Annotated in this window: 72 protein-coding genes and 2 other annotated features (1 of these 74 only partly in view); of the genes, 69 read left to right on the top strand and 3 right to left on the bottom strand. The window is 47.7% G+C overall.

The window, feature by feature from the left end; translation table 11 throughout:
* From clpC to BW931_RS11550, 64 genes are all read left to right on the top strand, one after another.
* Positions 1–349, top strand: partial view of an ATP-dependent protease ATP-binding subunit ClpC gene (gene clpC, locus BW931_RS11865; RefSeq protein ID WP_076572541.1) — the final stretch only. Its footprint begins 2,117 nt before the window's first position; only the last 349 of its 2,466 coding nucleotides appear in the window; its start codon lies beyond the left edge, outside the window; it ends in the stop codon at positions 347–349.
* 216 nt (positions 350–565) lie between these two features.
* Positions 566–1,936, top strand: coding sequence for a DNA repair protein RadA (gene radA / locus BW931_RS11860; protein ID WP_008592467.1), 1,371 nt, complete (start codon positions 566–568; stop codon positions 1,934–1,936).
* A gap of 82 nt (positions 1,937–2,018) precedes the next feature.
* Complete coding sequence (locus tag BW931_RS11855; RefSeq protein WP_076572539.1) at positions 2,019–3,125, top strand: PIN/TRAM domain-containing protein; 1,107 nt, start codon at positions 2,019–2,021, stop codon at positions 3,123–3,125.
* Between the two features lie 85 nt (positions 3,126–3,210).
* Entirely contained in the window at positions 3,211–3,888 is a 678-nt protein-coding gene (gene ispD, locus BW931_RS11850) for a 2-C-methyl-D-erythritol 4-phosphate cytidylyltransferase (RefSeq protein WP_076572537.1), read from the top strand.
* Positions 3,889–3,905: 17 nt separating this feature from the next.
* Positions 3,906–4,391 (top strand): 2-C-methyl-D-erythritol 2,4-cyclodiphosphate synthase, encoded by a 486-nt coding sequence (ispF, locus tag BW931_RS11845; protein ID WP_008592474.1) that lies wholly within the window; start codon positions 3,906–3,908, stop codon positions 4,389–4,391.
* A 53-nt stretch (positions 4,392–4,444) separates the two neighbouring features.
* Positions 4,445–5,911: a glutamate--tRNA ligase gene (gene gltX, locus BW931_RS11840; RefSeq protein ID WP_076572535.1), complete on the top strand. Its 1,467-nt coding sequence runs from the start codon at positions 4,445–4,447 to the stop codon at positions 5,909–5,911.
* Position 5,912: 1 nt separating this feature from the next.
* Positions 5,913–6,130: a binding site (T-box leader), on the top strand.
* Positions 6,131–6,208: 78 nt separating this feature from the next.
* Entirely contained in the window at positions 6,209–6,889 is a 681-nt protein-coding gene (gene cysE, locus BW931_RS11835) for a serine O-acetyltransferase (RefSeq protein ID WP_143541886.1), read from the top strand.
* Complete coding sequence (gene cysS, locus BW931_RS11830; RefSeq protein ID WP_076572533.1) at positions 6,870–8,270, top strand: cysteine--tRNA ligase; 1,401 nt, start codon at positions 6,870–6,872, stop codon at positions 8,268–8,270. Before cysE ends, cysS begins: the two co-directional genes overlap by 20 nt.
* Positions 8,267–8,674, top strand: coding sequence for a Mini-ribonuclease 3 (locus BW931_RS11825; protein WP_008592482.1), 408 nt, complete (start codon positions 8,267–8,269; stop codon positions 8,672–8,674). The genes cysS and BW931_RS11825 overlap by 4 nt, the downstream gene beginning before the upstream one ends.
* A complete protein-coding gene (gene rlmB / locus BW931_RS11820; RefSeq protein WP_008592484.1) occupies positions 8,675–9,418 on the top strand; it encodes a 23S rRNA (guanosine(2251)-2'-O)-methyltransferase RlmB in 744 nt (247 codons plus the stop codon). It begins immediately after the preceding gene.
* Positions 9,419–9,420: 2 nt separating this feature from the next.
* Positions 9,421–9,930, top strand: a complete 510-nt coding sequence (locus tag BW931_RS11815) for an NYN domain-containing protein (RefSeq protein ID WP_008592485.1) — start codon at positions 9,421–9,423, stop codon at positions 9,928–9,930.
* A gap of 102 nt (positions 9,931–10,032) precedes the next feature.
* Entirely contained in the window at positions 10,033–10,668 is a 636-nt protein-coding gene (sigH, locus tag BW931_RS11810) for an RNA polymerase sporulation sigma factor SigH (protein WP_076572531.1), read from the top strand.
* 70 nt (positions 10,669–10,738) lie between these two features.
* A complete protein-coding gene (gene rpmG, locus BW931_RS11805; RefSeq protein WP_008592489.1) occupies positions 10,739–10,888 on the top strand; it encodes a 50S ribosomal protein L33 in 150 nt (49 codons plus the stop codon).
* 24 nt (positions 10,889–10,912) lie between these two features.
* Positions 10,913–11,086, top strand: coding sequence for a preprotein translocase subunit SecE (gene secE, locus BW931_RS11800; RefSeq protein ID WP_076572530.1), 174 nt, complete (start codon positions 10,913–10,915; stop codon positions 11,084–11,086).
* 97 nt (positions 11,087–11,183) lie between these two features.
* Positions 11,184–11,726, top strand: a complete 543-nt coding sequence (gene nusG, locus BW931_RS11795; RefSeq protein ID WP_076572528.1) for a transcription termination/antitermination protein NusG — start codon at positions 11,184–11,186, stop codon at positions 11,724–11,726.
* Between the two features lie 141 nt (positions 11,727–11,867).
* The gene (gene rplK / locus BW931_RS11790) at positions 11,868–12,293 is read left to right on the top strand and encodes a 50S ribosomal protein L11 (RefSeq protein WP_143023837.1); all 426 of its coding nucleotides are present in this window, start codon (positions 11,868–11,870) and stop codon (positions 12,291–12,293) included.
* Between the two features lie 189 nt (positions 12,294–12,482).
* Positions 12,483–13,178, top strand: coding sequence for a 50S ribosomal protein L1 (gene rplA, locus BW931_RS11785; protein ID WP_008592498.1), 696 nt, complete (start codon positions 12,483–12,485; stop codon positions 13,176–13,178).
* Positions 13,179–13,226: 48 nt separating this feature from the next.
* Positions 13,227–13,371, top strand: a sequence feature (ribosomal protein L10 leader region).
* Positions 13,372–13,406: 35 nt separating this feature from the next.
* Positions 13,407–13,907: a 50S ribosomal protein L10 gene (gene rplJ, locus BW931_RS11780; RefSeq protein ID WP_076572524.1), complete on the top strand. Its 501-nt coding sequence runs from the start codon at positions 13,407–13,409 to the stop codon at positions 13,905–13,907.
* A 33-nt stretch (positions 13,908–13,940) separates the two neighbouring features.
* Entirely contained in the window at positions 13,941–14,306 is a 366-nt protein-coding gene (gene rplL, locus BW931_RS11775; RefSeq protein WP_008592503.1) for a 50S ribosomal protein L7/L12, read from the top strand.
* An 81-nt stretch (positions 14,307–14,387) separates the two neighbouring features.
* Positions 14,388–14,990 (top strand): class I SAM-dependent methyltransferase, encoded by a 603-nt coding sequence (locus BW931_RS11770; RefSeq protein WP_076572547.1) that lies wholly within the window; start codon positions 14,388–14,390, stop codon positions 14,988–14,990.
* 372 nt (positions 14,991–15,362) lie between these two features.
* Positions 15,363–18,890 carry a DNA-directed RNA polymerase subunit beta gene (gene rpoB, locus BW931_RS11765; protein WP_076572522.1) on the top strand — a complete coding sequence of 1,176 codons (3,528 nt, stop codon included), beginning with the start codon at positions 15,363–15,365 and terminating at the stop codon, positions 18,888–18,890.
* Positions 18,891–18,949: 59 nt separating this feature from the next.
* A complete protein-coding gene (gene rpoC / locus BW931_RS11760) occupies positions 18,950–22,558 on the top strand; it encodes a DNA-directed RNA polymerase subunit beta' (RefSeq protein ID WP_076572520.1) in 3,609 nt (1,202 codons plus the stop codon).
* 122 nt (positions 22,559–22,680) lie between these two features.
* The gene (locus tag BW931_RS11755) at positions 22,681–22,929 is read left to right on the top strand and encodes a ribosomal L7Ae/L30e/S12e/Gadd45 family protein (protein WP_008592510.1); all 249 of its coding nucleotides are present in this window, start codon (positions 22,681–22,683) and stop codon (positions 22,927–22,929) included.
* 95 nt (positions 22,930–23,024) lie between these two features.
* Positions 23,025–23,438 carry a 30S ribosomal protein S12 gene (gene rpsL / locus BW931_RS11750; protein ID WP_008592513.1) on the top strand — a complete coding sequence of 138 codons (414 nt, stop codon included), beginning with the start codon at positions 23,025–23,027 and terminating at the stop codon, positions 23,436–23,438.
* A gap of 38 nt (positions 23,439–23,476) precedes the next feature.
* A complete protein-coding gene (gene rpsG / locus BW931_RS11745) occupies positions 23,477–23,947 on the top strand; it encodes a 30S ribosomal protein S7 (protein ID WP_008592515.1) in 471 nt (156 codons plus the stop codon).
* Positions 23,948–23,989: 42 nt separating this feature from the next.
* Positions 23,990–26,068, top strand: coding sequence for an elongation factor G (gene fusA, locus BW931_RS11740; protein WP_076572518.1), 2,079 nt, complete (start codon positions 23,990–23,992; stop codon positions 26,066–26,068).
* Between the two features lie 123 nt (positions 26,069–26,191).
* Positions 26,192–27,382 (top strand): elongation factor Tu, encoded by a 1,191-nt coding sequence (tuf, locus tag BW931_RS11735; protein WP_076572516.1) that lies wholly within the window; start codon positions 26,192–26,194, stop codon positions 27,380–27,382.
* Between the two features lie 319 nt (positions 27,383–27,701).
* Positions 27,702–28,010: a 30S ribosomal protein S10 gene (gene rpsJ / locus BW931_RS11730; RefSeq protein ID WP_008592522.1), complete on the top strand. Its 309-nt coding sequence runs from the start codon at positions 27,702–27,704 to the stop codon at positions 28,008–28,010.
* 29 nt (positions 28,011–28,039) lie between these two features.
* Positions 28,040–28,669, top strand: coding sequence for a 50S ribosomal protein L3 (gene rplC / locus BW931_RS11725; protein WP_076572514.1), 630 nt, complete (start codon positions 28,040–28,042; stop codon positions 28,667–28,669).
* Between the two features lie 24 nt (positions 28,670–28,693).
* Positions 28,694–29,317, top strand: coding sequence for a 50S ribosomal protein L4 (gene rplD / locus BW931_RS11720; protein ID WP_076572512.1), 624 nt, complete (start codon positions 28,694–28,696; stop codon positions 29,315–29,317).
* On the top strand, positions 29,317–29,604 hold the full coding sequence (gene rplW / locus BW931_RS11715) for a 50S ribosomal protein L23 (RefSeq protein ID WP_076572510.1): 288 nt from the start codon (positions 29,317–29,319) through the stop codon (positions 29,602–29,604). Before rplD ends, rplW begins: the two co-directional genes overlap by 1 nt.
* Positions 29,605–29,629: 25 nt before the next feature.
* Complete coding sequence (rplB, locus tag BW931_RS11710; protein WP_076572508.1) at positions 29,630–30,463, top strand: 50S ribosomal protein L2; 834 nt, start codon at positions 29,630–29,632, stop codon at positions 30,461–30,463.
* A 58-nt stretch (positions 30,464–30,521) separates the two neighbouring features.
* Positions 30,522–30,800: a 30S ribosomal protein S19 gene (gene rpsS, locus BW931_RS11705; protein WP_008592531.1), complete on the top strand. Its 279-nt coding sequence runs from the start codon at positions 30,522–30,524 to the stop codon at positions 30,798–30,800.
* Positions 30,801–30,820: 20 nt separating this feature from the next.
* Positions 30,821–31,162, top strand: coding sequence for a 50S ribosomal protein L22 (gene rplV, locus BW931_RS11700; RefSeq protein WP_076572506.1), 342 nt, complete (start codon positions 30,821–30,823; stop codon positions 31,160–31,162).
* Positions 31,163–31,165: 3 nt separating this feature from the next.
* Positions 31,166–31,807, top strand: a complete 642-nt coding sequence (gene rpsC, locus BW931_RS11695) for a 30S ribosomal protein S3 (protein ID WP_076572504.1) — start codon at positions 31,166–31,168, stop codon at positions 31,805–31,807.
* An 18-nt stretch (positions 31,808–31,825) separates the two neighbouring features.
* Positions 31,826–32,260 carry a 50S ribosomal protein L16 gene (gene rplP / locus BW931_RS11690; protein ID WP_076572502.1) on the top strand — a complete coding sequence of 145 codons (435 nt, stop codon included), beginning with the start codon at positions 31,826–31,828 and terminating at the stop codon, positions 32,258–32,260.
* Positions 32,250–32,450, top strand: coding sequence for a 50S ribosomal protein L29 (gene rpmC, locus BW931_RS11685; RefSeq protein ID WP_008592538.1), 201 nt, complete (start codon positions 32,250–32,252; stop codon positions 32,448–32,450). Before rplP ends, rpmC begins: the two co-directional genes overlap by 11 nt.
* A gap of 24 nt (positions 32,451–32,474) precedes the next feature.
* The gene (rpsQ, locus tag BW931_RS11680) at positions 32,475–32,738 is read left to right on the top strand and encodes a 30S ribosomal protein S17 (protein WP_008592540.1); all 264 of its coding nucleotides are present in this window, start codon (positions 32,475–32,477) and stop codon (positions 32,736–32,738) included.
* A gap of 41 nt (positions 32,739–32,779) precedes the next feature.
* Entirely contained in the window at positions 32,780–33,148 is a 369-nt protein-coding gene (gene rplN, locus BW931_RS11675) for a 50S ribosomal protein L14 (RefSeq protein WP_076572500.1), read from the top strand.
* Between the two features lie 37 nt (positions 33,149–33,185).
* Positions 33,186–33,497: a 50S ribosomal protein L24 gene (gene rplX / locus BW931_RS11670; RefSeq protein ID WP_008592543.1), complete on the top strand. Its 312-nt coding sequence runs from the start codon at positions 33,186–33,188 to the stop codon at positions 33,495–33,497.
* A 27-nt stretch (positions 33,498–33,524) separates the two neighbouring features.
* Entirely contained in the window at positions 33,525–34,064 is a 540-nt protein-coding gene (gene rplE / locus BW931_RS11665) for a 50S ribosomal protein L5 (protein WP_076572498.1), read from the top strand.
* A 25-nt stretch (positions 34,065–34,089) separates the two neighbouring features.
* The gene (locus BW931_RS11660) at positions 34,090–34,275 is read left to right on the top strand and encodes a type Z 30S ribosomal protein S14 (protein WP_008592548.1); all 186 of its coding nucleotides are present in this window, start codon (positions 34,090–34,092) and stop codon (positions 34,273–34,275) included.
* 29 nt (positions 34,276–34,304) lie between these two features.
* Entirely contained in the window at positions 34,305–34,703 is a 399-nt protein-coding gene (gene rpsH / locus BW931_RS11655) for a 30S ribosomal protein S8 (RefSeq protein ID WP_008592551.1), read from the top strand.
* Positions 34,704–34,733: 30 nt separating this feature from the next.
* Positions 34,734–35,270 (top strand): 50S ribosomal protein L6, encoded by a 537-nt coding sequence (gene rplF, locus BW931_RS11650; RefSeq protein ID WP_076572496.1) that lies wholly within the window; start codon positions 34,734–34,736, stop codon positions 35,268–35,270.
* 29 nt (positions 35,271–35,299) lie between these two features.
* Entirely contained in the window at positions 35,300–35,662 is a 363-nt protein-coding gene (gene rplR / locus BW931_RS11645; protein ID WP_008592554.1) for a 50S ribosomal protein L18, read from the top strand.
* 20 nt (positions 35,663–35,682) lie between these two features.
* Positions 35,683–36,180: a 30S ribosomal protein S5 gene (rpsE, locus tag BW931_RS11640; protein ID WP_008592556.1), complete on the top strand. Its 498-nt coding sequence runs from the start codon at positions 35,683–35,685 to the stop codon at positions 36,178–36,180.
* A 17-nt stretch (positions 36,181–36,197) separates the two neighbouring features.
* Complete coding sequence (rpmD, locus tag BW931_RS11635) at positions 36,198–36,380, top strand: 50S ribosomal protein L30 (protein ID WP_008592558.1); 183 nt, start codon at positions 36,198–36,200, stop codon at positions 36,378–36,380.
* A 27-nt stretch (positions 36,381–36,407) separates the two neighbouring features.
* Positions 36,408–36,848 (top strand): 50S ribosomal protein L15, encoded by a 441-nt coding sequence (gene rplO, locus BW931_RS11630; protein WP_008592559.1) that lies wholly within the window; start codon positions 36,408–36,410, stop codon positions 36,846–36,848.
* A complete protein-coding gene (secY, locus tag BW931_RS11625) occupies positions 36,848–38,140 on the top strand; it encodes a preprotein translocase subunit SecY (RefSeq protein WP_076572494.1) in 1,293 nt (430 codons plus the stop codon). The genes rplO and secY overlap by 1 nt, the downstream gene beginning before the upstream one ends.
* 37 nt (positions 38,141–38,177) lie before the next feature.
* Positions 38,178–38,828: an adenylate kinase gene (locus BW931_RS11620; RefSeq protein ID WP_008592564.1), complete on the top strand. Its 651-nt coding sequence runs from the start codon at positions 38,178–38,180 to the stop codon at positions 38,826–38,828.
* Between the two features lie 212 nt (positions 38,829–39,040).
* The gene (locus BW931_RS11615; protein WP_076572491.1) at positions 39,041–39,376 is read left to right on the top strand and encodes a KOW domain-containing RNA-binding protein; all 336 of its coding nucleotides are present in this window, start codon (positions 39,041–39,043) and stop codon (positions 39,374–39,376) included.
* The gene (infA, locus tag BW931_RS11610; protein ID WP_008592569.1) at positions 39,354–39,572 is read left to right on the top strand and encodes a translation initiation factor IF-1; all 219 of its coding nucleotides are present in this window, start codon (positions 39,354–39,356) and stop codon (positions 39,570–39,572) included. The genes BW931_RS11615 and infA overlap by 23 nt, the downstream gene beginning before the upstream one ends.
* A gap of 33 nt (positions 39,573–39,605) precedes the next feature.
* On the top strand, positions 39,606–39,719 hold the full coding sequence (gene rpmJ, locus BW931_RS11605; RefSeq protein WP_076572489.1) for a 50S ribosomal protein L36: 114 nt from the start codon (positions 39,606–39,608) through the stop codon (positions 39,717–39,719).
* 24 nt (positions 39,720–39,743) lie between these two features.
* A complete protein-coding gene (rpsM, locus tag BW931_RS11600; RefSeq protein WP_008592572.1) occupies positions 39,744–40,109 on the top strand; it encodes a 30S ribosomal protein S13 in 366 nt (121 codons plus the stop codon).
* A gap of 24 nt (positions 40,110–40,133) precedes the next feature.
* On the top strand, positions 40,134–40,529 hold the full coding sequence (rpsK, locus tag BW931_RS11595) for a 30S ribosomal protein S11 (RefSeq protein WP_008592574.1): 396 nt from the start codon (positions 40,134–40,136) through the stop codon (positions 40,527–40,529).
* Between the two features lie 172 nt (positions 40,530–40,701).
* Positions 40,702–41,646 carry a DNA-directed RNA polymerase subunit alpha gene (locus tag BW931_RS11590; protein WP_008592576.1) on the top strand — a complete coding sequence of 315 codons (945 nt, stop codon included), beginning with the start codon at positions 40,702–40,704 and terminating at the stop codon, positions 41,644–41,646.
* A gap of 36 nt (positions 41,647–41,682) precedes the next feature.
* A complete protein-coding gene (gene rplQ, locus BW931_RS11585; protein ID WP_008592578.1) occupies positions 41,683–42,039 on the top strand; it encodes a 50S ribosomal protein L17 in 357 nt (118 codons plus the stop codon).
* A 127-nt stretch (positions 42,040–42,166) separates the two neighbouring features.
* On the top strand, positions 42,167–43,003 hold the full coding sequence (locus BW931_RS11580) for an energy-coupling factor ABC transporter ATP-binding protein (RefSeq protein ID WP_008592580.1): 837 nt from the start codon (positions 42,167–42,169) through the stop codon (positions 43,001–43,003).
* On the top strand, positions 42,979–43,851 hold the full coding sequence (locus BW931_RS11575) for an energy-coupling factor ABC transporter ATP-binding protein (protein WP_076572487.1): 873 nt from the start codon (positions 42,979–42,981) through the stop codon (positions 43,849–43,851). Before BW931_RS11580 ends, BW931_RS11575 begins: the two co-directional genes overlap by 25 nt.
* Positions 43,844–44,641 carry an energy-coupling factor transporter transmembrane component T family protein gene (locus tag BW931_RS13415; RefSeq protein WP_008592584.1) on the top strand — a complete coding sequence of 266 codons (798 nt, stop codon included), beginning with the start codon at positions 43,844–43,846 and terminating at the stop codon, positions 44,639–44,641. Before BW931_RS11575 ends, BW931_RS13415 begins: the two co-directional genes overlap by 8 nt.
* A gap of 6 nt (positions 44,642–44,647) precedes the next feature.
* On the top strand, positions 44,648–45,388 hold the full coding sequence (gene truA / locus BW931_RS13410) for a tRNA pseudouridine(38-40) synthase TruA (protein ID WP_008592586.1): 741 nt from the start codon (positions 44,648–44,650) through the stop codon (positions 45,386–45,388).
* A gap of 181 nt (positions 45,389–45,569) precedes the next feature.
* Positions 45,570–46,007, top strand: a complete 438-nt coding sequence (gene rplM / locus BW931_RS11560) for a 50S ribosomal protein L13 (protein ID WP_008592588.1) — start codon at positions 45,570–45,572, stop codon at positions 46,005–46,007.
* A 31-nt stretch (positions 46,008–46,038) separates the two neighbouring features.
* The gene (gene rpsI, locus BW931_RS11555; protein WP_008592590.1) at positions 46,039–46,431 is read left to right on the top strand and encodes a 30S ribosomal protein S9; all 393 of its coding nucleotides are present in this window, start codon (positions 46,039–46,041) and stop codon (positions 46,429–46,431) included.
* A gap of 332 nt (positions 46,432–46,763) precedes the next feature.
* Positions 46,764–47,789 (top strand): alpha/beta hydrolase, encoded by a 1,026-nt coding sequence (locus BW931_RS11550; RefSeq protein WP_076572485.1) that lies wholly within the window; start codon positions 46,764–46,766, stop codon positions 47,787–47,789.
* Between the two features lie 161 nt (positions 47,790–47,950).
* Here BW931_RS11550 and BW931_RS11545 read toward each other — a convergent pair whose 3' ends face one another.
* The 3 genes from BW931_RS11545 to BW931_RS13705 form a co-directional block, all read right to left on the bottom strand.
* Positions 47,951–48,196, bottom strand: a complete 246-nt coding sequence (locus tag BW931_RS11545; protein ID WP_076572483.1) for a DUF3006 domain-containing protein — start codon at positions 48,194–48,196, stop codon at positions 47,951–47,953.
* Positions 48,197–48,207: 11 nt separating this feature from the next.
* On the bottom strand, positions 48,208–48,777 hold the full coding sequence (locus BW931_RS13710) for a helix-hairpin-helix domain-containing protein (RefSeq protein WP_234972633.1): 570 nt from the start codon (positions 48,775–48,777) through the stop codon (positions 48,208–48,210).
* Between the two features lie 108 nt (positions 48,778–48,885).
* The gene (locus tag BW931_RS13705) at positions 48,886–49,812 is read right to left on the bottom strand and encodes an S-layer homology domain-containing protein (RefSeq protein ID WP_234972632.1); all 927 of its coding nucleotides are present in this window, start codon (positions 49,810–49,812) and stop codon (positions 48,886–48,888) included.
* Between the two features lie 215 nt (positions 49,813–50,027).
* On the opposite strand from BW931_RS13705, the gene BW931_RS11535 reads away from it, so the two are divergent.
* The 5 genes from BW931_RS11535 (at position 50,028) to BW931_RS11515 (ending at position 55,409) form a co-directional block, all read left to right on the top strand.
* Complete coding sequence (locus tag BW931_RS11535; RefSeq protein WP_008592758.1) at positions 50,028–50,861, top strand: fumarylacetoacetate hydrolase family protein; 834 nt, start codon at positions 50,028–50,030, stop codon at positions 50,859–50,861.
* A 75-nt stretch (positions 50,862–50,936) separates the two neighbouring features.
* On the top strand, positions 50,937–52,334 hold the full coding sequence (locus tag BW931_RS11530; RefSeq protein WP_008592760.1) for a hypothetical protein: 1,398 nt from the start codon (positions 50,937–50,939) through the stop codon (positions 52,332–52,334).
* Positions 52,335–52,350: 16 nt separating this feature from the next.
* The gene (locus BW931_RS11525; RefSeq protein WP_076572481.1) at positions 52,351–53,493 is read left to right on the top strand and encodes an MFS transporter; all 1,143 of its coding nucleotides are present in this window, start codon (positions 52,351–52,353) and stop codon (positions 53,491–53,493) included.
* A 100-nt stretch (positions 53,494–53,593) separates the two neighbouring features.
* Positions 53,594–54,649, top strand: a complete 1,056-nt coding sequence (locus BW931_RS11520; protein ID WP_076572479.1) for an Mrp/NBP35 family ATP-binding protein — start codon at positions 53,594–53,596, stop codon at positions 54,647–54,649.
* Positions 54,650–54,812: 163 nt separating this feature from the next.
* Positions 54,813–55,409, top strand: a complete 597-nt coding sequence (locus BW931_RS11515; RefSeq protein WP_008592766.1) for a KinB-signaling pathway activation protein — start codon at positions 54,813–54,815, stop codon at positions 55,407–55,409.
* Positions 55,410–55,746: the final 337 nt, after the last annotated feature.

Genomic DNA, 55,746 nt, shown 5'->3' with positions numbered 1-55,746 from the left:
TTTCCGTCCTGAGTTCCTTAACCGTATCGATGAAACCATCGTTTTCCATGCTCTGGAGAGAAAACACATGAAAGACATTGTGACTCTCATGGCAGACCAGCTCAGAACGCGTCTGCTGGAGCAGGAAATCGACTTTACACTTTCAGATAAAGCCATCTCCCATATTGCCGAAGAAGGATTCGATCCGGAATATGGTGCGAGACCGCTTCGTCGTTCACTGCAGAAGAACGTGGAAGATCTGCTGTCCGAGGAACTGTTGAAAGAGTCGATCCACAAAGGACAGAAAGTGGTCATCGATCTTGATGAAAACAATGAATTCGTAGTATCCACAGCAACTTCAGAAGCTTAAGTATGAATCGGAAGGCGTATGCCTTCCGATTTTTTGTTTATTCCCTCATAATTATACAAAGAGGAAGAGGCTGCATGTTTCTCTCCCGTGCGCCCCGAACTTATATTCTGCAGGCTCTTTTTTAAAGGCCGGGGTGATTTTTAATGAAATTGAAACGGGGATGAAACTTATATATAAGAAATCCCGTATATAATATACAGTAAGGAGAGATGTAAGGTGGCGAAGAAGAAGACGATATTTGTGTGTCAGGAGTGCGGAAACGAATCTCCTAAATGGATGGGGAAGTGTCCGGCATGCGGACGCTGGAATACTTTCGTGGAGGAAACAGCGATTACAGGGAAGAACGACCGCCACACGTTTCAGGTCGATAAGGATAACAGATCGAAACCGGAGCGCATCACGTCTATCGCATTGAAAGAAGAATCGAGGATAGAGACGGCGATGCCGGAGTTTAACCGGGTGCTCGGCGGGGGTATTGTAGGAGGTTCGATGGTTTTAATAGGCGGTGATCCGGGTATTGGAAAATCGACCCTCTTACTTCAGGTCTCCTCTCAGTTAGCGGACAAGAACCTTCCCGTCCTGTACATTTCCGGTGAAGAATCGACGAAGCAGACGAAGCTTCGTGCAGACCGTTTAAACGTTACATCGGATCAGTTGTACATTCTCGCAGAAACGAACCTCGAGCATATCGTCGCTCATATAGAGACGGTGCAGCCGAAATTTCTGGTGGTCGACTCTATTCAGACGGTATATAAGGAAGAGGTCACTTCCGCGCCGGGAAGCGTGTCCCAGGTTCGTGAATGTACGAGTGAACTGATGAGAATCGCCAAAACAAAAGGTATCCCCGTGTTCATCGTCGGGCACGTAACAAAAGAAGGATCCATCGCCGGCCCCCGTCTGCTCGAACATATGGTTGATGCCGTCCTTTATTTTGAAGGGGAGCAGCACAACACTTTCCGGATCGTCAGAAGCGTGAAGAACCGCTTCGGCGGCACGCATGAAATGGGGATCTTCGAAATGAAGGAATCGGGTCTCGAAGAAGTATTAAACCCTTCGGAGATATTTCTCGAAGAACGATCCAAAGGTACGGCCGGGTCAACGGTAGTTGCATCGATGGAGGGAACAAGACCTGTGCTCGTGGAGATTCAGGCTCTCATTTCCCCCACGGCTTTCGGGAACCCGAGAAGAATGGCTACCGGGCTCGATCACAGCAGAGTTCCTCTTCTTATGGCCGTACTGGAAAAACGAGCAGGTCTGCTCCTCCAGAACTACGACGCGTACGTGAAAGTGGCCGGAGGCGTGAAGCTGGATGAGCCGGCGATTGACCTCGGAGTCGCAGTGAGTATTGCTTCGAGTTTTCGTGATCAGGTGCCGAAAGCAACGGATATCCTTATCGGGGAAGTAGGACTTACCGGTGAGATCAGGCGCGTATCCCGTATTGAACAAAGAGTACAGGAAGCGGCCAAACTCGGGTTTTCCCGGGCAGTCATCCCTTCAAGAAACCTGGAAGGCTGGACTGTACCGGATAATATAGAAGTGATTGGTGTGGAAACGATCAAAGAAGCGATGGACGCAACCCTGGAGTAGGGGTTGTGTTCCACGTGAAACATCGTAACACGAGAGAGATGCAGTATTTTGGAAGAACTTTTTTTAAAAGGAGGTGAAGAGAATGTTAAAACGTGTTGTACAGTTATCCCTTATTCTTACGGGAGGTACTATCGGGTATTTGTATTTGCCGGAAGCATTTACAGCTTTCGGGTGGGAAATTGAACCTTGGCTTCAGCAGATATTAGGTGCAGTAGCAGGTGCATTAATTCTATTCTTATTAACGTTCTGGTTAGTTTCCCCGATTGTAAAATTTCTTAAATGGACAGAGGATGCGCTGGTCAGGGCACCGGTGGGCGAGTTGTTATTCGGAAGTCTGGGGCTCATTTTCGGGTTATTCGTAGCGTATTTAATCAATACGATGCTTATTGATATTGAAATAAAGATCATCAGCCAGCTGCTTCCGATTTTCATAACTCTTCTTCTCGGATACTACGGGTTTCAGATCGGGTACAAGAGGAAGGACGAATTTCTCAACCTTTTGACGATTGCGAGAAAAGAAAATACGTCGGAAAGCAGGAAGAAAGAAGAAGCGGCATCTACGGAGAAAAACGAACAGGTGCCCCGGAAAAAAATCCTCGATACGAGTGTGATTATCGACGGGAGAATAGCCGATATTTGTGAATCCAATTTTCTGGAGGGGACGCTGGTCATTCCCCACTTCGTCCTGGAAGAACTTCAGCATATTGCAGATTCTTCCGACGGACTAAAACGGAACAGAGGGCGACGGGGTCTCGATATCCTGAATCGTCTGCAGCGGGACGTTCCTGTGAACGTTGAAATGTATGAAGGGGACTTCGAGGAAATTCAGGAAGTCGACAGTAAACTGGTCAAACTGGCTAAAGTCATAGACGGTATCGTCGTCACCAATGATTTTAACCTGAATAAAGTATGCGAATTCCAGGGTGTGCAGGTACTCAACATCAATGACCTGGCGAATGCTGTGAAACCGGTAGTGCTTCCGGGAGAAGAAATGAAGGTGCACGTCATCAAAGACGGTAAAGAGCAGAATCAGGGAGTTGCGTATCTGGATGACGGAACGATGATCGTCGTCGAGGAAGGGAAAAGTTTTATCGGCGATACGATTGATGTAATCGTTACGAGCGTCCTTCAGACTTCAGCCGGCCGGATGATTTTCGCAAAACCTAAATCCCTTGAAAAAGCGCTGTAAAAAAGGTATAAACGAATAAGAGATTATAAAAGTGATAACATCGGGTTATCGCTTTTATTTTGGAATCGACACCCGGAGGATGGACATGACACATTATACAGCAGTAATCGTTGCAGCAGGACAGGGAAAACGGATGAGAGCGGGAAAGAACAAACAGTTTCTCATGATCGGGGACGACCCGTTAATCGTACACACGCTGAAAGTCTTCACCCAGGACGTAACGTGCAGGGAAATAGTTCTGGTGACGAACGAGGCGGATGAAGCGGATATGCAGGAGTTGATAGAGACGTATCAGTTTCCGAAGATTAGCCTCATCCACGGCGGAGAGGAACGGCAGGATAGCGTTTATGAAGGTTTGAAAGCCGTCTCCGACCGGGAATTACCGGTCCTCATTCACGACGGTGCCAGGCCTTTTGTTAAGGAAAGCAGCATCCGTCATCTCGTGGAGAAGATTGAAAAAGACGGGGCAGCTCTACTGGCTGTTCCGGTAACGGATACGGTTAAACAATGGAAAGACGGAAAATTGCAGACGCTGAACCGGGATGATTTATGGGCAGCGCAGACACCTCAGGGTTTTCCGTACGAATTGATTAAGGAAGCTCACGAAAAGGCCCGGGCCAGAGGGTTTTATGCCACTGATGATGCGGCGCTCGCAGAAAGCTTCGACTATGACGTCTCCATCGTACGGGGAAGTTACGACAACATTAAAATAACGACTCCCGAAGATCTGCAAAAAGCGACGTCGTATGTAGAAAAGGGATGAAGGAGGCAATTTATCAAATGAGAATTGGTCAAGGATTCGATGTACATCAGCTGGCCGAGGGAAGAAAATGTATTATCGGCGGGGTGGAAATTCCGCACGAACAGGGACTTATCGGTCATTCGGATGCCGACGTACTGCTTCATGCTGTATCAGATGCCATCCTCGGAGCGCTCGGCAAGGGCGACATCGGGAAACATTTTCCGGACACGGACCCGGCGTTCAAAGATGCCGACTCGCGGGTATTGCTGCAGAATGTATGGAAAATAGCGGAAAAAGAAGGCTACACTCTCGGTAATCTGGATGCGACGATTATCGCCCAGGCACCGAAGATGGCCCCTTACATCGATGACATAAGAAAGACGATTGCCGGTCTTTTGAAAGTGGAGATCTCCCAGGTCAATGTAAAAGCGACAACAACCGAAAAGCTGGGCTTTCCGGGCCGGAAGGAAGGAATCGCCTCGCAGGCAGCCGTACTGTTGCAAAATAGTCAGCAATCTACGTAAAAAAATGATAAAATGATAAAAAGACGAACGGAGAAACAGGAGGGAAAAGCAGTATGACTAAAGAGGTGAGAGTAAGGTACGCACCGAGCCCGACCGGATACCTGCACATCGGGAACGCGCGGACTGCTCTATTCAACTATTTGTATGCCAAACATAACGACGGGACTTTCGTTATAAGAATCGAAGATACCGATGCAAAAAGAAACGTGGAAGGTGGAGAACAGAGTCAGCTCGATTTCCTGAAATGGCTCGGAATCGAGTGGGATGAAGGTGCCGGTCACGGTGGAGAGTACGGGCCGTACCACCAGATGCAGCGTCTTCACATCTATCAGCAGTACGTGGATGAACTTCTGGAGAAAGATCTCGCCTACAAGTGTTACGTTACCGCGGAAGAACTCGAGGAAGAAAGGGAAGCGCAGAGAGCCCGGGGCGAAGTCCCTAAATATTCGGGAGCTCACAGCAACCTTACTCAGGAAGAACGGGAACAGTTCGAAGCCGAGGGCAGGGAGCCGAGTATCCGTCTACGCGTTCCGAAAGATAAAACGTATACGTTCACTGATATTGTGCGTGGCGACATTTCTTTTGATTCCAGCGATTTCGGTGACTGGGTAATCGTTAAGAAAAATGGCACACCTACGTACAACTTTGCCGTAGCCATCGACGACTACCTGATGAAAATCTCTCACGTGCTGCGCGGAGAAGAGCACATTTCCAACACACCGAAACAGATGATGGTATATGAGGCTTTCGGCTGGACCCCGCCTCAGTTCGGTCACATGACCCTGATTCTGAACGAAGAAAGGAAAAAGCTCAGTAAGCGTGATCAGCATATTCTTCAGTTCATCAGCCAGTACTACGAACGCGGCTATCTGCCGGACGCCCTGTTCAACTTTATTACACTTCTCGGCTGGTCCCCGGTAGGAGAAGAGGAAATATTCTCTCCTGAAAAACTGATCGAGATCTTTGATGAAGACCGTCTCTCCACTTCTCCGGCAGTATTCGACCCGGCGAAACTCAAGTGGATGAACAACCAGTACATTAAGAACCTCTCGTTTGAAGAAATACTGGAGCTTACGATCCCTCATCTTGAAAAAGACGGGAAGGTTTCGACGGACCGGTCTGCGGAGGATCAGAAATGGACGGAGGAACTGATCAGTCTGTATCAGCCTCAGTTGAATTACGGAGCGGAAATCACCGAGCTGACCGAACTGTTTTTCCGGGAAACGATCGATTATGATGAAGAAGCGATGGAAGTTCTCCGCGGCGAGCAGGTTCCGGAAGTGCTGGAGGCGTTCAAACGTAACCTCGAACAGCTTGAGGAATTCACTCCGGAAAATATTAAGCCGCAGATGAAAGCAGTTCAGAAGGAAACAGGTCACAAAGGCAAGAAACTGTTCATGCCGATCCGGGTAGCCACTACCGGGCAGACCCACGGTCCCGAGCTTCCGAACGCGATTTATCTCCTCGGGTATGATACAGTGACAGCAAGACTTGAAAAAGCACTGGACGAATTGAAATAAAGAAAAAACCCTGACGGGGAGAAGTAGGGACATATCTCTTACCCAGAGAGAACCGGTACAGCTGAGAACGGTTTTAAGAGAATGTCCCGAAATGCACCCCTGAGTCTTCCGTCGAACCTGCAGTAGACGAAGCGGCACCTTCCCGTTATAGAAGTGAGAGGGAGGAACAGTCAGACTGTTCTTCCAAACAGAGTGGAACCACGCGGAAGCGTCTCTGTGCTTAAAGGCACAGGGACGCTTTTTTTCGACAGAAGAATTATGACACGGATTCATAGAATAGTGCGAAGGAGGGAAATGATGAGGAAATTAAAAATGTTCAAAGAAGATGTCGAAGTGGTTTTTGACCAGGACCCTGCTGCCCGTTCTTACTGGGAAGTGATTCTTACTTATGCAGGTCTGCACGCCATCTGGTCTCATAGAATCGCACACGGCCTCTACAAAAAGAAATTCTTCTTTCTGGCGAGAGTCATCTCGCAGATCAGCCGTTTTTTCACCGGAATTGAAATTCATCCCGGAGCGACGATAGGGAGACGGTTTTTCATCGACCACGGTATGGGAGTGGTGGTCGGAGAGACTTGTGAAATCGGGAATAACGTCTCGATCTTCCAGGGAGTCACACTCGGCGGTACAGGTAAGGAGAAAGGCAAGCGTCACCCCACTCTTGAAGATAATGTGCTTGTCGCTACCGGAGCCAAAGTGCTCGGCTCCATGACGATCGGCAAAAATTCGAAAGTCGGAGCAGGATCCGTCGTCCTTCATGAAGTGCCCGAGAATTCCACAGTAGTCGGAATACCGGGTCGGGTCGTCATCCGGAACGGGGAAAAAGTGGAAGGGAAAAGGAAAGACCTGGACCACCACAAACTGCCGGACCCCGTTTACGATCGCCTGAATGAAATAGAGCAGGAAATCAAAGAGATGTGCGAAGAATTGAATATCGAGAGAAAAAGGAGTGAGGACCATGAGTATAAAGATTTATAATACGCTCACAAGACAGAAGGAAACGTTTGAACCGCTCGAAGAAGGCAAGGTGAAGATGTACGTCTGCGGCCCGACCGTATACAACTACATTCATATCGGAAACGCGCGCCCTGCGATCGTTTTCGATACTGTCCGCCGTTATTTTGAATACCGGGGCTATGAAGTGATCTATGTTCTGAACTTTACGGACGTGGATGACAAACTGATCAAAGCCGCCAATGAGCTCGGAGAAGAAGTGCCGGCGATTGCGGACCGCTTTATTGAGGCTTACAAGGAAGACGTGGGTGCATTAGGTGTGAAAGAAGCGGTTCACCACCCGCGCGTCACCGAAAATATGGACGAAATTATAACGTTTATCGATAGTCTGATCAGCAAAGGGTACGCCTATGAAACAGAGGGCGACGTTTACTTCCGGACGCGTAAGTTTGATGAATACGGAAAACTTTCCCAGCAGCCGATCGACGAACTGCAGTCCGGGTCACGGATCGAAGTCGGTGAGAAGAAAGAGGACCCGCTCGACTTCGCTCTCTGGAAAGAAGCGAAGGATGGGGAAATCAGCTGGGAAAGCCCGTGGGGGACAGGACGTCCGGGCTGGCATATCGAATGCTCCACGATGGCGAAAAAATATCTTGGAGATACGATCGATATCCATGCCGGAGGACAGGATCTAACTTTCCCTCACCACGAAAACGAAATTGCCCAGTCGGAAGCACATAATGAGACGGATTTCGCCCGTTACTGGATGCATAACGGTTATATCAATATTGAGAATGAAAAAATGTCCAAGTCGCTAGGGAATTTCGTCCTCGCACATGATCTGGTTAAAAAGCACGATCCTCAGATGATCCGCTTTTTCATGCTTAGTGTACAATACCGCCATCCGATCAATTTCAGCGCGGAACTTCTTGAAAGCGCAAAAAGCGGGTTCGAACGCATCCAGAACGCTTATGAAAATGTGAAACACAGGAAGAAGACCAGCATGAGTCTTACGAATGACAAAGACGAGTGGATGGAGGAAACGGAGCGTCTGAGACAGTCTTTTATCAAAGAAATGGACGACGACTTCAATACCGCGAATGCCATTTCCGTGCTGTTTGATATAGCGAAATCCGCGAACCTGTACCAGCAGAAAGAACAGACGGATGAAGAAGTGCTGGAAGCTTACGCCACGCTTCTCGAAGACCTTACCGGAGTGCTCGGCCTTGAAATTGATGCTGCCGATGAGCTTCAGGATGAGGAAGTGGATGCAAAGATACAGGAGCGGGAACAGGCGAGAAAAGACCGCAATTTCGCCAGAGCCGACCAGCTTCGTGACGAGCTGAAAGAAAGAGGGATCGCGCTTGAGGATACACCGCAGGGGCCGAGGTGGAAAAGGGGATGAGCCGTATCACTAATGCTCATCAGATGAAAAGTCTGGCTCTCGCCTACATGGGGGACACTGTCCATGACCTGTACGTGCGGGAGCACCTGCTTCAAAAAGGGACCATACGTCCGCAGGAGCTGCATCAGACGGCTGTGCGATTCGTATCGGCAGGTGCACAGGCTCACGTTGCGAAAGAATGGATGGAGGACGAAGCGCTTGACGAGCAGGAAGCGGACGTCTTCCGCCGGGGCAGGAATGCCAAGTCCGGCTCCATCCCGAAAAACACGGACGTCCGCACGTATCGTCTCGCGACAGCTTTTGAAGCTGTCCTCGGCTATCTTTATCTGGACGGTGACGAAGATCGGCTTTTTGAACTCGTCTCCGGTGCGATTACCACTATCGAAGAAAAGGAGGGGATTTAGATGAGCGGAGAATGGATTACAGGCAAGAATGCCGTTCTGGAAGCTTTGAAAGCGGAACGACCTATTAATAAAATTTTCATTTCCGATCAGTTACAGCAGCAGGCGGCGAAAAAATTCGAAGCAGCTGCGAAAAATAACAACATACTGGTCCAGCGGGTGCCTAAACAAAAAATCGATCAGCTGGTGGACGGGAATCACCAGGGGGTGGCTGCTTCCGTAGCGGCCTATGAGTACAGCGATATGGAAGACCTTTTCTCCCTGGCTGCCGAAAGAGGAGAGGAGCCGTTCTTTCTTATTCTCGACGAGCTGGAAGACCCGCATAACTTAGGGTCGATCATCCGCACGGCAGATGCTTCCGGGGCTCACGGAGTAATCATTCCGAAACGTCGTTCTGTCGGGCTGACGGCTGTCGTGGCCAAAACTTCCGCCGGAGCGGTCGAACATGTGCCGGTCGTAAGAGTGACAAATCTGGCCAGAACCATCGATGAACTGAAAGAAAGATTCGTCTGGGTTGTGGGCACTGCCGCGGATGGCGCTGAGGATTACCGCGAACTGGATGGTACGCTCCCACTGGCACTTGTTATCGGGAACGAAGGAAAGGGGATAAGTCGTCTCACCAAAGAAAAATGCGACTGGCTCGTCCGTCTGCCGATGACCGGGCACGTCGAGTCACTGAACGCTTCTGTCTCCGCATCTCTTCTGATGTATGAAGTGTACCGGAATCGTTACCCGGCGGGGAAATAAATATGAATATCCTGCTGGTTGACGGTTACAACATGATTGGTGCCTGGCCGGAGTTGAAGGAACTGCGGGATCACGATCTCTCCGGTGCCCGGGACCTGCTCATCGGAATGCTTGCGGAGTATCAGTCCTACAGAGGGGAAAGGGTCATCGTGGTTTTTGATGCGTACCACGTCAGAGGAATGGAACGTAAGCAGCAGAGCGCCAAAATCGAAGTCATTTATACGAAAGAGAACGAAACGGCGGATGAGCGGATCGAGAAACTGTCCGGAGAACTGAACGACGTACGGACGAAAGTGTACGTCGCTACTTCCGATTACGCCCAGCAACGGGTCATTTTCGCCCAGGGGGCCTACCGGATTTCCGCCCGGGAACTGTACATCGATATCGGAAATGCCCGTAAGGCAATCGAGGAAGATGTATCCGAACGAACAAAAAAAACAAAAGCTTCCAAAATCCAGCTGAAGGAAGAGGTGCGCGACGCTTTCGAAAAATGGAGACGGGGAAACCACTGAAACGCGTGTTGACGGGAAGTAAGCGCTTCCTATATAATATTCCTATATTTAGGAAGTGCGGTTTGAAAATCCTGATTCAATCTAGGAGGCAGAGGGACGGGCATGAAAACACTTCAATTGCAGGATCTGAATGATGAGCAGCTTCTTGCTCACATCACCCAGGGTAATAGTGAAGCTTTAAACTATCTGATCCAGAAATACAAAGGATTTGTCCGTGCAAAAGCGAGGACATACTTCCTCATCGGTGCTGACCGGGAGGATATCATCCAGGAGGGGATGATTGGTCTTTATAAAGCTATCCGTGATTACCAGGGGGATAAACTTTCTTCTTTCCGGGCGTTTGCGGAGCTTTGTATCACGAGGCAGATCATCACGGCCATCAAAGCCGCTACCCGTCAGAAACACATCCCGCTCAATTCATACGTATCCCTTGATAAACCGGTGTTCGATGAAGAATCGGACCGGACGCTTCTCGATGTACTTATGGGATCGCACGCAATTGATCCCGAAGAGATGATGATACATAGGGAACGATTTACGGATATAGAGAAAAGAATCGAAGAAGTGCTCAGCAAACTTGAGAAGGAAGTGCTCGCTCTGTATCTGGATGGGGATTCCTATCAGGAAATATCCGCGAAAATCAACCGTCACGTAAAATCGATCGATAATGCTCTTCAGCGTGTGAAGAAGAAAATGGAGAAATACACAGAAGCCGAAGAGTTAGCTCTTCAGGGATAATTGACACTCTATTTTAACCGTGCTACATTAGTGAGAGTGACTAAAACCTCTTTATAAGGGGACGTTTATAGTGAGAAGAAAAATTGTTCTGGCTTGTAAGGAATGCTCCAGCCGAAACTATTCAACCGAAAAGAAGTCCGGCAGTAGTGAGGAACGGTTGACAGCGCGCAAGTTCTGCAGCAACTGCAACGAACATACGCTGCACCGGGAGACGAAGTAAGATGGAGTTTGGGGGTGTCACCGCATGTTTACATTTTTGAAAAACGTATCGCGCGAAATGAAAAAAGTCAGCTGGCCCACCGGTAATGAACTGATGCGCTACACGATTACGGTTCTTGTGACCGTAGCTTTCATAGCTGTGTTCTTCGGTATCGTAGATTTTGGTATTTCCCAGGGTCTGGAACTGATCACAGGATAAAGGAAAATAAACTATGCATGGAAAACCCGTTCGCGGGTTTTTTCCAGTTAAATTAAGAAGATAAGGGAGGGAAGGACAAAGCGCTTGTCCCCACCACATGGAAAAAAGATGGTATGTTGTCCACACTTACTCAGGATATGAGAATAAGGTTCGGACTAATTTAGAAAAACGTGTCGAGTCAATGGGTATGGAAGATAAAATCTTCCGTGTCATTGTTCCTGAAGAAGACGAAACGGAAATCAAGAACGGAAAACGGAAAGTTACGAAGAAAAAGGTCTTCCCGGGATACGTGCTCGCAGAAATGGTTATGACGGATGATTCCTGGTACGTTGTTCGTAACACCCCCGGTGTAACAGGGTTCGTCGGGTCGACCGGCTCTGGATCGAAACCCATCCCTCTCCTGCCGGAAGAGGCGGAACGTGAACTGAAGCGTATGGGGATGAAAGAACCGTCCAATGTGGAAGTGGATTTTGAAGTGAACGAGCACGTGAAAGTCAACGATGGACCGTTCGCCAATTTCACCGGTACGATTGAAAATCTGGACGTGGACAAACAAAAAGTTAAAGTCCACGTAAACATGTTCGGACGGGAAACCCCGGTCGAACTCGAATTCTCTCAGATTGAGAAGCTGACGGATTAATAAAATTCTTCTTGCAAAAAAACAGGAAGAATGATAAAATTTCTATGTTATTCACATGCCCTAAGCTAACGGGGGTTCATGGATAAAGAGTGGGAGGGGAAACCCCGTAACCACATCACGGACTTTAAGGAGGTGTGTCTCGTGGCTAAAAAAGCAATAGATGTAGTAAAACTTCAAATTCCTGCAGGTAAAGCGAACCCAGCACCGCCAGTAGGTCCTGCACTAGGTCAGGCTGGTATCAACATCATGGGATTCTGTAAGGAATTCAACGCTCGTACACAAGATGAAGCGGGTATGATCATTCCGGTAGAAATTACGGTATTTGAAGACCGTTCATTTACATTCGTAACGAAAACTCCGCCAGCTGCCGTTCTTCTTAAGAAAGCAGCAGGAATCGACTCCGGTTCCGGGGAGCCGAACCGTAACAAAGTAGGTTCTGTGAAACGCGATCAAATTCGTGAAATCGCAGAAACGAAAATGCCTGATCTTAACGCTTCTGACGTTGATTCTGCAATGCGTATGGTCGAAGGTACCGCGCGCAGTATGGGACTTTCTGTCGAAGACTGATCCCGGTCGGGTAAGAACTGATAAACACAGGTTGCGAGTGGAAGAGTCTCTTCTTTCGCAACCTTTATCGTGTTAAAAGAAAAACCTGTACCTGAACGTACAGGGGGCTTCTCCTTCTTCCTGAAGGAAGGGAGAGAAGTTTAACCGTGGGAGGTCTAACCGCTAAAACCACAACGAGGAGGAAAAGAAATGGCTAACAAATCAAAAAGACAACGTGAAATTGAAAAGCTCGTTGATACTTCGAACGCATATGAAACAAGTGAAGCTATCAGTCTTGTGAAACAGACTGCGAAAGCTAACTTTGATGAAACAGTAGAAGCTGCTTTTCGTCTGGGTGTAGACCCTAAAAAAGCAGACCAGCAAATCCGCGGGGCAATGGTATTGCCGCACGGTACCGGTAAAACACAGCGTGTTCTCGTTTTCGCTAAAGGCGACAAAGCTAAAGAAGCGGAAGCGGCAGGTGCCGACTTTGTAGGAGAGCAGGATCTTATCAACAGTATCAACCAGGGATGGTTCGACTTTGATGTAGTGGTCGCTACTCCTGACATGATGGCAGAAGTAGGGAAACTTGGTCGTGTACTTGGACCAAAAGGACTTATGCCTAACCCTAAAACCGGAACAGTTACCTTCGAAATCGAAAAAGCTGTTCAGGAAATCAAAGCCGGTAAAGTAGAATACCGCGTTGATAAATCTGCGAATATCCACGTTCCAATCGGTAAAGCATCTTTCGACGAGTCGAAACTCAAAGAGAACTTCGACGCCCTTAGAGAAGAACTTCTTAAAGTGAAGCCTCAGGCGACGAAAGGTATTTACATGAAGAACGCTGCTGTATCTGCAACTATGGGTCCTGGAATCAAGGTCGACATTTCCGGCTCTTCCAAGTAATTATTCCTTGACTTTCCGGTTCAGATCAGATATGATAATCGTTGTTATATAAATGTATACGTTGTACCGTAGACAGCAGGTGCGCCCCGGGCGCTTAATTTCCTGCCGAGGTGTTCGCTTATAAACAGGCAGGTTTTCCTGCTTTATGAGGAGCCTCCATGTCTCGGTGCATGGAGGCTTTTTCTTTGCACCGGACGGTATGATGGCAGTTTATTAGGAGGTGGAACAATGAGCAAAGTAATTGAGCAGAAACAGCAGGTCGTCTCTGAAATTGCTGATAAGTTCCGCAATAGCAAAGCTGCAGTACTTGTAGATTACCGCGGTTTGAATGTCGCGGCAGCAACAGAACTTCGTGCTAACTTGCGCGAAGCAGGCGTTGACTTCAAAGTCTACAAGAACACGATGGTTCGTCGTGCAACTGCAGACGCAGATCTTACAGAACTTGATGAGGTTCTTGTAGGTCCGACTGCTCTTGCGTTCAGTGAAGAGGACGTTGTAGCTCCTGCGAAAGTTTTGAACAACTTCGCTAAAGAGCACCCGAACCTCGAAATCAAAGGCGGCGTCGTCGAAGGTCAGGTGGCGACACTTGAACAGATTCAGGAACTTGCAACCCTTCCGGATTACGAAGGACTTGTAGCTATGTTCTTGAGTGTACTGCAGGCGCCAGTGCGTAACCTTGCATATGCCACTCAGGCTATTGCTGATCAAAAAGAAGAAGAGAGTGCGTAAGTACTACTCAACATCTATTAAGGAGGAAATATCATGAGTAACGAACAAATTATCGAAGCAATCAAAGAAATGTCCGTTCTTGAACTAAACGACCTTGTAAAAGCAATCGAAGAAGAATTTGGTGTATCTGCAGCAGCTCCAGTAGCAGCAGCAGGCGCAGCAGGTGGCGAAGAAGCTGCTGAAGAGCAGACTGAATTCGACGTAGTTCTTGAAAACCCTGGAAGTTCCAAAATCAAAGTTGTTAAAGCGGTCCGCGAAGCAACTGGTCTTGGTCTTAAAGAAGCGAAAGACCTCGTTGATAACGCTCCTAAGCCTATCAAAGAAGGTATTGCTAAAGAAGACGCTGACGAGCTTAAAGCTACACTTGAAGAAGCAGGAGCTACAATCGAAGTTAAGTAATAAGTGCCCTGTGATGAAAGCCCGCTGTTTCCGGCGGGCTTTTATTTATCTCCGGAATTCCTGCAGAGAGAGGGTGACTATATGACAGAACATTACTATTCCAGAAATACGTCTAAAAAAAGTGAAAGGAAAAAATGGAGTGTGACACTGCAAGGGAAGTCATTCACATTTTTTTCCGACCACGCTGTATTTTCCAAAGGCGGTGTCGACTTCGGTTCCAGAACACTGGCGGAAACATTCCAACCCCCGGAGGTGGAGGGGGATATCCTGGATATCGGCTGCGGTTATGGCCCGATCGGCCTCGCGCTTGCATCTGAAAGCCCGGCCCGCTCGGTAGTGATGGTGGACGTGAACGCACGGGCGCTGGAACTTGCAAAGGTCAATGCGGAAGAGAACAGGATAAACAATGTTGAAATCATTGAGAGTGATGGTGCGGAAGCAGTAGAAGACCGTACGTTTGCAGCCGCTGTTACCAACCCGCCGATACGTGCCGGGAAAAAGACGGTTCACCGTATCTTTGAAGAGGCGGAACATGTGCTGAAGGAAGGCGGAGAATTATGGGTCGTAATCCAGAAGAAACAGGGGGCACCCTCCGCAGAAACAAAATTGAAAGAGCTTTTCAAAGAAGTCCATCTGATCCGGAAGAATAAAGGGTACTACATTTTTAAAGCAAAAAAGGTTTGACCCGCATTTCGGTTTGTGATAGTATAATAAAATGCCGGTATAAAAGATACGTGTCAAGTGTTTTTTTATTTTCCGGAAAACTACAACTGAAAATGTATGTAAGGTATGAGGTTTTCGAAAGAAGTAGAGGAGGCAATTTACTTAGTAGTAAAAATACGTAGAAATTCTTAGGAACTATGCGTATGTCCCTTTTCTTAATAAGGGAAACCTTTTTTTCTTTTTTGTCTAACGTTAGAGAGAAATGAAGATAAACCATTCACACTTCGTGGATGTTTACTATATTTACTTGCCAAGATTTAAGTAAGCAAGTTTTTTCGGCATGTATATGCCTTGAAATTTGTTAATAATATGCTTGTTTGAGGGGTGAATCTGTTGACAGGTCAACTAGTTCAATATGGACGACACCGCCAGCGTAGAAGTTACGCGCGTATCAGTGAAGTTTTGGAATTGCCGAATCTTATCGAGATTCAAACAGCTTCGTACGATTGGTTCCTTAAGGAAGGTTTGAAGGAGATGTTCCAGGACATCTCTCCTGTAGAAGATTTTACGGGGAATCTGTCTCTTGAGTTCGTGGATTACAGTCTCGGAGAACCGAAATATCCGGTGGATGAATCGAAGGACCGGGACGTGACGTACAACGCACCTCTTCGTGTGAAGGTTCGTCTGCACAATAAAGAAACCGGGGAAGTGAAAGAACAGGAAGTATTTATGGGAGACTTCCCGCTTATGACGGATACAGGTACTTTCATTATAAACGGTGCGGAACGTGTCATCGTTTCGCAGCTGGTCCGCTCCCCGAGTGTCTATTTCAACGCCAAAGTCGATAAGAACGGGAAACGTGGCCACACTGCCACGGTTATTCCGAACCGCGGTGCATGGCTTGAATTTGAAACGGATGCGAAAGATGTAGCCCACGTGCGTATCGACCGTACCCGTAAGATGCCGATCACTGTACTGCTTCGTGCTCTCGGTTTCAGTAACGATGAGGAAATCATCGAGCTGCTTGGAGACAACGAATATTTAAGAAATACTCTTGAAAAAGACAATACGGAGAACAGTGAGAAAGCTCTTCTGGAAATTTATGAGAGACTTCGCCCTGGAGAGCCGCCGACAGTGGAGAACGCGCGAAACCTTCTTATTTCAAGGTTCTTCGACCCGAAACGATATGACTCGGCACGCGTCGGACGTTACAAGATGAACAAGAAGCTTCATATTAAGGATCGTCTTTTTAATCAGGTGCTTGCGGAGACTCTTGTAGATGAAGAAACGGGAGAAGTTCTCGGTGAAAAAGGCGACAAAATCGACCGTCGTCTTCTGAATAGACTCATCCCTCACTTCGATAAAGAAGAGAATTCGCTCGCTGAAGAAGATCTCCAGCCTGGAGACGCAATTCTGGATGAAGATGTTAAAGTTCAATCTGTGAAGGTCGTGGATCCTACAGATCCGGAAGGTGAAAAATCGATCAATGTTATCGGTAATGCGAACGTGGATAAAGATGTGAAACATATCACTCCTGCCGATATCGTATCATCCATCAGTTATTTCTTTAACCTTCTCCATAAAGTCGGTCATACAGATGATATCGACCATCTGGGTAACCGTCGTCTGCGCAGTGTCGGAGAGTTGCTGCAGAACCAGTTCCGTATCGGTCTTTCCCGTATGGAACGTGTAATCCGTGAACGTATGTCCATCCAGGACACCTCTTCCATTACACCACAGCAGCTCATTAACATCAGACCGGTGATAGCTTCAATCAAGGAATTCTTCGGAAGTTCCCAGCTGTCCCAGTTTATGGACCAGACGAACCCGCTTGCCGAACTTACGCATAAGCGTCGTCTGTCCGCGCTTGGGCCTGGTGGTCTGACACGTGAGCGTGCAGGTTTTGAAGTTCGTGACGTTCACTACTCCCACTACGGGCGTATGTGCCCGATCGAAACGCCGGAAGGCCCGAACATCGGACTGATCAACTCGCTTTCAAGCTATGCGAAAGTGAACGAATTCGGCTTTATTGAGACGCCGTATCGCCGTGTGGACCACGAAACCGGTGAAGTCACGGAATATATCGATTACCTGACGGCGGACGAGGAAGACAACTATGTAGTCGCTCAGGCGAACGCCATTCTGAATGAAGATGGTTCTTTTGCGGACCCTGAAGTTATCGCCCGTTTCCGTGGTGAGAACACGGCCGTGAGCCGCGATCGCATCGACTATATGGACGTTTCACCGAAGCAGGTCGTTTCTGCTGCGACTGCCTGTATTCCTTTCCTTGAGAACGATGACTCCAACCGTTCTCTTATGGGTGCCAACATGCAGCGTCAGGCAGTACCTCTTATCCAGCCGGATGCCCCTATTGTAGGTACCGGGATGGAATATGTGTCCGGTAAGGATTCCGGTGCATCGGTCATCAACCGTCACCCTGGTATCGTAGAACGGGTGGAAGCGAAAGAAGTACACGTACGCCGTATCTCCGAAGTGGACGGAAAAGAAGTGGAAGGCGATCTCGACAAATACCGTCTCCAGAAATTCATCCGCTCCAACCAGGGCAGCTGTTACAACCAGCGTCCGATCGTATCCAAAGGAGACCGTGTCAACAAAGGTGAAATCCTTGCCGATGGACCTTCCATGGATATGGGAGAGCTGGCGCTCGGACAGAACCCGCTCGTGGCTTTTATGACCTGGGATGGTTATAACTACGAGGACGCCGTAATCATGAGCGAACGTCTCGTAAAAGACGATGTGTATACTTCCATCCATATCGAGGAATATGAATCGGAAGCCCGTGATACAAAACTCGGACCGGAAGAAATCACCCGCGATATTCCGAACGTAGGGGAAGAAGCTCTTCGTGATCTTGATGATCGCGGAATTATCCGCATAGGTGCAGAGGTTAGTGACGGAGATCTTCTCGTCGGTAAAGTGACGCCTAAAGGTGTTACCGAACTTTCCGCAGAAGAACGTCTCCTCCACGCTATTTTTGGAGAAAAAGCCCGTGAAGTACGGGACACTTCCCTGCGTGTGCCGCACGGTGCCGGTGGTATCGTCCTTGACGTGAAGATATTCAACCGTGAAGACGGTGATGAATTGTCTCCTGGTGTAAACCAGCTGATCCGCGTATATATCGCTCAGAAACGTAAGATTTCTGAGGGGGACAAAATGGCCGGACGTCACGGTAACAAAGGTGTCATTTCAAAAATCCTTCCGGAAGAAGACATGCCTTTCATGCCTGATGGAACACCGGTGGACGTCATGCTCAACCCGCTTGGTGTACCGTCCCGTATGAACATCGGACAGGTGCTGGAACTGCATCTCGGTATGGCTGCCCGTCAGTTGGGTGAGCGTGTCGCATCCCCTGTTTTCGACGGGGCCCGTGAAGAAGATGTGTGGGAAACACTCGAGGAAGCAGGACTTCCGCGCGATGCGAAAACGCTCCTCTATGACGGACGTACCGGAGAACCGTTCGACAACCGTATCTCCGTAGGTGTGATGTATATGATCAAGCTGTCCCACATGGTGGACGATAAACTTCACGCCCGTTCGACAGGACCTTATTCACTCGTAACTCAGCAGCCGCTTGGCGGTAAAGCGCAATTCGGCGGTCAGCGTTTCGGTGAAATGGAAGTATGGGCTCTGGAAGCATACGGTGCGGCTTATACCCTTCAGGAAATTCTGACAGTGAAGTCGGATGACGTCGTTGGACGTGTGAAAACGTATGAAGCGATCGTAAAAGGGGATAACGTCCCTGAACCCGGAGTGCCTGAATCCTTCAAGGTACTGATCAAGGAACTGCAGAGTCTCGGTATGGATGTAAAAATTCTTGCTGCCGACGAATCAGAAATAGAAATGCGAGATCTTGAAGAAGATCAGATTATCGAAACTGAAAAGCTGAATATGGAAAGCTAAGAGACGAAAGCACAAAATGGCTTGGGGAAAACCTGGAGACTTTAAGGGAGGTAAGCCCTTTGATAGATGTAAATAATTTTGAATATATGAAGATAGGTTTAGCTTCATCCGATAAGATTCGTTCCTGGTCATACGGAGAAGTGAAGAAGCCGGAAACAATCAACTACAGGACGTTGAAACCGGAGAAGGACGGTCTTTTCTGTGAGCGTATTTTCGGTCCTCAAAAGGACTGGGAGTGTCACTGCGGAAAATACAAACGTGTCCGGTACAAAGGAATTGTTTGTGACCGTTGTGGAGTGGAAGTGACGAAATCGAAAGTACGCCGTGAGCGTATGGGGCACCTGGAACTGGCTGCCCCGATTTCTCACATCTGGTACTTCAAAGGAATTCCGAGCCGGATGGGACTTGTACTTGATATGTCCCCGAGAGCGCTGGAAGAGGTCATTTATTTTGCCTCTTACATCGTTACGGATCCGGGAGAAACGGGCCTTGAGAAGAAACAGCTTCTTTCCGAGAAGGAATACCGTTCGTATCGCGAGAAGTACAGAACCGGTTTTCATGCTGATATGGGAGCCGAAGCAATCCGTCTCCTTCTATATGATATAGATCTTGATGAAGAAGTGGGAACACTTAAAGAAGAATTGAAAACAGCTCAGGGGCAGCGACGCACAAGAGCGATTAAGCGTCTCGAGGTGCTGGAGTCCTTCCGTAACTCAGGGAATGACCCTGCGTGGATGATTCTTGATGTTCTTCCGGTCATCCCTCCGGAGCTTCGTCCGATGGTACAGCTGGATGGAGGCCGTTTTGCGACATCCGACCTGAACGATCTGTATCGCCGGGTCATCAACCGTAACAACCGTCTGAAGCGTCTGCTTGATCTTGGAGCTCCGACTATTATCGTGCAAAACGAAAAACGTATGCTTCAGGAAGCAGTGGATGCGCTCATCGATAACGGGCGTCGCGGTCGTCCGGTCACCGGTCCCGGTAACCGTCCTTTGAAATCTCTTTCTCACATGCTGAAAGGGAAACAGGGTCGTTTCCGTCAGAACCTGCTCGGGAAACGTGTCGACTATTCCGGTCGTTCCGTTATCATCGTAGGTCCGAGTCTGAAAATGTACCAGTGTGGGCTCCCGAGAGAAATGGCGCTGGAACTGTTCAAACCGTTCGTTATGAAAGAGCTTGTCTCAAGAGGTCTTGCTCACAACATCAAATCGGCGAAACGTAAGATTGAACGGGTTCACGACGAAGTATGGGATGTACTGGAAGACGTTATCAAAGAACATCCGGTACTGTTGAACCGCGCACCTACACTTCACCGTCTGGGTATCCAGGCTTTCGAACCGACACTGGTGGAAGGACGGGCAATCCGCCTTCACCCGCTCGTTTGTACTGCTTATAACGCAGACTTCGACGGGGACCAGATGGCCGTGCACGTTCCGCTTTCTTCCGAGGCTCAGGCAGAAGCACGCATCCTGATGCTTGCCGCTCAGAACATCCTGAACCCGAAAGATGGAAAACCGGTCGTTACACCGTCCCAGGACATGGTACTCGGTAACTATTACCTTTCTCTTGAGAGGAAAGGCGCTATCGGTGAAGGTATGAGATTCAAAGATCTGAACGAAGCTCTTATGGCTTATCAGAACGGATATGTACACTTGCACACACGTGTAGCAGTACAGGCCAGTTCACTTAAAAACGAAACTTTCACCGAAGAACAGAAGAACCAGATGCTGGTTACGACTGTCGGGAAGCTTATTTTCAACGACATGCTTCCGGCTTCGTTCCCTTACATGAACGAGCCGACTCAGAGCAACCTGGAAATTAAAACACCTGATCATTACTTCATCGAAAAAGGTACGGACGTCCACGAAGATCTGAAGCAAAGAGAAGTTGTACCACCTTTCAAAAAAGGTATACTCGGTGATATCATCGCTGAAGTGTTCAAGCGCTTCTCTATCAGTGAAACGTCCCGTATGCTGGATGAGATGAAAGATCTCGGTTTCAAATATTCCACGAAGGCCGGTATTACAGTCGGGGTTTCCGACGTAGTAGTACTGAGTGACAAAGAAGAAATTCTCGATGAGGGACAGGCGAAAGTGGATAAAGTCTCCAAGCAGTACCGCCGTGGTCTAATTACAGATACAGAGCGTTATAACCGCGTCATTGAAATCTGGTCACAGGCGAAAGATACGATTCAGGAACGTCTGATGGCGTCTCTCGATACTACCAACCCGATTTACATGATGAGTGATTCCGGAGCGCGTGGTAACGCATCCAACTTCACTCAGCTCGCCGGTATGCGTGGTTTGATGGCTAACCCGTCCGGACAGATCATCGAACTTCCGATCAAGTCCAGTTTCCGGGAAGGTCTTACTGTTCTTGAGTACTTTATTTCCACACACGGGGCACGTAAAGGTCTAGCGGACACCGCGCTTAAGACTGCCGACTCCGGGTACCTCACCCGTCGTCTTGTAGACGTGGCTCAGGATGTAATTGTACGTGAAGATGATTGCGGAACGGACAGAGGACTGAACGTGTCCGCTCTTAAAGAAGGTTCCGAAGTCATCGAACCGCTCGTGGATCGTCTCGTTGGACGGACGTCATTCCAGAAAGTGACTCATCCGGAGACCGGAGAGGTGCTGGCTGTGCGTAACGAAATCATCTCCGAAGAAGCAGCGAAAACGATTGAAGATTCCGGAGTGGAAGAGGTAACTATCCGCTCGGCCTTCACTTGTCATACGAAACACGGCGTTTGTAAGAAGTGTTACGGTCGTAACCTGGCAACAGGTGACGAAGTGGAAGTCGGAGAGGCAGTAGGAATCATTGCTGCTCAGTCTATCGGTGAACCTGGTACGCAGCTTACTATGCGTACGTTCCACACAGGCGGAGTTGCCGGAGATGACATCACGCAGGGTCTTCCGCGTATCCAGGAGATCGTGGAGGCACGTAATCCGAAAGGACAGGCGGTCATCTCAGAAATCGACGGTTCGGTGTATGATGTGAAAGAAGTTAAAGAGAAACTTGAAATCACTGTACAGGGAGCCGTAGAATCCCGAAGTTATACAGCTCCTTACGGGGCAAGAATGAAACTGAACGTCGGAGATGAAGTGAAATCCGGGGACGCTCTTACGGAAGGTTCTATCGATCCGAAAGAACTGCTTCAGGTAAGAGGTCTTGAAGGGGTGGAAGCTTACCTCCTTAAAGAAGTTCAGAAAGTGTACCGTATGCAAGGGGTGGAAATTTCCGATAAACACGTAGAAGTAATGGTGCGCCAGATGCTTCGTAAGGTGCGTGTGCTGGACTCCGGTGATACGGATGTACTTCCAGGGACTCTCATGGAAATCCATCAGTTCAAAGAAGCCAACCAGCGTGTACTCATGGAAGGCGGGCAGCCGGCAGTCGGCAGACCGGTCATCCTTGGTATTACGAAGGCTTCTCTTGAAACGGACAGCTTCCTTTCGGCTGCTTCCTTCCAGGAAACGACTCGTGTCCTGACCGATGCAGCGATCAAAGGAAAACGCGATGAACTACTTGGTCTTAAAGAGAACGTTATTATCGGTAAACTTGTGCCTGCGGGTACCGGCATGAATCGTTATCGTACGATCCAGTCCGAACACGAGAACAAGAACCGGGAAGAGCAGGTTCAGGAAGAACCTACGCAAGCTTAAATACAAGGGTGACAGAAGGAAGCACCTTGAGAAAAAACTCTATGGAGTGTTGACACTCATAGGATAGGGTGGTACTATAATCAAGGTGCTTCCACAACCTTGTTACTTTGGAGGATATGCTATTGTCTTATGAAAAAGTAGCACAGGCTAAATCGAATTTAGTGATTGGAACAAAGCAGACCATCAAAGCGATTAAAGCCGGAACAGTAACGGAAGTGATAGTGGCAGCAGATGCCGATCCGGAAGTTACAGGAAAGGTGATCAAAGTCGCCCGTCAATTTTCCGTTGACTACCATGAAGTTCCATCAGCAAAAGAACTCGGAAACGCCTGCGGAATTGATGTAGGTGCTGCAACAGTGGCTATTAAATAACAGGTTTTGGCGCGTGTCGCGCGAAAGCTTTGTTTTTTGCCTTTTTATGAACCACCTGGATGTGTGGTATTAAGAAATGAAGGGAGGACAACATCATGCCAACAATTAACCAACTCGTACGTAAAGGCCGTGTGAGTAAAAGTAAAAAAACTGACTCACCAGCTCTTAACAAGGGGTATAACAGTTACAGAAAACGCATGACTGACGAGCCATCTCCACAAAAACGTGGTGTATGTACCCGTGTCGGTACAATGGCTCCGAAGAAACCGAACTCGGCTCTTCGTAAATATGCACGTGTGCGTTTGACTAACCAGCTCGAAGTGAACGCCTACATTCCTGGAATGGGGCACAATCTTCAGGAGCACAGTGTGGTACTTATCCGTGGCGGTCGTGTTAAAGACTTGCCAGGTGTACGTTATCACGTTGTTCGCGGTGCGCTTGACACAGCACCGGTAGAAGGCCGCAGACAAGGCCGTTCCAAGTACGGTAGAAAAAAACCTAAGCAGTAAAATAAAATGATAAACACTCGAAGGAAGGAGGGGGACATATGCCACGTAAAGGTCCAGTAGCTAAACGTGATGTGTTAGCCGACCCTATTTATGATTCCAAGCTAGTAACGCGTCTGATCAACCAGATTATGGTACATGGTAAGCGCGGGAAAGCTCAGACTATTCTTTACAAAGCATTTGAACTCGTTCAGGAACGTAGCGGAAATGATGCAATGGAGGCTTTTGACGAAGCCATGAAGAACGTAATGCCAGTACTTGAAGTACGCGCCCGCCGCGTCGGTGGTTCCAACTATCAGGTACCGGTTGAAGTTCGTCCGGAGCGTCGTCAGGCACTCGGACTCCGTTTTCTTGTAAACTATGCGCGTCTACGCGGCGAGAAGACAATGCAGGAACGTCTGGCGAATGAAATTCTTGACGCAGCAAACAATACAGGTGCTGCCGTGAAACGCCGTGAAGAAATGCACAAGATGGCCGAAGCGAACAAAGCATTCGCTCACTATCGCTGGTAAGTACGAGAAACAAAAATTCTTAATTAGGGAGGAGAAGGATTCATGCCTAGAGAGTTCTCCTTGGAAAATACTCGGAACATTGGCATCATGGCTCACATCGATGCCGGTAAAACGACAGCAACAGAACGTATCCTTTTCTACACGGGGCGTATTCACAAAATCGGAGAAACACACGAAGGTGCTTCTCAGATGGACTGGATGTCCCAGGAGCAGGAGCGTGGAATCACGATTACTTCTGCAGCAACGACAGCACAATGGAAAGGTCACCGTATCAACATCATCGATACACCGGGACACGTAGACTTCACAGTCGAAGTGGAACGTTCCCTGCGTGTATTGGACGGATCCATTGCTGTACTGGACGCCCAGTCCGGTGTAGAACCTCAGACAGAAACAGTATGGCGCCAGGCGACGACGTACGGCGTTCCGCGTATCGTATTCGTCAACAAGATGGATAAAGTAGGAGCAGATTTCATCTACTCCCTCGGAACCCTTCAGGAACGTCTCGGAGCTAACGCTGCGGCTGTACAGCTTCCAATCGGTGCCGAAGATCACTTCGAAGGAATTATCGATCTGATCTCTATGCAAGCCTTCTACTATCTTGATGATCTCGGAACGCGTGCGGAAGCCCGCGAAATCCCGGATGAGTATAAAGAACAGGCGGAAGAATACCGTGGTAAACTTATCGAGTCCGTTGCAGAACTTGACGAAGAGCTCATGATGAAATATCTCGAAGGAGAAGAAATCAACAACGACGAGCTTAAGAAAGCTATTCGTCAGGGTACCCTGGACGTTGAGTTCTACCCGGTATACTGCGGATCTGCCTTTAAAAACAAAGGTGTTCAGCTACTTGTTGACGGAGTTATCGACTACCTTCCATCACCGCTGGATGTACGTGCCATTGAAGGCCACGTGCCACAGACGGAAGAAGAAGTAGTACGTAAACCTGACGATGACGAGCCGTTCTCCGCTCTTGCATTCAAAGTGGCGACGGATCCTTACGTCGGTAAACTTACTTTCTTCAGGGTTTACTCAGGTACGTTGAAATCCGGTTCATACGTGAAAAACTCCACGAAGGATAAACGTGAGCGTGTAGGTCGTATCCTGCAGATGCACGCAAACTCCCGTGAAGAGATTTCACAAGTGTACTCCGGTGACATCGCCGGTGCCGTCGGACTTAAAGATACTGGAACAGGAGACACATTGTGTGATGAAAAGAGTCTCGTTATTCTTGAAACCATGGAATTCCCTGAACCGGTAATCGACGTAGCGATCGAGCCGAAATCGAAAGCGGATCAGGACAAAATGTCCATCGCTCTTGGTAAACTGGCAGAAGAAGATCCTACATTCCGTACGGAAACACATGAAGAAACCGGTCAGACGATCATCTCCGGTATGGGTGAACTTCACCTGGACATCATTGTTGACCGTCTGAAACGTGAATTCAAAGTGGACGCCGACATCGGTGCTCCGCAGGTTGCCTATCGTGAAACATTCCGCGCTTCTGCGAATGTGGAAGGTAAATTCGTACGTCAGTCCGGCGGACGTGGTCAGTATGGACACGTATGGGTCACTATCGAACCTAACGAAGAAGGTGCCGGTTTTGAGTTCGTGAACAAAATCGTCGGTGGTGTAGTACCACGCGAATATATCCCTTCCGTTGAACAGGGACTCAGAGAATCAATGGAAAACGGTGTGTTGGCCGGTTACCCGCTTGTTGACGTTAAAGCTACTCTTTTCGATGGAAGCTACCACGATGTAGACTCTAACGAAATGGCATTTAAAGTAGCTGGTTCCATGGCGCTTAAAGAAGCGAAAAGTAAATGTCAGCCGGTACTTCTTGAGCCGATGATGAGAGTAGAAATCGTCATCCCTGAAGAGTACATGGGAGACATCATGGGTGATGTCACTTCACGTCGTGGACGTGTAGACGGTATGGAAGCTCGCGGACCGGCTCAGGTCGTAAACGCGTACGTACCGCTTTCCGAAATGTTCGGTTACGCGACTGCTCTTCGTTCTAACACGCAGGGTCGCGGAGCTTACACTATGTACTTTGATCACTATGCAGAAGTGCCGAAAAGCATTTCCGAAGAGATCATTAAGAAAAACGTCGGTGGTTAATTAATCTTATTGACGTTTAAAAGGAATAATTGTATGGTAAGCAGAGAAGAATTTGGTTTCTTCCCTGCTCCATCCAATACCTTTATAAATACATTTTCATTATATTAAAGGAGGAACTATAGAATGGCTAAAGAAAAATTCGACCGGTCAAAGTCCCACGTTAACATTGGTACTATCGGACACGTTGACCATGGTAAAACAACTCTAACTGCAGCAATCACAACTGTACTTCACAAAACTTCCGGTAGCGGGGAAGCTCGCGCATACGACTCCATCGATGGAGCACCTGAAGAGCGCGAGCGTGGGATCACTATCTCCACAGCTCACGTTGAGTACGAAACTGAAACTCGCCACTATGCACACGTAGACTGCCCAGGTCACGCTGACTATGTTAAAAACATGATCACTGGTGCAGCTCAAATGGACGGAGCTATCCTTGTAGTATCCGCAGCTGACGGTCCGATGCCACAAACTCGTGAGCACATCCTTCTATCCCGTCAGGTTGGTGTTCCGGCTATCGTTGTTTTCCTTAACAAAACTGACATGGTAGACGACGAAGAACTTCTTGAACTTGTTGAAATGGAAGTTCGCGATCTTCTATCCGAGTATGACTTCGACGGAGACGAGTCTCCGGTTGTTAAAGGTTCTGCTCTTAAAGCTATCGAAGGCGATGCTGACCACGAGCAGGCTATCCTTGACCTTATGGCTGAAGTTGATGCTCACATCCCAACACCGGACCGTGACACAGACAAGCCATTCATGATGCCTGTTGAGGACGTTTTCTCCATCACTGGCCGTGGTACAGTTGCGACTGGCCGTGTTGAGCGTGGACAGGTTAAAGTCGGTGACGATGTAGAAATCATCGGTCTTGCTCCAGAAGCTAAGAAAACTACTGTAACTGGTGTTGAAATGTTCCGTAAGCTTCTCGACTATGCAGAAGCTGGCGACAACATTGGTGCACTTCTACGTGGTGTAGCGCGTGAAGATATCAACCGCGGTCAGGTTCTTGCCAAGCCGGGTTCTATCACACCGCACACGAAATTCCACGCGGAAGTATATGTACTTTCAAAAGATGAAGGTGGACGTCACACTCCATTCTTCGACAACTATCGTCCGCAATTCTACTTCCGTACTACGGACGTAACTGGTGTTATCGAACTTCCTGAGGGAGTAGAAATGGTAATGCCTGGCGATAACGTAGAGATGACAGTTAACCTTATCTCTCCAATCGCAATCGAAGACGGTACGAAGTTCTCCATCCGTGAAGGTGGACGTACTGTAGGCGCCGGCGTTGTTGCCCGTATCGACGAGTAATAATGAAAGCCCGGAAAGATCAGGGGATGCTCCCCTGATCTTTTTTTGTGTACAGAACATTTCCATTCGTGAAGAAGTTTTCAAAACGGAGTTGCGTTGAGCGAAAAAAATAGGTAAACTATTTAAGGATGATCACATAAAAATTAACTGAACCCCTTGCATTCAAGGGGGTTTTTCTTTATAATGTTTAATGTTGGTCATGAAAGACGATGATACGGAAGGTTGTTGACACACCCGGCCCCTTTGCCATGGCGGGTGAGTCAAGGAATTTTCGTGGAGCCAGTCTGTTTTAAAAATAGGCGATAAAGGAGGGAAAATAATGGCAAAAGAGAAAATTCGTATTCGTTTGAAGGCGTTCGATCACAGAGTCCTGGATCAGTCCGCTGAAAAGATTGTAGATACAGCTAACCGTTCTGGAGCTGAAGTATCGGGTCCGATCCCGCTTCCTACAGACAAATCGGTGTACACTGTACTACGTGCGACCCACAAATTCAAAGATGCTCGTGAGCAGTTTGAAATGCGCACACACAAGCGTCTTATCGACATTGTAAACCCGACACCACAAACGGTCGATGCATTGATGCGTCTGGACCTGCCGTCTGGTGTAGATATTGAAATCAAACTATAAATGAAACGATATAATAGGAGGTGTAACGGATGACGAAAAGTATCTTAGGACGTAAAGTCGGTATGACTCAGATCTTCTCCGATAACGGAGAACTTGTACCTGTAACAGTAATTCAGGCTGAGCCGAACGTAGTTCTTCAAAAGAAAACTACGGAAAATGACGGTTACGATTCCATTCAATTAGGTTTCGCTGATCAAAAAGCGAATCGTGTGAAAAAGCCTGAAACAGGACATGCTAAAAAAGCTAACACAACACCTAAGCGCTACGTTCGTGAAGTCCGTAACGTTAATACTGACGACTATGAACTTGGTCAGGAAGTTAAGGTGGATTTATTCGCAGAAGGTGACGCAATCGACGTAACAGGAACATCCAAAGGGAAAGGGTTCCAGGGAACGATTAAACGTTTCAACCACTCCCGCGGACCTGAAACACACGGTTCACGCTATCACCGTCGCCCTGGTACGCTTGGGGATATCAACTCCATGCACGTATTTAAAGGCAAAGACCTTCCGGGTCAGATGGGTGGCAATCAGGTAACCATTCAAAACCTTGAAGTAGTGAAAGTTGACGCTGAGCGCAACCTGCTTCTCGTTAAAGGTAACGTACCTGGTGCGAAAAAATCTTACGTACAAGTTCAAAGTGCGGTCAAGGCTAACTAATAATAAACGAAAGGAGGATATGTCATGCCTAAAGTAGCACTATTTAACCAAAGCGGTTCGAAAGTTGGAGATTTGGATTTGAACGATGCAGTATTCGGTATCGAACCGAACACACACGTGCTTCACGAAACTGTTCTTATGCAGCAGGCTTCCAAGCGTCAGGGGACGCATAAAGTGAAGACACGCGGCGAAGTGAGTGGCGGTGGACGTAAACCATGGCGCCAGAAAGGTACAGGTCGTGCCCGTCAAGGTACTATCCGTGCCCCGCAATGGGTAGGCGGCGGAACAGTATTCGGCCCTACACCACGCAGCTACAGTTACAAATTGCCTAAAAAAGTACGTCGTCTTGCACTTCGTTCTGCTTACTCTTCAAAAGTTCAGGAAGAAAACCTTTTTGCCGTAGAAGAGTTGTCCATGGACGCTCCGAAAACGAAAGAAGTAGTCAACTTCCTTAAAGCACTGGACGCAAACGAAAGCACACTAATCATTACAGCACAGAAAGAAGAAAATGTCGTTCTTTCTTCCAATAACCTGCCAAAAGTCGAAACGGTAACGTTTGACCAAGTAAGCGTTCTTGATTTGCTTACGCATGACAAAGTTATTGTAACGAAAGATGCGGCTGAAAAAGTAGGGGAGGTGCTCTCATAATGAAAGAACCACGCGATATTATTAAGCGCCCCGTAATCACTGAGAATTCTGCCGATCTTATGGGAGAAAAGAAATACACGTTTGAAGTGGAAACAAAAGCTAATAAAACGGAGATCAGAAAAGCAGTCGAAGAGATTTTCGGAGTAGAAGTAGCCGGCGTCAACACTATCAACCGCAAAGGTAAATTCAAGCGCATGGGCAGGTACGGTGGATACCGTTCCGATAAGAAACGTGCGATTGTTACACTTACTGAAAACAGTGAAGAAATCGAATTTTTCGAAGTATAAATAAAAACTGAAGGAGGGAAAAAAGATGGCGATTAAAAAATTCCGTCCAATAACTAATGGTCGTCGGCATATGTCTATGTCAGACTTCGCAGAAATTACTACGGACAAACCGGAACGCTCCCTGCTTACTCCGCTGCACAAACGCGGTGGACGTAACACGCACGGTCGTATCACGGTTCGTCATCAAGGCGGCGGACACAAGCGTCAGTACCGTGTTATCGACTTCAAACGCGATAAAGACGGAATACCAGGACGCGTTGCTACGATCGAATACGATCCGAACCGTTCCGCTAACATTGCATTGATCAACTATGCAGATGGGGAGAAGCGCTACATCCTTGCACCGAAAGGTCTTAAAGTAGGCAAAGAAATTTCTTCCGGGAAAGATGCAGACATCAAACCGGGTAACGCAAAAAAACTGATCGACCTGCCTGTAGGTACGACAGTACACAACGTTGAACTGAAACCAGGACGCGGCGGTCAGCTTGTACGCTCCGCAGGTGCTTCCGGTCAGATTCTCGGTCGTGAAGGCAAGTACACACTTGTACGTCTCGCTTCCGGAGAGGTTCGCCTCATCCTCAGCACGTGCCGTGCAACTATCGGCCAGGTAGGAAACGTTGAACATGAACTTATCAGCATCGGTAAAGCTGGACGTTCCCGCTGGCAAGGTAAGCGCCCGGGTGTACGTGGTTCTGTTATGAACCCTAGTGATCACCCACACGGTGGTGGTGAAGGCCGTGCCCCTATCGGTATGCCATCTCCAGTTACACCATGGGGTCAGCCGACTCTTGGTTACAAGACGCGTAAACGTAATAAATCTACTGATAAATATATTGTACGCAGAAAAGGTAAAAAATAACGGGATTGAAAGGGCGGGATAACAACCCCGTCTCTCAATCGCGAAGGGAGGTTTATCAATGGGCCGCAGCCTGAAAAAGGGACCTTTTGTAGATGACCATTTGATGAAAAAAGTCGAAAGCAACAACGAAGGTAACAACAGTCACGTGATCAAAACGTGGTCACGCCGTTCCACAATTTTCCCAAACTTCGTCGGTCAGACAATTGCTGTATATGACGGACGTAAACATGTACCAGTTTATGTTACAGAAGACATGGTAGGACACAAACTGGGTGAATTCGCACCGACCCGTACGTTCAAAGGGCACTCTGGTGACGACAGAAAAACAAAACGCTAAGGTAGAGAGGAGGCACTTCCATGCAAGCTAAAGCAGTTGCTAAAACAGTCCGTATCGCTCCTCGTAAAGCGCGTTTAGTTATCGACTTGATTCGAGGAATGGACACCGGTGATGCTATTGCGACACTACGCAACACAAATCGCGGAGCTTCGCCGATTATTGAAAAAGTATTGAATTCAGCTATCGCTAACGCTGAACACAACAATGAGCTGGATCCTGACAACCTGGTCGTTTCCGAAGCATTCGTAGACGAAGGCACAACACTCAAACGTTTCCGTCCACGTGCTATGGGACGCGCGAGTCAGATCAATAAAAGAACCAGCCACATCACAGTGGTTGTATCAGAAAAGAAGGAGGGATAATCAGTGGGCCAAAAAGTTAATCCGATAGGTTTCCGTGTCGGTGTCATTCGCGACTGGGAGTCGAAATGGTACGCAGACAACGAATATGCAAACCTTCTCCACGAAGATATTGAAATCCGTGAATATATCGAGAAACGTCTAAGCGAAGCTTCTGTATCTACTATCGAGATCGAACGTGCTGCGAACCGCGTAAACGTAACGATCCATACCGCAAAACCTGGAATGGTTATCGGTAAAGGTGGTTCCGAAGTGGAAGCTCTACGTAAAGAATTGAACAACCGCACAGGCAAACGAGTTCACATCAACATTATCGAGGTTAAAAAGCCTGATCTTGATGCTACTCTCGTATCTGATAGTATCGCCAAGCAGCTGGAAAACCGCGTATCTTTCCGTCGTGCACAAAAGCAGAGCATTCAACGCTCCATGCGTGCAGGTGCCAAAGGTATCCGTACTCAAGTTTCCGGTCGTCTCGGCGGAGCTGACATCGCCCGTGCTGAATACTACAGTGAAGGAACTGTACCACTACACACATTGCGTGCAGATATCGACTATGGTACTGCAGAAGCTAACACCATGTACGGTAAACTGGGTGTTAAAGTGTGGATTTATCGTGGCGAAGTTCTTCCAACTAAAGGCAATCAATAAGAAAGGGGGAACCGCATTATGTTAATGCCAAAACGTGTTAAATATCGTCGTCAACATCGTCCAAGTCTGAAAGGCCGCGCAAAAGGCGGAACTTCTGTAGCGTTTGGTGAATATGGACTTCAGGCTGTAGATCCGGCATGGATCACCGCCCGTCAGATCGAAGCTTCCCGTATTGCCATGACCCGTTACATGAAGCGTAGCGGTAAAGTATGGATCAAAATCTTCCCTGACAAGCCATATACATCGAAGCCCCTCGAAGTTCGTATGGGTTCCGGTAAAGGTGCTCCGGAAGGTTTTATCGCAGTTGTTAAACCAGGAAAAATCATGTTCGAAATCGCAGGGGTATCGGAAGATGTAGCGCGCGAAGCGTTGCGTCTGGCTTCTCATAAGCTCCCGATTCGTACTAAATTTGTAAAACGTGAAGAAATTGGTGGTGAAATCAATGAAGGCTAATGAAATCCGCGAACTAACCACTGCCGAAATTGAACAGAAGGTAAAGTCTCTTAAAGAAGAACTTTTTAATCTGCGTTTCCAACTGGCTACAGGCCAACTTGAGAACACTGCTCGCATTCGTCAGGTTCGCAAGTCCATCGCCCGTATGAAGACAGTTGCACGCGAACGTGAACTAAGCACGAACAATTAATAATGGAGAGGAGGACACCCTCACATGGCTGAACGTAATAATCGTAAAGTATATACTGGTCGCGTTGTGTCCGACAAAATGGACAAAACGATCACTGTACTTGTTGAAACGTATAAATTCCACAAGCTTTACGGCAAGCGTGTTAAATATTCCAAGAAATTTAAAACGCATGACGAAAACAACCAGGCGAAACAGGGAGACGTGGTACGCATCATGGAAACCCGCCCTCTATCCGCTACAAAACGTTTCCGTCTCGTAGAAGTAATCGAAGAAGCAGTTACTATCTAAAAAGATGATTCGGAGATATTCCGAAGGGAGGTTACACGTAAATGATCCAACAGGAATCACGTCTAAAAGTTGCAGACAACTCTGGTGCACGCGAGATCCAAACCATTAAAGTGCTGGGCGGTTCCGGTCGTAAGACTGCGAACATCGGTGATGTCATCACTGCTACGGTTAAACAAGCAACACCAGGGGGCGTTGTTAAAAAAGGTGAAGTTGTTCAGGCTGTCATCGTACGTACGAAAAGTGGTGCACGTCGTAAAGACGGCTCTTACATTCGTTTCGACGAAAACGCTGCGGTTATCGTCCGTGAAGATAAAGGACCGAGAGGAACCCGTATTTTCGGACCAGTAGCCCGTGAACTTCGTGAACACAAATTCATGAAGATCGTTTCACTAGCTCCGGAAGTTCTATAAAAAATCAAGAAAGCCGTGGTAAGGAGGTGCGCGAAGTATGCACGTAAAAAAAGGTGACAAAGTCATGGTTATCTCTGGAAAAGATAAAGGAAAGCAAGGTACGGTACTTGAAGCTTACCCTAAGAAAGAACGTGTCCTCGTTGAAGGTGTCAACGAAGTGAAAAAGCACGCTCAGCCTTCTCAGGATAATCCTCAGGGCGGTATCCTTACTCAGGAAGCAGCTATCCATGTATCCAACGTTCTACCGATCGATCCTAAGTCCGGTGAACCGACAAGAATCGGTCATAAGACAGAGAATGGTAAAAAGGTTCGTATCGCGAAAAAATCCGGTGAAGCACTAGATAAATAATCCAACTGGCGAAAGGAGGGCTTACCGATGAACGAACTTCAACAGAAATATCAAAAAGAAATTGTTCCATCCCTTATGGAAAAGTTCAACTACGATTCCGTAATGGAAACTCCGAAAATTGAAAAGATCGTTATCAACATGGGTGTAGGCGATGCTGTGCAGAACGCTAAAGCACTTGATAACGCGGTAGAGGAACTGGAGCTTATCTCCGGTCAAAAACCGATGGTAACGAAAGCGAAGAAATCTATCGCTGGATTCCGTCTTCGTGAAGGAATGCCAATCGGAGCTAAAGTTACTCTGCGCGGAGAGCGCATGTACGAATTCTTTCAGAAGTTGATCGCCGTGTCATTGCCACGTGTCCGTGACTTCCGTGGTATCTCCAAGAAAGCATTCGACGGCCGCGGTAACTACACTCTAGGTGTGAAAGAACAATTGATTTTCCCGGAAGTCGACTATGACAAAGTTAACAAAGTACGTGGTATGGATATTGTTATCGTTACCAGTGCTGAATCAGACGAAGAGTCTCGTGAACTATTAGCTCAGTTCGGTATGCCGTTTAAAAACTAAGAACTGACTATAAGGAGGGAAAATAGTGGCTAAAAAATCAATGGTTGCGAAACAACAGCGCAAACAGAAATTCCAGGTACGCGAATACACTCGTTGTGAACGTTGCGGACGTCCGCATTCCGTACTTCGTAAATTCAAGTTGTGCCGTATATGTTTCCGCGAACTAGCATATAAAGGACAAATTCCTGGCGTCAAAAAAGCCAGCTGGTAAACCCGAGGACTGGGAAGGAGGTAAAAGTTATGACAATGACAGATCCAATTGCAGATATGCTGACTCGTATTCGTAACGCGAATATGGTACGTCACGAGAAGTTGGAGCTACCGGCTTCTAACCTGAAAAGAGAGATCGCTGATATCCTTAAACGTGAGGGTTTCATTCGTGACTATGAACAGGTAGAGGATGGTAAGCAGGGCATACTTCGTATTTTCATGAAGTACAGCCAGACAGAGCAGAAAGTAATTTCAGGCATCAAGAAGATTTCGAAACCGGGTCTTCGTGTGTATGCACAAGCTGACGAAGTGCCGAGAGTTCTTAACGGCCTTGGTATTGCAGTCGTTTCCACATCAAAAGGTGTTTTGACAGATAAAGAAGCACGTGCACAAGCTATCGGTGGCGAAGTGCTTGCTTACATCTGGTAAGAAAACAGATACGAACAGGAGGTGTAATGAATGTCACGTATTGGTGTATTACCAATTGAACTGCCTGAAGGTGTAGAAGTCACCCAGGAAAATAGCAGAGTTGCAGTAAAAGGACCAAAAGGGGAACTGGCTACCACTATCTCCGACGAAATGACCGTGAAACAGGAAGACAACGTTCTTACTGTAGAGCGTCCGAGTGATAAGCAGGAGCATAAAGCTCTCCACGGTACAACACGCAGCCTGATCAATAACATGGTTGTAGGAGTGTCCCAGGGTTTTGAAAAAGCACTTGAAATCCGCGGTGTCGGATATCGTGCTCAAAAACAGGGTGAAAAAGTAACCGTAAACGCCGGCTACTCCCACCCGGTAGAAATCGAAAACCGCGAAGGTATCGATATCGAAGTTCCTACGAACACTAGAATCGTCATCAAAGGCATTGATAAAGAGCTCGTCGGAGCAGTGGCCGCTAACATCCGTGCGATTCGTCCTCCTGAGCCTTACAAAGGTAAAGGGATCCGTTACGAGAACGAAACTGTCCGTACTAAAGAAGGTAAGACAGCTAAATAAGGTGTCAGGGTAAGAAAGGAGTGACTTAAATGATCTCAAAGACCGATAAAAACACTATGCGTAAGAAACGTCATGCACGTGTCCGTAAGAACATCTCCGGTACTGCGGAGCGTCCACGTCTGAACGTTTATCGTTCCAACAACCATATTTACGCACAATTGATCGATGATGTGAGCGAAACGACAGTAGCCAGTGCATCGACAATGGACAAAGGGTTCGACCTTGATCGTGGCGGCAACGTTGAAGCTGCTAAACGCATTGGTCAGCTCGTTGCAGAACGTGCGAAAGAAAAAGGCTATGAAACAGTAGTATTCGACCGCGGTGGTTATCTTTATCACGGCCGTGTACAAGCTTTGGCCGATGCAGCTCGTGAAGCTGGACTACAATTTTAATCGTAAAAGGAGGGACATGTATGAGTACAAAGATTGACCCTAACAAACTAGATCTTGAAGAGCGCGTTGTTACGATCAACCGCGTTGCGAAAGTGGTAAAAGGTGGACGTCGTTTCCGTTTTGCCGCACTTGTAGTAGTGGGCGACAAAGACGGTCATGTCGGTTTCGGTACTGCCAAAGCGCAGGAAGTTCCGGACGCCATCAAAAAAGCAATTGATGATGCGAAAAAGAACCTGGTAACTGTACCAATTAAAAATACAACGATTCCTCACGAAATTCACGGTCGCTTCGGCGCCGGTAACGTGCTGTTGAAACCGGCCGCAGAAGGTACCGGTGTTATCGCAGGCGGACCTGTCCGTGCCGTACTCGAACTTGCAGGTGTGCAGGACATCCTTTCGAAGTCTCTTGGCTCGAACACGCCAATCAACATGATCCGTGCTACTATCAAGGGTCTTACTGAATTGAAGCGTGCCGAAGATGTGGCAAGACTTCGTGGGAAATCCGTGGAAGAACTGTAGGATAGGAGGGAAATACAATGGCTCAAAAGTTAGAAGTTACCCTCACGCGCAGTGTAATCGGCCGTCCGCAGGACCAGAAGGACACCGTTAAAGCGCTAGGACTTAATAAAATTCGCCAGTCAGTAGTCGTAGAAGACAATCCGGCTATGCGTGGAATGGTCAATAAGATTTCACACCTGGCTGATGTAAAAGAAGTATAATCAATTTATAAATAAGGAGGTGCTCACATGAAACTTCATGAACTACATTCCAAAGTAGGGTCCCGTCAAAAACGTAACCGCGTAGGACGTGGGATGGCTTCCGGTAACGGAAAAACATCCGGTCGTGGACACAAAGGACAGGGTCAGCGCTCCGGGAGCAAAATCCGTCCAGGTTTCGAAGGTGGCCAAATGCCTTTATTCCAACGCGTGCCTAAGCGTGGTTTCACGAACATTCACCGTACGGAATATACAGTTGTGAACTTAGAGACTTTGAATCGTTTCGAAGAAGGCACGGAAGTAACTCCGGAGCTTCTGCTTGAAACAGGTACTGTCAGCAAAGTAAAAGCTGGTGTTAAGATCCTAGGAAAAGGTAACATTGATAGGAAACTCACAGTAAAAGCTCATAAGTTCTCGGCTTCTGCCAAAGAAGCAATCGAAGCGGCGGGCGGTCAAACTGAGGTGATTTAATGTTCCGGACAATCTCCAATTTTATGCGCGTGGGTGATCTCCGGCGAAAAATCATTTTCACCCTGCTTATGCTTATCGTATTCCGGATGGGGGCCTTTATCCCCGTGCCGTTTACAAATAATGAAGCGATCAACTTCATGGATGAACAGAATGCTTTCGGCTTTCTGAATACATTCGGAGGTGGGGCATTACAGAACTTCTCTATCTTTGCGATGGGGATTATGCCTTACATCACTGCTTCCATTATCATGCAGCTTCTGCAGATGGACGTCGTTCCTAAATTTGCAGAGTGGAAAAAGCAGGGGGAAGTGGGACGCCGGAAATTAGCTCAGTTTACCCGCTATGGAACTATTGTCCTTGCCTTCATACAGGCCATTGGTATGTCCATTGGTTTCAATGCCATGGCAGGAGGTCAGCTGATCTCAAACCCTGGTATTCCCCAGTTCGCAGCTATTGCGCTCGTACTGACAGGCGGGACTGCATTCCTTATGTGGCTTGGTGAGCAAATCACTTCCCATGGCGTAGGAAATGGGATTTCAATTTTAATTTTCGCAGGTATTGTTGCTGCAATTCCGAATGGTGTGAACCAGTTGTATGATCAGTATATAACTGGCGCAGGAGAGGAACTCTTCATCAACCTCGTCATCGTGGCTCTCATTGCTCTTGTGATTGTTGCAGTTATTGTGGGAGTCGTGTTCATTCAGCAGGCGCTGCGTAAAATCCCTATTCAGTATGCAAAACGTCAGGTAAACAGATCTCCAGTCGGTGGGCATTCCACCCACTTGCCGATCAAAGTGAACGCTGCTGGAGTTATTCCAGTCATATTCGCGATTTCTTTCATTATTGCTCCAAGAACGATAGCCGGATTCTTTGAAAATAGCGAGATCGCTTCTACGATCGAGTACATTTTCAATTATGAGAACTGGCCGGGTATGATTATTTATGTAGCGCTTATCATAGCGTTCACATACTTCTATACGTTTGTGCAGGTGAACCCTGAACAAATGGCTGAAAACCTTAAGAAACAAGGCGGGTATATCCCGGGGATACGTCCCGGTGCGAATACGGAGAAGTATTTGACACGGGTTATGTACCGTTTAACCTTCGTAGGATCACTCTTTTTGGCGGCTGTATCTGTCCTTCCGATTATTCTTGGCTCCCTTGCAGGGCTTCCGCCAAGCATACAGATCGGAGGAACTGGTCTCTTGATCGTGGTAGGTGTAGCACTGAATACGATGAAGCAACTGGAAGGTCAGCTGGTGAAGCGACACTATAAAGGCTTCATTAAATAAATAGTGTAAAACTAAGATACGGGAGAGAGGGAAAAAGTTGAATTTAATTTTGATGGGTCTCCCTGGAGCCGGAAAAGGCACCCAGGCCGAGAAAATAGTCGAAAAATATAACATTCCTCATATCTCTACCGGAGATATGTTCCGCTCAGCTATCAAAGAAGGCACAGAACTAGGCAAAGAAGCTAAATCATATATGGATGAAGGGGCGCTGGTTCCGGATGAGGTCACGATCGGAATCGTCCGCGAACGTCTCAGCAAGCCGGACTGCCAGAAAGGATTCCTCCTTGACGGTTTCCCGCGCACGCTTGAACAGGCAGAAGCTCTTGAGAATCTGCTTGGAGAGCTGGAGACATCTCTCGACTATGTGCTTCACATAGATGTTCCACAAACAATACTTGTGGACCGGTTGACCGGCAGGAGAGTCTGCCCTGAATGTGGAGCTACGTACCACGTTCAATTCAATCCTCCGAAAACACCAGGCAAATGCGATAACGACGGTGCTGTTCTTATCCAGAGGGAAGACGATCAGCCGGAAACAGTGAAAAACCGACTCGAAGTGAACGTGGAACAGGCTCAGCCTCTTCTGGACTTTTACGAAGAGAAGGGCTATCTCGTTACGGTAGAGGGCAACAGAAATATCGAGGAAGTATTCAACGATATTGATGAACGCCTTCAGCATCTTTCTTAAGGTGAAACAGAGAACCCGGAGTAAATGAGGGTTGCCATGGATGGGCACGGTAACCTTTCACGTAATAGCGAAACTTTTTTCTTGAAATTGAAAGTGTTCCTTGTTATGTTCAAAGTTAGTGTCCGAAAGTGGTAATGCGAAACGGCAGGAGCTTGTAGTTCCTCTCCGACGCGATTACTGTGTTTATTACTTTAAATGAAGGTGATCGTACTGTGAGCGAATCGGAATCGAGTCCGCGAATAGGTCAAATTGTTCGTATTGAGCGTGGACGGGAAGCAGGTCAATATGCGGTAGTCATTGATAAACTTGAAGATGGCGCTGTAATGCTTGCTGACGGAGAGAAGAGGAAATACGACAGGCCGAAGAAGAAGAACATGCAGCATGTGTCCTGCACGAGCTTCATCTCTCCGGAAGTCCAAAGCAGCCTTCTGGAAACAGGTCGTGTCACAAACGGCAAGCTTCGATTTGCTGTTAGTAAATATATCAATGAACTGGTGACTGATTTAGAGAAGGGAGAGCAACTCGATGGCGAAAGAAGATGTAATTGAAATTGAAGGAACCGTAGTGGAGACATTGCCGAACGCTCAGTTCAAAGTCGAACTTGAGAATCAGCATACGGTACTTGCTCACGTCTCCGGTAAAATACGCATGAACTTCATCCGTATTCTTCCAGGTGATAAAGTGACAGTGGAACTGTCCCCGTATGATCTTACTAAAGGACGGATAACGTACCGTTACAAATAGAATAAGCTCCGATATAACAAGGAGGTATGAATGATGAAGGTAAGGGCTTCTGTTAAGAAGATTTGTGATAAATGTAAAGTCGTTCGTCGTAATGGCAAAGTAATGGTAATCTGTGATCACCCGAAACACAAACAGAAACAAGGTTAATAAAAAAGGAGGTGCACGTTCCCTATGGCACGTATAGCAGGTGTTGATATCCCTCGTGATAAGCGAATTTCTATCTCATTGACTTATGTTTACGGAATCGGTAAATCCCTGGCAAGTCAAATTGTACAGGATGCCGGAGTAGATGAATCTACCCGTGTCCGTGATCTTACGGAAGATGAACTTACGAAAATTCGTACTGAACTGAACAACTACAACGTCGAAGGTGACCTTCGTCGTGAGAACTCCCTTAACGTTAAGCGTCTGATTGAAATCGGCTCTTACCGTGGGCTTCGTCACCGTCGTGGTCTTCCAAGTCGCGGCCAGAAGACGAAAAACAACTCCCGTACCCGTAAAGGTCCTCGTCGTACAGTAGCAAACAAACGTAAATAATCAATTGATAAAGGAGGTATAGTTATGGTAGCACGTAAGAACACCCGTACCCGGAAACGTCGCGTGAAAAAGAATGTGGAGAGTGGTATTGCTCATATCCGCTCTACTTTCAACAACACGATTATCACGATTACAGATGTGCAAGGTAATGTGATCAGCTGGAGCAGTGCCGGAACTCTCGGTTTCAAAGGCTCCCGTAAATCTACTCCATTTGCAGCACAAATGGCTGCAGAAACTTCTGCAAAAGAAGCTATGGATAACGGCATGAAAGATCTTGAAGTAGCTGTTAAAGGGCCTGGCGCCGGCCGTGAAGCGGCTATCCGCTCCATCCAGGCAGTAGGTATCGAAATCACAGCTATCAGAGATGTAACGCCGGTTCCACACAACGGTTGCCGTCCACCGAAACGTCGTCGCGTGTAATTATAGTCTGAATTGTTTTATCGCCCTCTTTAAGGGTTATAACCACCAATAACAGCCATGCGTTTAACCTTAGAGATGCAGTTTACTGGTAGAGGGGCTGCCTGCCTGAGGAATTTCGGTTGGACTTCTGTCTGACCGGGGTTTCGACGTTTTGAAGGAGGTTTTTGTGTAAATGATCGAAATTGAGAAACCAAACATTGAAACGGTGGAGATCAGCGATGATTCTACTTTTGGTAAATTCGTCGTCGAGCCGCTTGAGCGTGGGTATGGTACAACACTAGGTAACTCCTTGCGTCGTATCCTATTATCCTCCCTTCCCGGTGCCGCTGTGACATCTGTACAAATTGACGGGGTCCTTCATGAATTTTCGACGATCGAAGGTGTCATGGAAGACGTAACCACTGTCGTTTTGAATCTGAAGAAACTTGCTCTGAAGATTTATTCTGATGATGAGAAGACTTTGGAAATCGATGTCCAGGGTGAAGGAAAAGTCACCGCTGCTGATATTACTCATGATAGTGACGTTGAAGTACTGAATCCGGAACTTCACATCGCTACCCTTGATAGTAATACGAATCTGCGTATGCGTATTACAGCTGAAAGCGGTCGAGGATATCGCCCGGCTGAAGGGAACAACCACGAAGATTTACCAATAGGAGTAATTCCGGTTGACTCTATCTTTACCCCTGTCTCCCGTGTAACGTATCAGGTGGAGAACACCCGTATCGGGCACATCTCCAACTACGATAAACTTACACTGGATGTATCGACGGATGGCAGCATCCGTCCGGAAGAGGCGATCTCTTTAGGGGCTAAAGTATATATGGAGCATTTGAACATCTTCGTCGGATTGACGGATGAAGCGAAAAATGCCGAAATTATGGTAGAAAAAGAAGAAGATCAGAAAGAAAAAGTTCTTGAGATGACGATCGAAGAACTGGATCTCTCGGTTCGTTCTTACAACTGCCTGAAACGTGCTGGTATCAACACGGTTCAGGAGCTGGCTAATAAGAGTGAAGACGATATGATGAAAGTCCGTAACCTCGGCAGAAAATCGTTGGAAGAAGTTAAGCACAAACTGAATGAACTTAACCTTGGCCTTCGTAAAGAAGACTGACGATAAAGAGGAAACATCTGAAAAGGAGGGTTATCGATGAGAAAACTAGGTCGTAAAACAGAACACCGTGTGGCAATGATGCGCAATCTCACCACGGATCTGATTATCCATGAACGTCTGGAAACAACGGAAGCGAAAGCGAAAGAACTTCGTTCCTCTGTAGAAAAAATGATTACACTTGGTAAGCGTGGCGACTTGCATGCACGCCGCCAGGCAGAGTCGTTCCTTTACAAGCAGGATGCAGACGAAGAAGGAGCCGAAACTGCTCTTCAGAAGCTGTTCTCTGACGTTGGTCCGCGTTATGCAGACCGTCAGGGCGGTTACACTCGTGTATTGAAACTTGATGCGCGTAAAGGTGACGGCGCAAAAATGGCGATTATCGAACTTGTATAAAGTCTGATAATAGCGAAAGGGCAGGACGGTATCTCATTCGTGAGGTTAACTCCAGCCCTTTTTTTGTGCAGGAAGTTAGTTGATTTCCACCCTATTTCCCGGGAAATAGCAAAGAGGAGGCCAGGAAATGAAGGACAGGATAGAATTTGAAGGTGTGACGTTCCGCTACCAGGAAGACGCCCCGCCCGTGTTGAAAGATGTCGATTTTTTCATCGAGAAAGGCGAGTGGGTGGCGATTATCGGTCACAACGGGTCCGGCAAGTCGACGATTGCCAAATTGATGAATGGGCTCCTCTTTGCCGAAAACGGGAAAGTCAGTGTGGACGGTATGAGTGTGAACCCGGAGTCTGTGTGGGAAATCAGAAAAAAAGTGGGGATGGTTTTTCAGAACCCCGACAACCAGTTTGTCGGCACGACTGTCCGGGATGACATTGCATTCGGTATGGAAAACCAGGGAGTGCCAAGGGAAGAAATGGTGGAGAAAGTAGCCGGAAGTCTGAGGGATGTACAGATGGAAACCTATGAGAACCACGAACCTCACCGGCTCTCCGGAGGCCAGAAGCAGCGTGTGGCCATTGCTGGAGTACTGGCGATTGCGCCTGATTATATGCTGCTCGACGAGGCTACAGCTATGCTCGATCCGAAAGGTCGTCAGGAAATACTGAAAACGGTCCGGGACGTTCAGGAAAAGTCGAATATGTCTCTCGTGACCATTACCCATGACTTGCGGGAGATTGTGGCAGCGGACAGGGTGATCGTAATGAACAAAGGGGAAGTGTGGTTCGAAGGCACCCCGCGGGAAGTGTTTGCCCATAAAGACTCCCTTTCCTTCATCGGCCTTGATGTGCCGTTTGTAGCAAAGCTGACGGAGGAGATGAAACAGTACGGCGTTTCTTTTCGGAAGGAACCGCTAAATCATGAGGAGATGGTGGAGGAGCTATGGAACTTACATTCAACGAAGTAACATATACATACAGCCCGGGGACGCCGTTTGAATTCAGAGCGCTCGAAAATCTCTCCTTTCATGTGCCTTCGGGATCGTATACTGCAATCATCGGGCATACCGGATCGGGGAAATCCACGCTTATCCAGCACATTAATGCGCTGTTGCAGCCGACTTTCGGAAGTGTGAAGGTCGGAGATTTCGTCATCGAAGCCGGAAGGAAAAATAAAAATTTACGCAGTCTGCGTGAAAAAACCGGCATCGTTTTTCAGTACCCGGAACACCAATTATTTGAGGAGACGGTGGAGAAAGACATCGCTTTCGGGCCGAAAAATTTCGGTGTGGATGAGGAAGAAATCAGGGAGCGGGTAAACAAAGCTCTTGAAGCCGTGCAGCTTCCGGAAGATATGAAAGAGAAGTCGCCGTTTGATTTAAGCGGCGGACAGATGAGAAGAGTGGCCATCGCGGGCGTGCTCGCCATGAAGCCGAAAGTGCTCGTTCTGGACGAGCCTACGGCGGGTCTTGATCCGAGGGGTCAAAAAGAAATGATGGATATGTTCTATTCCCTCCATGAGAGTGAGGAACTTACCACCGTACTTGTGACTCACAGTATGGAGGATGCCCTGACGTATGCCGACGAGGTCGTCATTTTGAATGAGGGCAGGAAATATATGCAGGGAGCACCGCTCGATGTGTTCAAAAGAAAAGAAGAACTGCGTCAGGTGCAGCTCGATATACCGGAAGTGCTCGAGTTCCTGGAGAAGATTGAGAAAGAGTTCGGTGTTTCGATCGAATACAACAAACAGCCCCTTGCTGAATTAGCAAAGGAACTCACATCCCGGCTGGGAAGGAGAGACGATTATGAATAATTCGATGATCATCGGGCAGTATGTCCCGGGTACTTCTCTCATTCATCGATTGGATCCGAGGACGAAAATTCTCGTTATTTTCTTTTTCGTCATTATCGTATTCTTTGCTAATTCCGTGTGGAGCTACAGTATTCTCACCGCCTTCGCCATAGGGACTGCCCTTGCCACGAGAGTCCCGCTGTCGTTTATTGTGAAAGGCCTGAAACCCGTATGGTTTCTGATCGTTTTCACTTTCCTCCTGCACCTGTTCGTTTCAAGGCAGGGGGATATACTATTCTCGGTGCTCGGCTTTCCGTTTTATGAAGAGTCACTGATCCAGGGCGGGACGCTGTCCTTGCGTTTCTTCCTGCTTATTCTGTTCACGTCGTTACTGACGTTGACGACGTCTCCGATAGAAATTACGGATGCTATCGAGTATCTGCTTCATCCGTTGAAAAAACTGCGCTTCCCTGTCCACGAACTGGCACTGATGATGTCAATCTCCCTGCGTTTTATTCCGACGCTTATGCAGGAAGCGGAGAAGATATCAAAAGCCCAGGCTTCCCGGGGCGTGGATTTCCGTACCGGGAGTCTGAAAGACAGGATGAGCGCCGTCATCCCGCTCCTTATCCCTCTGTTTGTCAGTGCATTCAAGCGTGCCGAAGAGCTCGCGATGGCGATGGAAGCAAGAGGGTACCAGGGCGGGGAGGGCCGGACGAAGATCCGGGCCCTGCTTTTCCGGAAAAAAGATTACATCGTGTTTTTCTTGTTCTGTCTCATTATGGCGGCCACGATAGGAACGAGGGTGTGAAATATAATGAAACGGGTAAAATGTACAGTGGAATACGACGGCACCGGCTATTCGGGATTTCAGATCCAGCCTAACGGAAAAACGGTGCAGGAAGAGCTGGAGAAGGCGCTCCGAACTATGCATAAAGGAGAACACGTACGCATCATCGCTTCCGGGCGTACGGATGCCGGCGTCCATGCCAAAGGTCAGGTCTTCCATTTCGACACTTCTCTTGCAGTGCCTGAAAATCGCTGGGTGAGGGCGCTTGAGACCCTGCTTCCTTCTGATATTTATGTCAAACAGGCAGAATACGTGGAAGAAAGTTTCCACGCCCAGTTCGACGTCAAAGAGAAAGAGTATCGTTATTATGTAAGACCGGTCCGTTCCCGGGACGTGTTCCGTAGGAGAACGGTCTATCATCATCCCCGGAATCTTGACATAGAAAAAATGCAGGAAGCCGTAAAACAGTTTCTCGGCACTCACGATTTTACTGCATTCTGTTCGGCGAAGACTACGCTGAAAGGAAACAAAATCCGTACGGTATCCCGGGCAGAATTGAACGTAACAGGGGAAGAACTGGAGTTCATCGTAAGAGGAAACGGCTTTTTGTACAATATGGTCCGGATTATGATGGGTACCCTGCTTGAGATCGGGGAGGGGAAAAAAGAAATCGACACGATACCCCGGGCTCTTGCGGAACACAACCGCAGGCTCGCAGGTTTCACGACCCCCGGTCACGGCCTGTTTTTGTGGGAAGTGAGCTACTGATATTCTTTCCGGGAAAAAAGCAACGAATCCTGGTGTGCCTATTGACATTTGGTATGAAAATGTTATATGATATCTTGTGGCATTTAATTTCTATACCACGATTAGCCCCGGAAACTAATCGTATTGAAATATAAATCGAATCAGAGTAAAAATCTAATGAAAAATCAGGAGGGAACCCGACATGCGTACAACATTCATGGCTAATGAAGCAAACGTGGAACGCAAATGGTATGTTGTGGATGCAGCTGGACAGACACTTGGTCGTCTATCTACTGAAGTTGCTTCCATCCTTCGCGGAAAGCACAAAGCGACATACACTCCACACGTTGACACTGGCGATCACGTAATCATTATTAATGCAGAGAAAATCGAACTTTCAGGAAATAAGTGGCAGGATAAGAAATATTATCGTCACTCCAATCACCCAGGTGGTTTGAAAGTCCGTTCCGCTAACGAAATGCGCGAGAAATTCCCTGAGCGTATGCTGGAGAAATCCATCAAAGGCATGCTTCCAAAAGGAAGTCTCGGACGTAAGATGAGCAAAAAACTTCATGTCTACGCAGGTGAAAATCATAAGCACGAAGCACAACAACCAGAAGTTTACGAACTTCGCGGCTAATCATAGCTAATAACAAAGGAGGTAATTAAGAGTGGCACAAGTACAATACTCCGGCACGGGACGTCGTAAGAAGTCTACAGCACGCGTACGTCTAGTCCCAGGTACCGGCCAGGTAATCGTAAATAAAACTGATGCACAGGACTATTTCCCATTGGAAACTCTTCGTAAGATTTTGAACCAGCCTCTTGTCGTTACAGAAACACAAGGAAACTACGACGTTTACGCAAACGTTGACGGTGGTGGATTCACAGGTCAGGCAGGTGCGATCCGTCACGGTGTAGCACGTGCGCTTCTCGAAGCGGACCCTGAATACCGTACTCCACTGAAACGCGCTGGATTCCTTACTCGTGATGCACGTATGAAAGAGCGTAAGAAATACGGTCTTAAGAAAGCACGTCGTGCTCCACAGTTCTCGAAGCGTTAATAAGTTTTGTACACCAAAAATTGCCCTTCTTGCTCTTATTGAGCTGGGAGGGCTTTTTTGCGTTTAAATATATAACACGTTACCTTTCGCTGAAAATTTATCTGCTCCTGAGACATTTCATCTGTTTTTCCTCTTCGCTTCATACATCAAGCCGATGTAGATAGTTATCGGCATTTGATCGGGGATCCAACTGAGAGCCACTAACAATTTTACGCTATGGTTGGTATACTGTAGGTAAATGGCATTAGTCAACGATTGTGTCGGATTGTGGAACGATATTTTGGACAAGGTTGTCAGCGAAGAACGATAAAATGAACATTAGGAGAATACTAATGACTTCGCAACCTGTATCGAAAGGCTCCAAGTCCCAACGCAAAAAAATTTTCAGACGAATCGGTTTTTCCTTCGGCATTTCGGCAGTCGTTTTCCTTGGTGTGGTATTTAGTATGGTGCTGTTCAGCGAGACGGAAGCTCCGGAGGGAAACGACGGTGGTTTAAGTTTTGATACGCTTCAAACGGAGGAGAGCAAACTGCCACCACTGCATCAACACACCGCACGAGACGGGGAAAAATTGTCCTACCGTTATTATGAGGGAGAAGCCGATAAAACATTGATTCTCTTGCACGGATCCGCCTACCACAGCAGCTATCTTCAACCACTGGCCAGTCACTTATCCGAAAACGATGTTGCAAACGTCTATACTCCCGACTTCCGTGGGCACGGGCCACAGACGGAAAACAGGGGGGAGGCAGACTATATCGGTCAGCTTGAAGACGATATCAATGATTTCGTAAAGTATATCCGGAGCCAGCAGGAAGGTCCGCTTCTATTAGGTGGGCATTCAAGCGGTGGAGGAACAGTCATCCGGTATGCCGGAGGTGAGAATGAGCCGGTCGATGGCTATCTGATGTTATCCCCTTTCATTCATCACACAGCACCGACCTATCGCTCCGACAGTGAGTGGAGCAACGTTAATATGCCGCGTATGATCGGCTTGAGCATCTTAAACACGTTTGGAATTACGGTGTTAAATCACAAAGATGTGATTTCATTCAATATGCCGGAGGCCGTCAGGGATGGCACGGAAACGTTACGCTATAACTATGCTTTGCAAATTTCTATGCACGCCCGCAATGATTACGGAAAAGATATTGCAAGTTTGGAGAAACCATCCTTTGTCATGATTGGAACCGATGATCATGTGTCTAAACCGGAGGCATTCAAACCGTTATTCAACGAGTATTCACCGGAAACAAAGGTGAGCCTCTTGGAGGACACTTCCCATTTTGGTGTTGTGACAAGAAATGCTGCACACAAAACGATTGCCGGGTGGCTTGAACAATATGATGGTCCCTGACTCACGATTTTTTAAATGAACAGACACAACTCCGGCTGAGATTCATGTCAAATAGAACCAGGATGTATAACAAACAATACCCCTTTTCCGAAGAGTGTCGGAAAAGGGGTATTGTGTATCCGGAATATAAAATGATTTGAAAAGAGGGGCTTCCCCTTTATTCATTGATCATTCTTATTTTTAATCCTGGTCAATAAATCTTCTGCTTCCTGCCGGCGACTTTTTGTTTCTTCCCTTAAAGGCCGGTAGGTGTTTTTGTTTCCTGAGGTAATTTCCTCAACGATGTCCCCCTCATTTACTTCTTCGGTGAAGGAACTTACGGGCACATCTTTTTCCACCGTTTCCTCACCTTTCTTCAACAGGACGGCTGTCTTCCCTTCAAAGCGGTCGATGGTGTACTTGTTCATTGTGTCAGCTCCTATAAAGTGATGTAAGGCTTCATTTTATCAAGCGTGGTCGCTCCTATATATTTTACGTTGTCCAGTTCCTCAATACTTTGAAAAGGACCGTTGGCGTTGCGGTAGTCGATGATATATCCGGCAATGGAAGGGCCGACTCCGTCAATCGACTGAAGTGTTTCAGCATCGGCGGTATTAACGTTGACCGTGTCTGTGCTACCGTCGTTCTGGTTTCCGTCCGTTCCACAATTGTCCGTCCCGTCGAAAGGGGAGCCGTTCACATCGAAACTCTGACCGTCCGTCGTCACTGTAATCGTTCCGGTATCACACGTGGAGTAAAGTTCAGCTCCGAAATTACGCATACGATTCACGACGGTTTCATCCGGATGGCCGTAGTGGTTCGAGCCGTATGACAGAATGCCGACCTCTGCATCAACCTGCTGAGCCCACGCCCGGGACGTGGAAGTGGATGCCCCGTGGTGGCCGAGCTTTAAAATCTCTGCTTCTACGTCGTATTGATCGATCATTTCCTGTTCTATCTCCGTGGAAGCATCCCCGGTGAGCATATAATCGATACTCCCGTGGGACACTTTCAGGACTATAGAAGATTCGTTATTGTCGCCAGACCCGTCTTTGGCATTCAGTACCTGAATATCGAGTACGTCATCGAAATTCAGTATTTCGCCTTCTTTCGCTTCCTAAAACGGTATGTCTTTCCGGTCGATAACATTCAGGTATTCCATGTACGTATCTGTCGTGTGGGTCTTCCCGCTGTCCAGAACTTTCTTCACGTTCACCTGTTTCAGAACGTCGATCAGACCGCCAATATGATCGGCGTCCGGATGTGTAGCGACAAGCAAGTCTATGGTGCCGACGTCTTTTTTAGCTAAGTAATCCACCACTTCTTCGCCGGCTGATTTTCTCCCGCCGTCAATTAAGATGTTTTTCCCGGAGGGGGATTCCAGCAGGATACTGTCTCCCTGCCCCACGTCGATGAAATGTGCTTGGAAATCATCAAGGGCACGGAAGTCAGGATTTATGGTAGCGGAAAGAACTTTCGCGAATTGTGCCCGAGTAATATCGCTACGGGGTTTAAAAGTACCGTCCGGAAACCCGTTTATAATATTTTGGGTGTACAAGTCCAGTATGCTCTCCGTGGCCCAGGAGACTTCTTTGGCGTCGCTTATGCCGCCTCTTTTCCCATTCCTGTCGATGCTGTAAGCGCGATCGACCATGACGGAGGCTTCCGCCCTGCTTATGTTGTCCTCAGGGCGAACTTTGTTATTGTACCCTTCTAAAATGTTCTTTTCGTAAGCTATCGCCACTTCATCGTAATAGTATCTATGGTTGTTTAAATCTGTGAAGGGAGGATCGGACTCGGGAGTCGCCTCCGGATAAAGCTCGCGTACAAGCATGACGGCGACGTCGGCTCTCGTTATCTTTTCCCCCGGTTTAAATACGTTTCCGGGATAGCCGTTGATGACCCCTTCCCCAGAAAGGTACTGGATTTCTTTTTTGGCCCAGCTGACCTCTTCGATGTCACTGAACGAACCGGCACTTGCGGCGGGGGCGTTAAGTGAAAATAGCAGAGCAAGTAAAAAAAGCACAGGTGAGATTTTTTTCATTTGCTTAATACCCTCCTTTTTGATTATCTCGATTATAAGATAAAATAGGAGAAATTTGTTAGAAATAGATATAATTCACTGCGTATTTTTTAATTTCTGATGTATATGACACGTCAAAAATCAATTTCTACTTGCAAAGCGGGGAGCGTCCTGTTCCGCCCATGTTTCTCTTTTATGGTAAGATAGGGTGGAGAATGCAAAAGGAGGGGCAACCGTTGAAAATCGTAACTTTCTGGAACAGAGATACATGGTCACCGGGAGTGTACACCGATGAAGGAGTACGTGACTTCTCGGATAAAGTGAGTACCGTACCCGAACTTCTCATCTGGCTTGACCGGGATAAAGAAGCCGTACATACATATATTGCAGAGGCTCCTCTTATCAACGAAACGACACTGGGCCCCTGCGTGGACCGTCCGGAGAAGATCATCTGCAGCGGGCTGAACTACGAGAGACATGCGGAACGCTCCGGGATGGAAGCACCCGCCTATCCGCTTTTGTTCAATAAGTTCGCGAATGCCCTGACAGGTTCCCACACCTCTGTGGTGATTCCTGCCGACGCAAAAGAAATGGATTACGAAGCGGAACTCGCTATCGTTATCGGGAAGCAGGCGAAACACGTCAGCAAAGAGGAGGCGTTCGATTACGTAGCGGGCTACGCCCCGGCGAACGACTTGTCCGCCCGTGACCTGCAGTTCCGGACGAAGCAGTGGCTTGTCGGTAAATCACCGGACGGCTTCTGCCCGATCGGTCCATATCTCACTACCGCCGATGAAGCGGGAGATCCCGACCATCTTCAGATTCAGTGTCGGATGAACGGGGAACTTCGTCAGGATTCGAACACTTCCGATCTCATTTTTGACTGTGCTACGCTGATCAGCTACATTTCCACCTATATGACGCTCCAGCCGGGGGATGTTATTCTGACCGGTACGCCTGAGGGAGTCATTATGGAACTGGATGATAAACGATGGCTTGAGGACGGGGATGAGGTTGAAGTATCGATCGAAGGACTCGGCACGCTGGTAAATACGATGAAGAGAGGATAAGTTGACGGGTGCTACAGTCGTCAGCTTTTCTTTTTGTTATGCATGAACCGGATCAAAGGAAAGGAGGAGAGGGCGATGGCCTGGGGGTTACGTCTTACCGTCATTTTATATGCTGTTTTACATTTTTATACTTATTTTAACCCGCAGTCCTTCCTGCTGCCGCTATTAGCCGTTACGGGAGGCGGACTGTTTTTATTCGCATTCCTCCAGTACGGCATCGGGCGCTTCAAACTCCCGCTGCTTCTGTTCATCACTTCGCTCGTCATCACTGTCGCTTCCGACCATACGATCATGGAAAGCATGGAAGAGGGGTTTCTGACGATGCGCGGAATCATCGGTCTCCTGATCATCATACCTTTCATAAGTATCGTCCTCAGGGAAGAGGATTATTTATCCGCAATCCTCCAGTCCGTCCCGCGAATGATCGATTCCGCCGGGAAACTGTATACCGGTCTGACGTTTTTTACACAGGTGATTGCCCATTTCCTCCTGTTCGGCGTCATCCCGATGCTTTATGAATTCGTAAGTGATTTCCTGAAAAACAGAAGCGGTGAGGGCTGGGAGCGGTTTAAGAGTACCGCTCTGCTGCGCGGCTTCGGGCTTTCCACCCTGTGGGTGATCAGCATTCCGAGCTTTATTTTTGCTGTGGAGACGATGGAGGCTAATTTATGGCTTGCGATGCTGCAGGGTTTCTTTATTGCCATGGTCGGTACCGGCATCGCCTTTCTCTTTTCGAAACGTGAAGAAAAGAAATCCGGAATTTCGATGACAGCAGGGGTGCAGGAGGAGTTGAGCGAAGTTCTTCATCAAAAGATGGAAGGAAGCAGGGAGAGGACTTTCGAGTTCCTTGTTCTTTTCGCTTCTCTCTTTGGACCGATTTTCCTTCTTCATGCTATATTCGCAACCGATCTGATGGTTACCATCCCACTGGTCATCATAATATGGAGTCTGCTTTATTATATAGTGAAACGAAAAAGTGGAAAGCTCTGGCAGGAAGTGAAAAGGTTCGTAGTGGAGGATACCCCCGGAAAAGGGTATCAGCTCAGCATTATGCTCAGCGTCGGTACCCTCATTTATTCTTTGAATCAGACGGGTTTTGCCGAAAATGCCGTAGCTCTGCTTGAAGTGGTGGAGGGGCAGGTGCCGGTTATGAACTTCCTGAGTCTATTACCGTTCATTGTAGTGTTCCTCGGGTTTACGGGGCTCGGCCCTTTGACGGTAATGGTACTGGTAGCCGGTATTCTGACCAGTATCGACCTCCCTTATCCGCCTGAGCTGATTGTGCTCTCTGTCACTACAGGGAGTGTGATTTCCATTATCCTGTCTCCGATCATCCTGCCGGCTATTGCTTTGAGCGGATCGAACGGCATCAATTCATTCCGGAACAGTATCGTATACAACTGGAAATTCTCTCTCGTCTTTTATGCCGCGGCTCAAGTTTACGTGCAGAGTGCCGCCTATTTCGTAACATAGTTCTGGAGGAAACATCATGACAAAAATCCTGTATTTTATCATTATCGTTACATTCATGGATACATTCGTACAGCTGCCGATCATCGCTCCTTTTGCTGTGGAGCTTGGAGCCGGGGAAGTAATGGCCGGTCTGATTGTAGGAATCTACTCCTTCTCCAACATGTTCGGGAATATTATTGGAGGATACGGTGTGGATCGCCTCGGTCGGAAGAGGGTACTTCTGTTTGCGATGTTTTTCGTATTCTTCCTTCTTCTCGGCTATCCGCTCGTGACGACGGACGGGCAGCTGCTTGCCCTTCGCTTCGTCCACGGCTTGTTCGGAGGGATTCTCATCCCGGCATCTTTTGCCATAGTGGGGGACCTTACCCGGCGGAGAAACGGAGAGGCTTCGATGGCTTACACGGGGGCAGCTATCGGAATTGCCGCCATTGCAGGCCCGGCGATCGGAGGGATTGTAGCAGCCCGTTCGGAAATCTACTACGTGTTCCTCTTTGTGGCGGCACTTTTTCTGATCGCTTTTTTCCTCGGCTGGAAGTTTGTTCCCGTAACCCTGCCCGAAGAGAAAAAAGAAAGCAGTGCCCGGGAAGGATTCGGAGCACTTCTGAAAAATAAAACGTTATGGCAGGCGTCAGGCGCCGCCTTCGCTCTTATGGTAAGTAACGGGACACTCGCTTTTGCGCTTCCGTTTCAAGTGGAGAGTTTCGGTTTTCCTTCCTCTCTCGCCGGGGTGTTCTTAAGTGTTTTCGGAATTACGGCTCTCGTTATTTTTATAACTCCTCTGAACCGGGTGTACCGGGTATATTCCCCGCTTCTTCTGGCAGCGGGAGGTCTCGGCATCATCGGAGTGGCGCTGGTCGTTCTTTCGTTTACCGGCAGTGCCGTCTGGACCGTCGTGCTGATGGTTATGTACGGTATCGGCTTCGCTTTTCTTTTTCCGTCGATGAACGAGATGATCGCCCGTTCTTCCGAAGATTCGGAAAGAGGAAAAGCGTACGGTATCTTTTACGCCTTCTTCTCGCTCGGAGTAGTGGCGGGGTCTTCCGGTGCAGGGATATTGGAGAAATGGACCGGAGTACCATTTCTGATAAGCGGCAGTTTCATGATTGCAGTCGGAGTGGCGCTGGTAGTCAGCGGGAAGGCTCCCCGCCGCTCTTTCTGATTTTTTGAAAGAAAGCCCCGGAAGATATAAGCAAATTACTTAGAAAGCGTTTCACATATGTTATACTACGACTAGTGATTATAAAAGGATGGTGAACGACTTGGTAACAGAGGAAAGAATAAGAGAGATTCTGGAATCCATCGAGGATCCGTTTTTACATAAAACGTTCAAGGAAACAGAAGGAATACAGGAAATCAAGGTGAAGGAAGAGAAGGAACACGTCAGTGTAAAACTTCTTATCGCCAAGACGAATACCGCTGAGCAGATGGAACTGCAGCAAAGTATCGTCAATAAAATCAAGAGTGAGGGAGCCGCGACAGTCGGTCTTCGTTTCGATCAGCTCCCGGAAGAGACGCTTGAGAAGTTCCAGCCTGCAGCAGAGCAGGAAAAGGAAGCGAACCTTCTTGGTCAGACAGGGACTAAGTTTCTTACGATCGCAAGCGGGAAAGGCGGCGTAGGTAAATCCACGGTAACAGTGAACCTGGCGATTGCACTGGCCCGTCTCGGTAAAAAAGTCGGTATCATCGATGCAGACATCTATGGCTTCAGTGTACCGGACATGATGGGCGTGGAAAAACGCCCGGTCGTACGTGGAGAGAAGATCATTCCGGTGGAACGCTTTGATGTGAAACTCGTATCCATGGGCTTCTTCGTGGAAGATAACTCTCCTATTATCTGGCGTGGCCCGATGCTCGGTAAAATGCTTACAAGTTTCTTCAAGGAAGTGGAGTGGGGCGATCTCGACTATCTCCTTCTCGACCTGCCGCCGGGAACAGGAGACGTGGCACTGGATGTGCACTCCATGCTGCCTACTTCAAAAGAAATAATTGTAACGACGCCTCACCCGACAGCTGCTTTCGTCGCAGCCCGTGCCGGTCAGATGGCTATTCAGACCGAGCATGAAATCCTGGGAATTATCGAAAATATGGCTTATTTCGAAAGTAAAGAGACCGGGAATAAAGAGTTCGTCTTTGGGCGTGGCGGCGGCGTGAAGCTTGCCGAGCAGCTTAAGACAGGCGTTCTCGGCCATATTCCGCTGCAGCAGCCGTACGAAGAAGAGGATGTTTTTGCACCTTCCGTTTATCAGGAAGATCATCCGACCGGGCTCATCTACCGGAATATTGCTGCTAAAGTTATAGACAGCTACGAAGATTAAAGATACAGTTCAAAGCGTAAAGCCGGAAGACATTCCCGGCTTTACGCTTTCTTTTTATGAAGGAAGGATCGTAATTTTGAACATTTTGTGCCAGTAACCAAAAATCTTCCGCTTCGTGATAGAATACTTGAAGGTATGAAACAACAGTTTAGGGGGCAGCAATGTGAATTCTCGCAAATGGGTTCGGATGTTTATGACAACGCTGGCACTCGGAGGTACAGTAGTCCTTATAGCCAGCTTCTTTTTTCGGGCGGATGCTTATATGGAAGCACTGGATCCACTTCAAATAGGGGAACTGTTCGGTGTGCTCATCTTTTTCCTCGGGTACGGTCTGATATTCAGTGTAATCAGTCAAATGGGTTTTTTCGCATACTTAATGATCAATCAGTTTGCTACCGGTATGTTTCGCGGGTTCTGGCGGCCGCTGCAGGCATTTTTAATTATTTTCACTCTGTTCGACCTTGTATATTTTCGTTACCTGGCTTCGGATGACGGGAGTATCTGGGGATATCTCGCTACGGCGATCGGCCTCCTCGTGGCGTCCTATCTGGTAGCAAAAAGGAAAGTATATGAAACGAATAAAACTGCTTTCCTTCCGGCAATGTTTTTTATGACAGTCATTACGACGGTGGAGTGGCTGCCGGGACTTTATCTTGATGACAGTGCCTATACATGGCTGATGATTATCGGGCTTTTTATATGTAACTCTTATCAGCTTCTGTTGCTGCATCGCCTGGTCGGAACCGCAAAAGAGGCGTAACGTCTCTTTTGCGGTTTTTTCTCATCCTTGCCGGGATGGAAGCCTTCCATCGAAGGCTGGTGAGAAGAAATCAACAAAAAAATATTACAAAGGTATTGCGTTTTGAAATGAAACTGTGCTATATTATTAAACGTTGTCGGGAAAGAAGAAGACAACACAATAGAAAAACGACTGAATCTAAAAAAAGTGTTGACTTCATCAAGTCAGGCTGATATATTAGGTTTTGTCGCAAAAAAGACATCGATCTTTGAAAACTGAACAATGTTTTATGCCATGCGTCAATTTTTTGAACGAATTATGATTGAGCTAATCAATCTCTTTTATGGAGAGTTTGATC

The organism is Salimicrobium salexigens, from assembly GCF_900156705.1.
Taxonomy (GTDB): Bacteria; Bacillota; Bacilli; order Bacillales; family Halobacillaceae; genus Salimicrobium; species Salimicrobium album.
The sequence above is the reverse complement of the archived record's forward strand: the minus strand, read 5'-3'. Positions and strand labels throughout refer to the sequence as shown.

What these genes read in the sequence shown, in the direction of transcription:
- rplD (WP_076572512.1), top strand. Translation starts at nt 28,694, where the DNA reads ATGCCTAAAGTAGCACTATTTAACCAAAGCGGTTCGAAAGTTGGAGAT.
- BW931_RS11770 (WP_076572547.1), top strand. Translation starts at nt 14,388, where the DNA reads ATGACAGAACATTACTATTCCAGAAATACGTCTAAAAAAAGTGAAAGG.
- ispF (WP_008592474.1), top strand. Translation starts at nt 3,906, where the DNA reads ATGAGAATTGGTCAAGGATTCGATGTACATCAGCTGGCCGAGGGAAGA.
- cysS (WP_076572533.1), top strand. Translation starts at nt 6,870, where the DNA reads ATGAGTATAAAGATTTATAATACGCTCACAAGACAGAAGGAAACGTTT.
- BW931_RS11825 (WP_008592482.1), top strand. Translation starts at nt 8,267, where the DNA reads ATGAGCCGTATCACTAATGCTCATCAGATGAAAAGTCTGGCTCTCGCC.
- rpsG (WP_008592515.1), top strand. Translation starts at nt 23,477, where the DNA reads ATGCCACGTAAAGGTCCAGTAGCTAAACGTGATGTGTTAGCCGACCCT.
- rplP (WP_076572502.1), top strand. Translation starts at nt 31,826, where the DNA reads ATGTTAATGCCAAAACGTGTTAAATATCGTCGTCAACATCGTCCAAGT.
- rplR (WP_008592554.1), top strand. Translation starts at nt 35,300, where the DNA reads ATGATCTCAAAGACCGATAAAAACACTATGCGTAAGAAACGTCATGCA.
- rpsK (WP_008592574.1), top strand. Translation starts at nt 40,134, where the DNA reads ATGGTAGCACGTAAGAACACCCGTACCCGGAAACGTCGCGTGAAAAAG.
- BW931_RS13415 (WP_008592584.1), top strand. Translation starts at nt 43,844, where the DNA reads ATGAATAATTCGATGATCATCGGGCAGTATGTCCCGGGTACTTCTCTC.
- rplN (WP_076572500.1), top strand. Translation starts at nt 32,780, where the DNA reads ATGATCCAACAGGAATCACGTCTAAAAGTTGCAGACAACTCTGGTGCA.
- rplX (WP_008592543.1), top strand. Translation starts at nt 33,186, where the DNA reads ATGCACGTAAAAAAAGGTGACAAAGTCATGGTTATCTCTGGAAAAGAT.
- rplB (WP_076572508.1), top strand. Translation starts at nt 29,630, where the DNA reads ATGGCGATTAAAAAATTCCGTCCAATAACTAATGGTCGTCGGCATATG.
- rplM (WP_008592588.1), top strand. Translation starts at nt 45,570, where the DNA reads ATGCGTACAACATTCATGGCTAATGAAGCAAACGTGGAACGCAAATGG.
- infA (WP_008592569.1), top strand. Translation starts at nt 39,354, where the DNA reads ATGGCGAAAGAAGATGTAATTGAAATTGAAGGAACCGTAGTGGAGACA.
- BW931_RS13705 (WP_234972632.1), bottom strand. Translation starts at nt 49,812, where the DNA reads ATGAAAAAAATCTCACCTGTGCTTTTTTTACTTGCTCTGCTATTTTCA.
- rpmD (WP_008592558.1), top strand. Translation starts at nt 36,198, where the DNA reads ATGGCTCAAAAGTTAGAAGTTACCCTCACGCGCAGTGTAATCGGCCGT.
- secE (WP_076572530.1), top strand. Translation starts at nt 10,913, where the DNA reads ATGTTTACATTTTTGAAAAACGTATCGCGCGAAATGAAAAAAGTCAGC.
- BW931_RS11815 (WP_008592485.1), top strand. Translation starts at nt 9,421, where the DNA reads ATGAATATCCTGCTGGTTGACGGTTACAACATGATTGGTGCCTGGCCG.
- rlmB (WP_008592484.1), top strand. Translation starts at nt 8,675, where the DNA reads ATGAGCGGAGAATGGATTACAGGCAAGAATGCCGTTCTGGAAGCTTTG.
- BW931_RS11550 (WP_076572485.1), top strand. Translation starts at nt 46,764, where the DNA reads ATGACTTCGCAACCTGTATCGAAAGGCTCCAAGTCCCAACGCAAAAAA.
- rplC (WP_076572514.1), top strand. Translation starts at nt 28,040, where the DNA reads ATGACGAAAAGTATCTTAGGACGTAAAGTCGGTATGACTCAGATCTTC.
- BW931_RS11580 (WP_008592580.1), top strand. Translation starts at nt 42,167, where the DNA reads ATGAAGGACAGGATAGAATTTGAAGGTGTGACGTTCCGCTACCAGGAA.
- rpsH (WP_008592551.1), top strand. Translation starts at nt 34,305, where the DNA reads ATGACAATGACAGATCCAATTGCAGATATGCTGACTCGTATTCGTAAC.
- gltX (WP_076572535.1), top strand. Translation starts at nt 4,445, where the DNA reads ATGACTAAAGAGGTGAGAGTAAGGTACGCACCGAGCCCGACCGGATAC.
- cysE (WP_143541886.1), top strand. Translation starts at nt 6,209, where the DNA reads ATGAGGAAATTAAAAATGTTCAAAGAAGATGTCGAAGTGGTTTTTGAC.
- rplF (WP_076572496.1), top strand. Translation starts at nt 34,734, where the DNA reads ATGTCACGTATTGGTGTATTACCAATTGAACTGCCTGAAGGTGTAGAA.
- BW931_RS11525 (WP_076572481.1), top strand. Translation starts at nt 52,351, where the DNA reads ATGACAAAAATCCTGTATTTTATCATTATCGTTACATTCATGGATACA.
- rpsL (WP_008592513.1), top strand. Translation starts at nt 23,025, where the DNA reads ATGCCAACAATTAACCAACTCGTACGTAAAGGCCGTGTGAGTAAAAGT.
- rplW (WP_076572510.1), top strand. Translation starts at nt 29,317, where the DNA reads ATGAAAGAACCACGCGATATTATTAAGCGCCCCGTAATCACTGAGAAT.
- fusA (WP_076572518.1), top strand. Translation starts at nt 23,990, where the DNA reads ATGCCTAGAGAGTTCTCCTTGGAAAATACTCGGAACATTGGCATCATG.
- ispD (WP_076572537.1), top strand. Translation starts at nt 3,211, where the DNA reads ATGACACATTATACAGCAGTAATCGTTGCAGCAGGACAGGGAAAACGG.
- rplL (WP_008592503.1), top strand. Translation starts at nt 13,941, where the DNA reads ATGAGTAACGAACAAATTATCGAAGCAATCAAAGAAATGTCCGTTCTT.
- rpsS (WP_008592531.1), top strand. Translation starts at nt 30,522, where the DNA reads ATGGGCCGCAGCCTGAAAAAGGGACCTTTTGTAGATGACCATTTGATG.
- secY (WP_076572494.1), top strand. Translation starts at nt 36,848, where the DNA reads ATGTTCCGGACAATCTCCAATTTTATGCGCGTGGGTGATCTCCGGCGA.
- rplJ (WP_076572524.1), top strand. Translation starts at nt 13,407, where the DNA reads ATGAGCAAAGTAATTGAGCAGAAACAGCAGGTCGTCTCTGAAATTGCT.
- rpsQ (WP_008592540.1), top strand. Translation starts at nt 32,475, where the DNA reads ATGGCTGAACGTAATAATCGTAAAGTATATACTGGTCGCGTTGTGTCC.
- rpsM (WP_008592572.1), top strand. Translation starts at nt 39,744, where the DNA reads ATGGCACGTATAGCAGGTGTTGATATCCCTCGTGATAAGCGAATTTCT.
- truA (WP_008592586.1), top strand. Translation starts at nt 44,648, where the DNA reads ATGAAACGGGTAAAATGTACAGTGGAATACGACGGCACCGGCTATTCG.
- rpsJ (WP_008592522.1), top strand. Translation starts at nt 27,702, where the DNA reads ATGGCAAAAGAGAAAATTCGTATTCGTTTGAAGGCGTTCGATCACAGA.
- rplO (WP_008592559.1), top strand. Translation starts at nt 36,408, where the DNA reads ATGAAACTTCATGAACTACATTCCAAAGTAGGGTCCCGTCAAAAACGT.
- BW931_RS11530 (WP_008592760.1), top strand. Translation starts at nt 50,937, where the DNA reads ATGGCCTGGGGGTTACGTCTTACCGTCATTTTATATGCTGTTTTACAT.
- BW931_RS11545 (WP_076572483.1), bottom strand. Translation starts at nt 48,196, where the DNA reads ATGAACAAGTACACCATCGACCGCTTTGAAGGGAAGACAGCCGTCCTG.
- rpsE (WP_008592556.1), top strand. Translation starts at nt 35,683, where the DNA reads ATGAGTACAAAGATTGACCCTAACAAACTAGATCTTGAAGAGCGCGTT.
- BW931_RS11575 (WP_076572487.1), top strand. Translation starts at nt 42,979, where the DNA reads ATGGAACTTACATTCAACGAAGTAACATATACATACAGCCCGGGGACG.
- rplA (WP_008592498.1), top strand. Translation starts at nt 12,483, where the DNA reads ATGGCTAACAAATCAAAAAGACAACGTGAAATTGAAAAGCTCGTTGAT.
- nusG (WP_076572528.1), top strand. Translation starts at nt 11,184, where the DNA reads ATGGAAAAAAGATGGTATGTTGTCCACACTTACTCAGGATATGAGAAT.
- rplE (WP_076572498.1), top strand. Translation starts at nt 33,525, where the DNA reads ATGAACGAACTTCAACAGAAATATCAAAAAGAAATTGTTCCATCCCTT.
- rplV (WP_076572506.1), top strand. Translation starts at nt 30,821, where the DNA reads ATGCAAGCTAAAGCAGTTGCTAAAACAGTCCGTATCGCTCCTCGTAAA.
- BW931_RS11590 (WP_008592576.1), top strand. Translation starts at nt 40,702, where the DNA reads ATGATCGAAATTGAGAAACCAAACATTGAAACGGTGGAGATCAGCGAT.
- BW931_RS11855 (WP_076572539.1), top strand. Translation starts at nt 2,019, where the DNA reads ATGTTAAAACGTGTTGTACAGTTATCCCTTATTCTTACGGGAGGTACT.
- tuf (WP_076572516.1), top strand. Translation starts at nt 26,192, where the DNA reads ATGGCTAAAGAAAAATTCGACCGGTCAAAGTCCCACGTTAACATTGGT.
- rpmC (WP_008592538.1), top strand. Translation starts at nt 32,250, where the DNA reads ATGAAGGCTAATGAAATCCGCGAACTAACCACTGCCGAAATTGAACAG.
- rpmJ (WP_076572489.1), top strand. Translation starts at nt 39,606, where the DNA reads ATGAAGGTAAGGGCTTCTGTTAAGAAGATTTGTGATAAATGTAAAGTC.
- sigH (WP_076572531.1), top strand. Translation starts at nt 10,033, where the DNA reads ATGAAAACACTTCAATTGCAGGATCTGAATGATGAGCAGCTTCTTGCT.
- rplQ (WP_008592578.1), top strand. Translation starts at nt 41,683, where the DNA reads ATGAGAAAACTAGGTCGTAAAACAGAACACCGTGTGGCAATGATGCGC.